Origin of the sequence: Xanthobacter oligotrophicus (assembly GCF_008364685.1) — a bacterium.
Lineage (GTDB): Bacteria > Pseudomonadota > Alphaproteobacteria > Rhizobiales > Xanthobacteraceae > Xanthobacter > Xanthobacter oligotrophicus.
Window position 1 is genome coordinate 226,442 of the sequence record NZ_VTTL01000009.1, and the last position, 55,775, is coordinate 282,216.

Sequence of the window (55,775 nt, forward strand, 5' to 3'; positions counted from 1 at the left end):
AGACCCTGGCGCGCATCCTCGACGTGCCCTTCACCATGGCCGACGCCACCACGCTGACCGAAGCCGGCTACGTGGGCGAGGACGTGGAGAACATCATCCTCAAGCTGCTCCAGGCTGCCGACTACAATGTCGAGCGGGCGCAGCGCGGCATCGTCTACATCGACGAGATCGACAAGATCAGTCGCAAATCCGACAATCCCTCCATCACCCGCGACGTGTCGGGCGAGGGCGTGCAGCAGGCGCTGCTGAAGATCATGGAAGGCACGGTAGCCTCGGTGCCCCCTCAGGGCGGTCGCAAGCATCCCCAGCAGGAATTCCTGCAGGTGGACACCACCAACATTCTGTTCATCTGCGGCGGCGCCTTCGCCGGCCTCGACAAGATCATCTCCTCGCGCTCGAAGGGGTCCACCTCCATCGGCTTCCAGGCCAAGGTGGCTCCGCCCGAGGATCGTCGCCCCGGCGAGGTGTTCCGCGAGGTGGAGCCCGAGGATCTGCTGAAGTACGGCCTCATCCCCGAGTTCATCGGCCGTCTGCCGGTCCTGGCGACGCTGGGTGACCTCGACGAGGAGGCCCTGAAGAAGATCCTCTCCGAGCCGAAGAACGCGCTGGTGAAACAGTACCAGCGCCTGTTCGAGATGGAGAATGTGGACCTGACCATCCACGAGGAGGCCCTCGGCGCCATCGCCCGCAAGGCGATCGAGCGCAAGACCGGCGCTCGCGGCCTCAGGTCCATCATGGAGAGCATCCTCCTCGACACCATGTTCGACCTCCCCGGCCTTGAAGGGGTGGAAGAGGTGGTGATTTCGCGGGAGGTGGTCGAGCAGAGTGCGCGTCCGCTTTATATTTACGCGGACCGTGTCGGCGACGCCGGCGCCAGTGCGTGACGGCGTCCGCCCCACACCTCGCCCCCGGCCTCGCGGCACGGGGGCAGGTCGGGGCATGGTCCGAACGTCGGACCAGACAGGGGGGATGACGGAACGCGCTCCGGCACTGTTCCGCCCTCGCCCGAACCCGGTTAACGGGGTGCCCTTGAAACGGGCAGGTTGCGTGTCCATCTACTTTTCGACAGTTCCGGTCTCGGGGGTCGGACCTCGTGCCTCCTGCGGCTCACGCCGCTTCAGCATTGAAAATCCACGCCCGTCTCCGGCCGCGTGCACGCGCGGCAACGCCCAGTTGTGCGTTTTTCCAGCGCGTGTACTTCTTGAAAGGATTGCGTCATGACGAGCCAGAAGCCGCGCCCGCCGCTCGTTGCCGGGGTGTCCCAGACCTACCCGGTCCTGCCTCTTCGGGACATCGTGGTTTTTCCACATATGATTGTTCCCCTCTTCGTGGGGCGCGAGAAGTCCATCCGCGCCCTCGAAGAGGTCATGCGCGGTGATACCTACATCCTCCTCGCCACCCAGGAGAACGCCTCGGACGACGATCCCGCCGCCGAGGCCATCTTCTCCGTGGGCACGCTCGCGACCGTCCTGCAGCTGCTGAAGCTGCCCGACGGCACCGTGAAGGTGCTGGTGGAGGGCGTCAGCCGCGCCCAGGTGACCCGCTACACCGAGCGCACCGATCTCTATGAGGCCGAGGCCATCACCCTCGACGACGAGACCGGCGACCAGGTGGAGGCCGAGGCGCTCGCGCGCTCGGTGGTCACCGAGTTCGAGAATTATGTGAAGCTCAACAAGAAGGTGTCGCCCGAGGTGGTGGGCGTCGTCAGCCAGATCGACGACCACTCCAAGCTCGCCGACACCGTCGCCTCGCACCTCGCCGTGAAGATTCCGGAGAAGCAGGGCGTCCTGGAGATGCTCAAGGTCGCCGACCGCCTGGAGAAGGTGCTCGGCCTGATGGAGAGCGAAATCTCCGTCCTGCAGGTGGAAAAGCGCATCCGCACCCGCGTCAAGCGGCAGATGGAGAAGACCCAGCGCGAGTACTACCTCAACGAGCAGATGAAGGCGATCCAGAAGGAACTCGGCGACGAGGACGGCAAGGACGACCTGCAGGAGCTGGAAGACCGCATCAAGCGCACCAAGCTCACCAAGGAAGCCCGCGAAAAGGCCACCCACGAGCTGAAGAAGCTGCGCCAGATGTCGCCCATGTCGGCGGAAGCCACCGTGGTGCGCAACTACCTGGATTGGCTGCTGTCGATCCCGTGGGGCGTGAAGAGCAAGGTCAAGAAGGACCTGCCCTTCGCCCAGCAGATCCTCGACGCGGATCACTTCGGCCTCGACAAGGTCAAGGAGCGTATCGTCGAGTATCTGGCCGTGCAGAGCCGCGCCAATAAGCTCACCGGGCCCATCCTGTGCCTCGTCGGCCCCCCCGGCGTGGGCAAGACCTCGCTCGGCAAGTCCATCGCCAAGGCGACGGGCCGTGAGTTCGTGCGCGTGGCGCTGGGTGGCGTGCGGGACGAGGCGGAGATCCGCGGTCACCGGCGGACCTATATCGGGTCCATGCCCGGCAAGATCATCCAGTCCATGCGCAAGGCCAAGAAGTCGAACCCGCTCTTCCTCCTGGACGAGATCGACAAGATGGGCGCCGATTTCCGCGGCGATCCGTCCTCGGCCCTGCTCGAGGTGCTGGACCCGGAGCAGAACCACACCTTCGCCGACCACTATCTGGAGGTGGATTACGACCTCTCGAACGTCATGTTCGTGACCACGGCGAACACGCTGAACATCCCGCCGGCCCTTCTGGACCGCATGGAGGTGATCCGCATCGCCGGCTACACCGAGGACGAGAAGGTAGAGATCGCGCGCAAGCACCTTCTGCCCAACTCGCTCGGCAAGCACGGCCTGACGCCGAAGGAGTTCGCCATCGACGATGCCGCGCTGCTCCAGCTGGTCCGCCGCTACACGCGGGAAGCCGGTGTGCGTAACCTCGAGCGCGAGATCTCCACGCTGGCCCGCAAGGCGGTGAAGGAGCTGGTGCTGTCGAAGAAGAAGTCGGTGAAGGTCACCGCCAAGAACCTCGAGGACTTCCTCGGCGTGCCGCGCTACCGGTACGGCGAGGTGGAGACCGAGGACCAGGTGGGCGTCGTGACCGGCCTCGCTTGGACCGAGGTGGGCGGCGAGCTCCTGACCATCGAGGGCCTCATGATGCCCGGCAAGGGCAAGATGACGGTCACCGGCAACCTGCGCGACGTGATGAAGGAATCGATCTCGGCGGCGGCGTCCTACGTGCGGTCGCGGGCGGTTGATTTCGGCATCGAGCCGCCCCTGTTCGAGCGGCGCGACATCCACGTCCACGTGCCGGAAGGCGCTACCCCGAAGGACGGTCCGTCCGCCGGCGTCGGCATGGCCACGGCCATCGTCTCGGTGATGACCGGCATTCCGGTGCGCCGCGATCTGGCCATGACGGGTGAGATCACCCTGCGTGGCCGGGTCCTGCCCATCGGCGGCCTCAAGGAGAAGCTGCTTGCGGCGTTGCGCGGCGGCATCAAGACGGTGCTGATTCCCGAGGAGAACGCCAAAGACCTGGCGGATATCCCGGCCAACGTGAAGAACGCGATGGAGATCATTCCGTGCTCCCGCATGGACGAGGTTCTCGCCCATGCCCTCGTTCGTCCGCTGGTGCCCATCACCTGGGAAGAGCGCCCGGTGAATGCCCCGGTGCCGGGCGAGGAGACCCCCGGCGTGGTCGCCCACTGATGAGGGATCCGGCCGGATTGCCCGCAAACCGGCCGGATTGAAGCGTTTTCCAGCGAAAAGAGAGGGCGTGTTGCCTCGTCTCCCCGTCAAACCGGGAGCGCGGCGCACGCCCTCAATCTTTTCAAAGGCTTAGAGATTGGTCTCACGCCGCCGGAGCGGCCCGTTTTCCCCCGTTTGTTCGCAGGCGCACAGTGGGAAATCGTGCATTGGTGCGGGTTTGGCGCCGATCACGCTTGCAAAAGCCTTATTTTCCGTGATGCTCGCGCCGTTCGTGAGGGCTTGAGCCTGCACGATTCGCGTTCTGACAACGGAAGGAAAGGTCAGATGACCACCAAGAACGAACTGATCGCCGCGGTGGCCGAAGAGGCGAAGCTGACGAAGACGGCCGCGGCTGCGGCTGTGGACGCCACCTTCGACATCATCGCCAAGGCGCTGCAGGAAGGCGAGGAAGTCAAGCTGATCGGTTTCGGCAGCTTCTCCGTGGTGACGCGCGCCGCGCGCGAAGGCCGCAATCCCCGCACCGGCAAGCCCGTGAAGATCAAGGCTTCCAAGGCTCCGAAGTTCACTCCCGGTAAGGGCCTGAAGGAAGCCGTCAACGGCTGATCGGCCCCAGGGTCTCCTGACGCGGTGACCCCTCCAAAGGCTTCCCGGACGCTCCCGGCCCGCGTTTCTGCGGGCGGAGCGTCCCCGAGCCGCGCGTTCCTGAGCAGAGTTGGCGGCCGCCTCAGGCGCCGCCCGGCGGGGCAGGGTGCGGGGAAGCCTTCCTGATGGCGGCCAGGCCGCCGTCCCTCTTCCAGACAGATGTGTCCCGCGGCCGGCGATCGATCGCACCAGGCCGGAGGCGTTCTGGAGCGGCTGTGCCGCTTACACGCGTCGCAGGCTGACCGACCTGTGCCCGTCGGCAGATCACGCGATGGCGGCAGCGCCGTGCTGCGCTGCTCTTGTTTCCACAGCCCCGATCCCGCTGCGACTGCCGCCTGCCGGGCCGCTCACCGCTGCGGCTCTTGCCGCCCGCGGAGCATGGGACTATAGCGCCTGCATGGTCCCGGCCTGGGCGGTTAGCTCAGTTGGTAGAGCATCTCGTTTACACCGAGAGGGTCGGCGGTTCGAGCCCGTCACCGCCCACCAGGCCCACCGCTTTCCCCGTTTATTCCGTTCCGGCCATGTTCGCCGTGTCGATGCGCGGACATCAGCCCGCGTGCGCCACCGGTGTGCCGAGGGGCATCGGGAGATTCGTATGCGCGCCGGTTCGTAGCTCTTCGGGCGGGCCGCGCGCGTGGGTCGCGGGCACGGCGGAAAGCTTTGCCGGGACTGGATTTTCAGAGAGCCTGTGGACAAGTGCCCCGCAAAAAGTACGGGTGTTGCTTGACTTGGGCTGAGGGCTGCCGTACCACGCCGCTCTCTTCGGCGGCACGGTTCGTCCGGCGCCGGTTCGGGGGGGTGTAGCTCAGTTGGTTAGAGCGCCGGCCTGTCACGCCGGAGGTCGCGGGTTCGAGCCCCGTCACTCCCGCCATCCATTCGAAGAGTCATCCCCTATCCTGCTCAAATCATGGCTCGGCTGCCCGCTTTTGCGCCGGTTCGGCTCGCTCGGTCTATCGCCGGCATCCCGGAGTGGCGGCCGGGCCTTGCGTTCCGTCGGTGAGGCGACGCACTGTGCAGGCCTCCATCCCCATGACCTCCGATCCATGACCCCTCCCAGCCCTTCATTCCGTCTCTCCCGGTTCGGCGTGGTGCGCCGCTGCGGCGCCGGCCTGCTCGGCCTGCTGATGCTCAGTGCCCCCTTCATCTCCGTTCCTGCCATTGCCTGCCCCTCGGACGTGCGCCCGGCGCCGCCCCTGGCGCTGGCGCAGGCCGCCAAGGTGCGTGCCGAGGGGCGGCCGCTGCGTATCCTTGCCATCGGCTCGTCCACCACCGCCGGGGCGGGGGCATCACGCACGGCCACGAACTACCCGAGCCAGCTGGCCCTGAGGCTGGAGGCGGCGCTGGGGGAGGGGAGCGTCGAGATCACCAATGCGGGCGTCAACGGCGAGAGCGCCCCCGCCACCCTGCGCCGGCTGGAGGCTTTCCTGAAGACGCCGCCGGTGCCGGACCTGGTGCTGTGGCAGGTGGGCACCAACGATGTCATCTTCGGCGGCGATCCGGTGCGGCTGAAGCAGCTGGTGGGTGAGGGGCTCGACGCCATTGCGGCGGCTGGCGCGGCGGTGCTGGTGATCGACCAGCAATATTATCCGGCCATCCTCAACCTGGACCGCTACGAAAGCTTTGTCGCCGCCGTGGGCGCGGCCGCTTCCGAGCGGGGAGCGACGCTGCTGCCGCGCTATCTGATGATGAAGCAATGGGCGGCACAGGACCCGGCGGGCCTACGCGCGACGCTGGCCTGGGACCACTTCCATTCGAACGACAAGGGCTATGCCTGCCTTGCCGACCTGCTGGCGCCAGCCATCGTGGCGGCCATGGCGGTGCCCGCCGCCGCGCCGCAGGGCCCGTCACAGGCCAAGGCGACCCCGACCAAGGGGGCTAATGCCAAGCAGCCGGCGGCCGCTCCGGCAATGCGCTGAGGGCCATCAGGCCAGGAGCGGTTGCCGTTCGCAGGCGTTCACGGCAACCGCTCCAGAATCCCACGTTGACGCGTTGTCTTCACGCGAACCGGTATCCCCTTCGCTCGAAAACGCTCTAACGGCCGATCCGGGCGATGAAGTCCCGGGCGGCGGTCAGGTCTGCGGAGGTGAGGCCGTGACTTGCCGGCAGGGTCCGGTGCTCCACCTGCGCGCCGCGCGCCGAAAGTAGAGCTGCGAGCCGGGCGGCATTCTCGGCGGGCACGATGGGGTCCATGGCGCCGGAGAGCATCAGCACCGGCGTTGCGGGCAGGTCCCCGGCCGGCGGGTCGGAGAGCGGCACCATGGCGCGCAGCAACACCGCGCCGGCGAGGGCCTCTGGCCGAAGCAGCATCACGGCGGCGGCGATGTTGGCGCCGTTGGAGAACCCCACCGCCACCGGTGCGGCAAGGCCATAGGCGGCGCTGGCGGCGCCGATGAAGTCCGCAAGATCATGGGCGCGACGCACCACGTCGGCTTCGTCGAACACGCCTTCGGCGAGGCGGCGGAAGAAGCGCGGCATGCCGCCCTCGCTCACCTGCCCGCGCGGCGACAGCAGGGCCGCGCCCGGGGCGATCATGCGGCCGAGGGGCAACAGGTCGGTTTCGTCGCCGCCGGTGCCGTGGAGCAGCAGCAGCGGCGCTGCCGCCGCATCCGTGGCGGGCTCGAAGCGATGGGTGAAGGCGAGGGCGGGCGCGTCCCGGGTAAGGGTCGAAGCCATGGGAAGATCCTCGCGGCTGGTCCGATTTGATCGGCACCGCAGCCGCCGTTCATGAAGGGGCGGGCACCCGGCCGCGCGGGGCGGCCGAGTAGGGCAGGATCAGGCGACGGCGGGCAGCGTCGCCTCGATCTCGGCGCGATGGGCCTCGTACTGGGCCGGCAGCTTCAGGGCTTCGCCGAGGCTTTCGGGGGCCTCGTCCACCGCGAAGCCGGGATCGTCGGTGGCGATCTCGAACAGCACGCCGCCCGGCTCGCGGAAATAGACCGAGCGGAAGTAGGTGCGGTCCCGCTGGCCGGTGACGCGCGCGCCGTGATGAGCGGTGAGACGCTCCGCCATCTCGGCCTGGGTGGCATCATCGGCGGCGCGGAAGGCGATGTGGTGCACGCTGCCGCGCCCCTGCCGGCCCGAGAGGAAGCCGCCGGCCTCGCGGATGTCGACGATGGTGCCGATCCGCCCCTCCTCCGCCCCGGCCGCGGTGAAGCGGATGCGGGTGCCCTCGCGGCCGGTCTCGGTGAAGCCGAACACGTCGGTGAGGATGGCGGCGGTGGGGCCGGCTTCCTTGAGCAGCAGGGTGACCGAATGCAGGCCGCGAATGGCATGCTCCGCCGGCACCTCGCCGAAGGTTTTGGCGGGCTCCGCGTCGATGCCGGGCACCCCCACGAGGGCGAGGCGCATGCCGTCCGGATCCTTGAAGCCGATCACCGAGGCGCCGAAGCGCTTCTCCGGCAGCTCCGGGGCGAGGCCTCGGGCGATCAGCCGGCCGGTCCAGTAGCCGATGGAGGCCTCGGGAATGCGGAACGCCGTCTCCTGGGTCTCGCCGACGCCGGCGCGGCCCTCGTCCGCATGCTCCCACGGGAAGAAAGTGAGGATGGAGCCGGGGCGGCCGGCATCATCGCCGAAGTAGAAATGATAGGTGCCGGGATCGTCGAAATTGACGGTCTTCTTCACCAGCCGGAGCCCGAGGGTGGCAGTGTAGAAGTCGAGGTTGCGCCGGGCAGAGCCGGCGATGGCGGTGACGTGGTGGATGCCCTTGCTGGTCATGGTGGCGATCTCCTGGCCGGTGGCGTCCGGCGTTGGAGCTAATTTAAGCAACAAACGTCAGATAAAAAGTTCGATTTCATTGCGTTCATGCAATGATGATGTGCGAGGCTGGCGCGTTCGGTGTGGCTTTGGCGGGTGCTTTCGGAAGGGACCAGCGGTCGCTCATTGCTTTTCCGTGGGAGCGATGCCCAATGCCGGTGAGACGCGCGATCGGGTGGTGTCACGGGTGCGGGAGAGCGGTGACGACCTGCCTCGCGGTCTTGGGAAAGCGGTTTTGGGAAAGCGGTCTTGGCAAAAATGTGCCGATCTCCGGTGGCTTCAAGCCGGGCGGCGATGGGGAGGGTTCAATGACGACATTCAGGACACATGCGGTCCGGCTCGCTCTTCTGGGGGCGGTGGCGGGCGCAGGGCTTATGGCGAGCGCGGGCGCCAGCCAGGCGGTGGTCTATTGCCGGGCTGTCGGCTACCCGAAGGGCTGCGTCGTGCGTCCCACCGGCGCCGTGGTGGTGCACCCGGCACCGGCGGCCGGCGCCGTCGTGGTTGCCCCACGCCGGGTGATCTATTGCACCCGTCCGGGCTACCCCCGCGGCTGCGTGGTGCGCTGAGCGCCGCCTCCGGACCCCGCGGCCCTCAGGAGGCGCCGCGGGGTCCGGGCAATTCGGCCTGTGCGGAGATGAAGCGGTAGCAAGGTGGCGCACGGCATGCGTGCCTGTGGCAAAAATGCTCTTCCTGTGAGGAAATGTTCAGTATGTCGGATGTTTCCTGCCGCTCCGGAATCCCTTTTCCGGAGGTGAAGTGTTAAGGAGCACTTAAGGGCAAGGGGCGGGGCCTTGCCAGCAAACGCCGGAGAGATCAGGCATGCTGGTATTGCGGACACATGCGGAAATCAGAAAGCGATCGGTCGCCCCGGCGATGGGTCTGAAGCGCGCGATGAGGGCCCTTGCGGTGGGCGCCCTGACCGTCGGTGCCATGGCGCTGAGCGGCTTGCCGGGCGTCGGTGTGGCGCCCGCCCTTGCGCAGCAGACTGCGGTCGCCAATGCCGATCCCGAATTCAACACCCTCTTCCAGCAGTCGCTGAAGCGCCCGTCGGACGTGGAACTCGCCTTCCGGCTGGCGCGGCGCGCCATCGAGGTGGGCGACTACGAGGCCGCCATCGGCGTCTACGAGCGCATCCTGTTCTACAATCCCAATCTGGTGCGGGTGAAGCTGGAGCTGGCGCGCCTTTACTACCGGCTTGGCGCCTACGAATCCGCCCGCTCCTACTTCGAGCCCATCGCCGAGGCCCCGGCGCTCACCACCGCCGAGCGCGATAATATCGCCGCCTATCTGGTGGAGATTTCCCGGCGGCTCGATCCCAACCAGATCACCGTCTATGCCCAGGTGGGCGTGCGCTACCAGTCCAACGCCAATTACGGCCCGTCGAGCCGCCTGGTGCTCGGGCAGGATCTCACCGCGCTCTTGCCGCCCGGCGCCACCAAGCAGGCGGACGGCAACGTCTTCGCCCTCGCCACGGTCCGCCACGTCTATGACTTCGGCAACCAGCGCGGCGATGTCTGGGAAAGCAACGCCAACCTTTATTATTCCCAGCAATTCCAGCTGGAGAACCTCAATCTCGGCTATGCCGAATTCAACACCGGCCCGCGCTTCGCCCTGCTGCCGGACCAGTTGCCCGGCTCCTCGGTCCGGGCCTATGTGATCGCCGGCGGCATCGCGCTGGGCGGCGACAGCTATCTGGGCACCTATGGCGCGGGCGTGTCGCTCTACGCGCCGTTCAGCATGTATTTCGCCATCGAGCCGTTCGCCGAGGTGCGCCAGCGCGAGTACCAGAACTCGCGGGACTATCCCACGGCGAGCCTGCAGAGCGGCGACATGTGGACGCTCGGCGCCAACCTCTCCGGCCGGCTCACCGACACCTCCGGCTGGCGCGCGCGCCTTGCCTACAACAATGCCAGCGGCGACCTGCCCTGGTATTCCTACGACAATTTCGCCTTCGACCTCGCCGTGCCGGTGGAATTCCAGGGCCTGTGGGGCGTGCGGCGGTGGGTGGCGATCCCGAGCGTTGGCTATTCGCGCTACAGCTATGATGCGCCCAATCCGTTCATCAACAGCTTCATCACCCAGGTGAACGACCAGTATCGCGTGGGCCTTGCCCTCGATGTGCCGGTCCACGAGCAGTGGGGCCTGCTGACGCAGGTCCAGTACAGCTGGTCGCAGTCGACGCTGCCGAACTACGCGTTCGACAATCTCAGCGTCACCGTCGGCCCGAACGTCCGGTTCTGAGGAGCGCCGCACATGCCCATCAGCACCCCTGCGCGGCTTCTGGCCTCCGTCGCCTCCCTCGCCCTCATCGCCGCCACCGGCCCGGCCCTGGCCCAGAGCCCGTCGGTGGGCACCGCTGCCGCCGTCAATCCGCGCTCCACCGGCTCGGGCACGCGCACGCTGGAGCTCGGCTCCAACATCGTCCATCGCGAGCGCATCGAGACCAGCGCCTCGGGCAGCGTCCAGGTCCTGTTCGTGGACAAGACCACCCTGAACATCGGCCCCAATTCCAACCTCCTGATCGACGAGTTCGTCTACGATCCCAACGCCAAGAAGGGGTCCATGGCCATTTCCCTCACCAAGGGCGCGGTGCGCTTCGTGGGCGGCAATGCCAGCCATTCGGACGGGGCGGAGGTCAAGACCCCGGTGGCCACCATAGGCATCCGTGGCGGTGTCGCGGCCATCCTCCATCGCGACGGCGAGACCCAGGCCATCCTTCAGTTCGGCACGCTGACCATCGTCGGCCCCTCGGGTGAGACGGTGGTGGTGCGCCGGCCCGGCTTCATGGTCACGGTCAACCGCGCCGGCATCACCGGGCCGACCCGCGTGCCGCAGGGCCAGATCGACGCCATCATCGCCCAGACCCGCAGCCGCACCGGGCAGAACGGCGGTCGGCCCGAGCCGACCCCGGACGTGACCGGCCTCGACCGCGGCTCCAGCCATCCCTGCTCCATCCCGGTGCAGGGCCAGACCACCATGGACCTTGCCGCCGCCTCCTGCCGCTATGTGAACACCGACCTGAAGGGTGAGGCAGACCTCATCGCCCAGCAGGCGGCGCAGCAGAACCAGGCGAACGTGCTGATTCCCCTCGTGCCGCAGGCGCCGTGCCCGCCCTACAGCTACAATTGTGGCGGTGGTGGTCCGGGCGGCTATTTCGCGGCGGGGCCGTTGGTCCAGACCCTGCCGCAGGGCAATCCGGGTGGGTTGGGTGGTGGCTTCGGCCGTCGGCCCGGCGGCGGCTTCTGAACGACCGGCACGCGCCGGCGTTCTTCGCGCCGGCCGTTCCCCGCCTTCGGATGAACAAGCCGGGCGAGCCTGTCAGAGCAGCGCGAGGCAGCGCCGGGTAAGCACGTCGAGGGGATCCTCGGCCAGCATCGCCCGGTGCATGCGCCCCGCCGCCTCGGCCATGAGGAGGGCATCCTCGTCCGCGTGCATGGCACGGATGGTCTCCACCGCCACCCGCACCCGCGGATCGAACAGCGGCACGTTGTGGCTGAGGCCGGCAGCGGCGAGGCACTCGCCGTTGAGGTAATGCTCGCCGTGAACGCTGAGCGTCACCTGCGGCACGCCGGCAAGCAGCGCCTCCGTGGCGATGCCGGCGCTGCCCTGGTGCAGCACCAGGCGGCTGCGCGACAGCACCTGCGCCATCTGCGCCGGTTTGGCGTGGACATGGACGCCGGCGGTGCGCAGGGGCTCCGTCAAGCCTGGGGTGGCGCCGGGAATATGGATTTCCAGGTCCGGCCCCAGGGCGCGCAGGGCTTCCATGACATCCGGGCGGCTGGCCACCTGGACGTGGAGATAGGCGAAGATGCCGCGCGCGCCGGGCCGCATCTGCGTGAACGGCGCGCCGAGAATGGGCCCCTCCGCCTGCCGCTCCCGCAGGTCTGCATAGGGGTCGATGAGCGGGAAGGTGCGTACGAACACGTCGTCCCCCGCAAACAGGGCGCCGATGCGCGCAAGCGGCACCATGCCTTCGTCCGCAAGCGCGCTGTTGACGCTTACCAGCAGGTCGGCGTCGGCATGGACCGGCGGTGCGATCTCGTGGAGCACCGGCATCTGCTCGAGGTCCGCCGGCGGCAGGCAATAGGCGGTGCCGGCCTGCATGATGGCGCAGCGCCCCTGCGCGGCGGGGGCGGCGAGGGGCGCGTAGTCGCACACCATGAGGTCCGGCTGCTCCGCATCGAGAATGGCGCGCCAGCCCTTCAGCACCGTCCGCACGCTGGCGGGATCGCGCAGGCCGGCGCGTCCGAGGCTGTCGGAGAGGGTGGCCGAGGCGGGCTTGGCGTCCTCGGGGCGCAGCGGCGGCGGCGGCCAGATCGGTGACTGGATCACCCGGATGCCGGCTTCCGCCAGCGGCGCCGACAGCTGCAGATAGCGGACCGCCGCCACCACCTCGACCCCTTCGGCCATGAGCCGGCGCCCGAGGCGCGCAAGCTGCGTCGTATGGCCGAAGCCGGCGCCCTGCTCCCACGCCATCAGCACGCGCCTTGCCCGCATGGTCATTGCCTCCCCAGCCGCTTGATCCGGATGCCCGCAGTATTCGGGATGGCGGAGGTGGAGCCACTTGTCCAGCGCGCCGCAATGCGCAGGATCATTGCGCAGGACGGCGACAGGATGCCCAATGCATGGGCAGATTTGCCCTGCGCCCGGCGAGGCGCGGAGCCAGCCTTCCGGAACGCGAGCCGGTCGGTGTGGAGCGCGAAGCCTTGGCACGCGGGTTGCTGTTCCCGCGGCAGGCCGACGACACAGGTCGCGCCGCGCCGGCGGATCGGGCGCGGACAACGCCACAGGACCGGTATCCCCGGGAGGAGCCTTGCATGACGCCGTTGCGTACTCTTCTGGCCGCCGCGCTCACCCTTCTCGCGGTGGCGCCGGCCGTGGCCGAGACCGACGTGAAATTCGCCCTCGACTGGAAGTTCGAGGGGCCGTCCGCGCCCTATTTCGTGGCGCTGGACAAGGGGTACTACAAGGCCGAGGGCCTGAACGTCACCATCGACTCGGGGCCGGGCTCGGTGGCCGGCATCGCGCGGGTGGCGGCGGGCACCTATCCCATCGGCTTCTTCGACATCAACTCGCTGATGAAGTTCCGCGACCAGAATCCCGACAAGGCCGTGAAGGCCGTGCTCATGGTCTATGACGAGCCACCCTTCTCCATCGTCACCCTGAAGAAGACCGGCATCGCCAAGCCGAAGGACCTCGAAGGCAAGACCCTCGGCGCCCCCGCGCCCGACGGCGCCTTCGCCTAGTGGAAGGCCTTCGTGAAGGAGAACGGCATCGACGCCGACAAGGTGAAGATCGAGAACGTGGGCTTCCCGGTGCGCGAGCCCATGCTGGCGGCGGGACAGGTAGACGCCATCACCGGCTTCTCCTTCTCCTCCTTCTTCAACCTGCGGCAGAAGGGCGTGCCGGCCGAGGACATCGTGGTGCTGCTCATGTCCAAGTATGGCCTCGTGCTCTACGGCAACGCCATCATGGTGAACCCGGACTATGCCAAGGCCCATCCCGAGGTGGTGAAGGGCTTCGTGAAAGCCACCATCAAGGGCATCATCGAGACCGCCCGCGATCCCAAGGCCGCCATCGCCTCGGTGATGAAGCGCAACGAAACGGCGGACGAGGCCATCGAGCTGGCGCGCCTGGAAATGGCCCTGCGCGACAACATCGTCACCGCCTGGGTGAAGGCCAACGGCGTGGGCGACGTGGACCCGGCGCGGCTCGCCAAGTCCATCGAGCAGGTGGCCGTCACCTACGACTTCAAGGCCAAGCCCACGGCGGCGGACATCTTCACCGGCGAATACCTTCCGCCGGCGGCCGAGCGGAAGCTGTAGCTTCAAGCTGTAGACCTCAAACTGTAGACTTGGGGTGATCGGGATCGGCGATGCGCATCTATGGCATGAACGGGTCGGGCAATTGCTGGAAGGCGGCGCAGATTCTCAGCCTTACCGGCCATGCCTTCGAGTGGGTGGAGACTTCGAGCGGCGCCGCCGGCACCCGCTCGCCGGACTTTCTCGCCCTCAATCCCATCGGCAAGGTCCCCGTCGTCGTGCTGGATGACGGGACGGCGCTGCGGGAAAGCAACGCCATCCTGCTGCACTTCGCCGAAGGCACGCCGTGGCTGCCGCCGCCCGGCCTTCGGCGCACCCGCGTGCACGAGTGGCTGTTCTTCGAGCAGTACAGCCACGAGCCCCATATCGCTGTGGCGCGCTATCTGAAATCGTGGCTGCGGCAGGCGCATCTCCACGAGGCGCGGCTGGCCGATTGTGCCATCCGCGGTGCCGCCGCGCTGGATGTCATGGAGCAGCATCTCGCGGGCCAGCCATGGCTGGCGGGGGAGGGGCCGACCATCGCCGACCTCGCCTTGTTCGCCTACACCCATCGCGCCGAGGAGGCGGATTTCGACCTCACGCAGTGGCCGGCGGTGCTCGCCTGGGTGGAGCGGGTTGCCGCATTGCCGGGCATCAGCGTCATCCCGCCGCTCGACGAGATCCTGCCCCGCGCAAGTTGACGATGGCGGCTGCACAGGCCGCTTCAGATCCGAAAGGCACGTCGCGTGATCGCCCTCGACAACGTGACCCTCACCTATCCCGGCCGCACCGGTCCGGTGACGGCGCTGGCCGGCACCTCGCTCCATGTGCGGCGGGGCGAGTTCGCCGCTGTGGTGGGGCCGTCCGGCTGCGGCAAGTCCACGCTCATGAAGCTGGTGACGGGGCTCATCCGCCCCACCTCCGGTACCGTGGCGGTGGAGGGCAAGCCCGTCACTGGCCCGGTGAAGCTCGCCGGCATGGCGTTCCAGAATGCCAACTTGCTGCCGTGGCGCACCGTGCTCGCCAATGTGATGCTGCCGCTGGAGATCGTGCCGCCCTACCGCCAGCGCTTCTCCCGCGACAAGGCCGTGTTCCAGGACAAGGCCATGGCGCTGCTCAACGTGGTGGGCCTCGGCGCCTTCGCGGATCGCTTTCCGTGGGAGATGTCCGGCGGCATGCAGCAGCGCGCCTCCCTGTGCCGCGCCCTCATCCACGAGCCGGCGCTGTTGATGCTGGACGAGCCGTTCGCAGCGCTGGACGCCTTCACCCGCGAGGAATTGTGGTGCGTGCTGCGCGACCTCTGGCAGAAGCTCGGCTTCACGGTGATCCTGGTGACCCACGACCTGCGTGAGGCCGGCTTCCTCGCCGACACCATCCATGTGATGAGCGCGCGGCCCGGCCGCATCGTGGAGACGCGGGCGGTGGATTTCCCGCGCCCGCGGGAGCTGGATGTCTGCTACACGCCTGACTTCACCGAACTGGTGCACGAGCTGCGCGGCAAGATTGCCGAAGCGCGGCAGGCGGCGTGACGGTGGCGCATCTTGCTCGTCTCAACAATACGGCCCCCGAGGCCTCGGGGTGGCCTGTTGCCCATCGATGCCGGCCGTCGTTTCATGGGCCCGCTCCGGCCGCAATGGCGCCGGCAGGGACGCTGGCCCCGGCGCGCGACCCCTGCGACGGCCCCTCCCGTCCGTCCGGATGCACGGAGGCCCCATGAGCGATCTTTCCCTCTCCGCCTATTTCAGCCGCATCGGCTACACTGGCACGCCGCGTCCGAACCTCTCCACGCTCACCGAGCTTCAGGCACTGCACGTGCGCGCCATCCCGTTCGAGGGGCTCGACCCGCTGGTCGGGTGCCCGGTGAAGCTCGACCTTCCGGTGATCGAGGCCAAGCTGGTCACCAGCCGGCGCGGCGGCTACTGCTTCGAGCACAGTGTGCTGTTCAAGTCCGTGCTGGAGCAGATCGGCTTTGCCGTAACCGGACTGACGGGGCGGGTGCGCTGGATGTCGCAGCCGGATAGTCCGCTCAGCCCTCGCGAGCACATGCTCCTCAGTGTGGCGGTGGAGGGCGTGACGCGCCTCGTGGACGTGGGCTTCGGCGCCTGTCTCATCGACGAGCCCTTGCGCTTCGTGACCGATGTGGAGCAGCCCACGGCACTGGGCACGTTCCGCCTGAGCGCGGCCGATGGCCTGTTTTATCTGGCGGCACGCCAGCCGGCGGGCTGGCGCACCATGTACGTGTTCGATCTGGTGCCGCAGATCCATGCCGACTACGAGCTCGGCAATTGGTATACGTCGACGAGCCCCAACGTCCCGTTCGTCCACATCCTGATCCTTGAGCGCCTGTCGGACGATCGGCGCCACAAGATCATCGCGGACCGTTACATCATCGAGGGTCGCGACGGCGAGCGGCTGGAAGAGCACCCCATCGAGAATGCGGACCAACTGGCGCGATTGCTGGACGATGTCTTCGGCATTTCCCCGCCGGTCCCGGCGGCTGACCTGTTTGCCCGCGTCGCGGGTGCGCCACGCGCGTGAGCCGACACCCGGCCGCCAGACATGAAGGAGCGATGTGAGGCGACATGAAATTCTCCGCAGAAGACCTCGCCCCCGTCGCCTTCACCGTGGGCCTGTTCGTGATCTGGGAGGCGGCCTGCCGCCTGTTCAGGATCGACACCTTCATCCTGCCCGCGCCGACGGACATCTTCGCCGCCATGGGAAAATACTGGTGGCCGCTGCTGAAGAATTCCTTCGTCACCCTTTGGACCACCATGGCCGGCTTTGCCATCGCGGTGGTGTTCGGCATCGCTTTGGGCATGGTGGTGGGCTGGTCGCGCACCATCTATCGCGGGCTTTATCCGGTGATGATCGGGTTCAACTCGGTGCCCAAGGTGGCCGTGGTGCCCATTCTCATCATGTGGTTCGGCATCGGCGAGATCCCGGCCATCCTCACCGCCTTCCTCATCTCCTTCTTCCCCATCGTGGTGAATGTGGCCACTGGCCTTGCCACCACCGAGCCGGAGCTGGAAGACGTGCTGCGGGCGCTGGGCGCCTCCAAGCTCGACATCATGCGCAAGGTGGGAATCCCGCGCACCGGGCCCTATCTGTTCGGGGCGCTTAAGGTGGGCATCACGCTCGCCTTTGTCGGGGCGGTGGTGTCGGAGACCATCGGCGCCAATGCGGGGGTGGGGCATCTCATGGTGCAGGCGGGCTCCAACTTCCAGATGTCGCTGGTGTTTGCCGGTCTGTTGGCGCTCGCGGTGGAGGGCATCCTCATGTACGCCATCTTCGCCGCCTTCGAGCGCCGCATGGTGGCCTGGGCGTTCCGCTCCTCCACCGGCGCGGGAGGCTGATCGGGTGGCCATAGCCTTCCTGCTGAACGGCGAGAGCGTGCGGGAGGCCGCCGCCGCCCCCTCCATGACCGTGCTCGACTATCTGCGCACCCGCCGCCACCTCACCGGCACCAAGGAAGGCTGCGCGGAGGGCGATTGCGGCGCCTGCACCATCGCCGTCGGCCGGGCGGAGGGGGAGGGCGTGCTCTGGCAGGCGGCCAATGCCTGCCTCATGCTGCTGTCGCAGCTCGACGGCGCGCTGGTGAAGACGGTGGAGGGGCTGTCTCAGGGCGATGCACTCCATCCGGTCCAGCAGATGCTTGCCGAGAGCGATGGCACCCAGTGCGGCTTCTGCACGCCGGGCATCGTCATGTCGCTCTACGTGCTCCAGCAGGACGGCGCGCCGGACGATGCCGCCATCCACGAGGCGTTGGCGGGCAACCTGTGCCGCTGCACCGGCTATCGCCCCATCGTGGATGCCGCCCGCGCCCTCTGCGCCGCGCCGTCCGAGCAGCAACCCGTCGAGCCGGCCGTTGTCGCGCCGCCATCGAGCACCGCCCATGGAGCGGCGGGCGAACTGCATCTGTTCCCGGACAATCTGGCCGATCTCGTCGCCCTGCGCGCCACCCATCCCGAGGCGGTGCTGATCGCGGGGGCGACCGATCTTGGCCTCATTCCCTCCAAGCAGCGGCGGGGCTTTCCCCTCGCCATTTCCACCAGCCGCGTGGCCGAGCTGAAGCGCATCGCGCGGGAAGAGGACGCCCTCGTCCTCGGTGCGGCGGTGACTTATGCGGATGCGCTCGCTCCCGTAGGGGCGGCCTTCCCGGCCTTTGGCGCGCTCATCCGGCGCATCGGCTCCCGGCAGATCCGGGCGCTGGGCACTTTCGGCGGCAACCTCGGCACCGCCTCGCCGGTGGGCGATACGCTGCCGGTGCTTCTTGCCCTCGACGCGCAGGTGGAACTGGCCGGCCCCTCCGGATCCCGCTGGATGAAGGTGGATGATTTTCTCACCGGCTATCGCGCCACGGCACTCGGGCCAGGCGAGGTGATCGCGGCGCTGCGCCTGCCATACCTTGCGGCGGGCGAGCAGCTCTACGTCTGGAAGCTCTCGAAGCGCCACGACCAAGACATCTCCACCGTGCTCGCCGCCTTCCGGGTGCGGATCGCGGATGGCGCTCTGGTGTCGCTCCATACGGCCTTCGGCGGCATGGCTGAGCGGGCGAAGCGGGCGCGGGCGCTGGAAGCCACCCTCACCGGCGCTCTGTGGGCCGAGGCCGCGCCCGAGGGCATCGAGGCGGCGCTCGCCTCCGATTTCGCCCCGCTCTCCGATCACCGCGCCAGCGCGACCTATCGGCGGGCGGCGGCGACCAATCTGGTGCGGCGGCTGCATCTTGCCACCACGCGACCGGATCTGGCGCTGGAGGTCCACACTTTATGAGCCGCGTGGTCCACGCCCCCGCCCGCCACGAGAGCGCCGGCGCCCATGTGAGCGGGCGCGCGCTCTATCTCGACGACATGCCCGAGCCCCCCGGCCTGCTCCACGGCGCGCTGGTGTTGAGCCCGCATCCCCATGCGCGCATCGTCTCCATGGATCTCTCCGCCGCCCGTGCCTTGCCCGGCGTGGTGGCGGTGGCGGCCGGCGATGTGCCCGGCGTCAACGACATCGCCCCCATCCGCTCGGGGGAGCCGATGCTGGCGCAGGGCGTGGTCGAATATGTGGGCCATCCCGTGGCGGCCGTGGCCGCGCCGACACTGGATGAAGCCCGCGCCGCCGCCGCGCTGGTGAAGATCGAATACGAACTGCTGCCCGCGCTCCTCGCCCTCGACGACGCCCTCGCCGCCGGCGCCCGCGTCGCGCCCGACCAACTGGTGGGCCGGGGCGACGTGGATGCCGCCCTCGCCGCCGCGCTCCACCGCATCACCGGGGAGGTGCACTGCGGCGGGCAGGACCATTTCTATCTCGAAGGCCAGATCGCCATCGCCGTGCCGGGGGAGGACCGCGACATGCAGGTCTATTCCTCCACCCAGCATCCCACCGAGGCGCAGCATGGGGTCGCCCATGTGCTCGGCCTGCCGTTCGCCGCCGTCACCGTGGAGGTGCGGCGCATGGGCGGGGCGTTCGGCGGCAAGGAGAGCCAAGCCACCATCATCGCCGCCATCGCCGCGCTGCTGGCCCACCACGCCCGCAGGCCGGTGAAGCTGCGCCTGCCCCGCGACGTGGACATGGAAGCCACCGGCAAGCGCCACCCCTTCCGCATCCGCTGGGACGCGGGCTTCGACGGCGAGGGCCGCCTCGCCGGCCTCGACCTGGAGCTGGCCGCCGATTGCGGGAACGTGGCGGACCTCTCCCCGGCGGTTGTCTCGCGCGCGCTCTGCCATGCGGACAATTGCTATTTCATCCCGGTGGCGCGCTATCGCGGCCTGCTGGTGAAGACCAACACCGTCTCCAACACCGCCTTCCGCGGCTTCGGCGCGCCGCAGGGCATGCTCGCCAGCGAGGCGGTGATGGAGGCCATCGCCCGCCATCTGGGCCTGCCCATCGAGGAGGTGCGGGCGGCTAATTTCTACGGCGACGCGCCGCGCAACATCACCCCCTACGGGCAGGAGGTGGAGGACAACATCATCGCCGAAGTGGTGGCCGAGCTTGACGGAAGGACGGACCTTGCCGCGTGGCGGCGTGACATCGCGGCCTTCAACGGGGCAAGCCCGGTGATCCGCAAGGGCCTCGCCACCATGCCCATCAAGTTCGGCGTGTCCTTCAATCTCACCACCCTGAACCAGGCCGGGGCGCTGGTGCACGTCTATACCGACGGCTCGGTGCACCTGAACCACGGCGGCACGGAGATGGGGCAGGGCCTGTTCGTGAAAGTGGCGCAGGTGGTGGCGGACGCGTTCGGCATTCCGCTCGACCATGTGCGGGTCTCGGCCACCAGCACCGCCAAGGTGCCCAACACCTCGCCCACCGCCGCCTCCTCCGGCTCCGACCTCAACGGCATGGCGGCGCTGATCGCGGCAAAGGAGATCCGTGGCCGCATGGCCGGCGTTGTGGGCACCCGTTTCGGTGTGCCGGCCGAGGAAGTGGTATTCGCCGATGGGCGGGTCAGCGCGGGCAACCAGAGCCTCTCCTTCGGCGAGGCGGCCAAGCTGGCGTGGCAGGAGCGGGTACAGCTCTCCGCCGCCGGTTTCTACAAGACGCCGAAGATCCATTTCGACCTCGCCACCGCGCAGGGCCGGCCCTTCTACTATTATACCTATGGCGCGGCGGCGGCCGAGGTGGCGGTGGATACGCTCACCGGCGAGGTGCGGGTGCTGCGGGCCGAGATCGTGCAGGATTGCGGGCGCTCCCTGAACCCGGCCATCGATCTCGGACAGGTGGAGGGCGCCTTCGTGCAGGGGCTCGGCTGGCTCACCTGCGAGGAACTGAAATGGACTGCCGAGGGCCGCCTCGCCACGCGCGGCCCCTCCACCTATAAGATCCCCGGCTCCCGCGACGTGCCGCCCGATTTCCGCGTCCACCTCATGGATCGGCCCAACCGGGAGGAGACGGTGCTGCGCTCCAAGGCGGTGGGCGAGCCGCCCCTGATGCTGGCGATTTCGGCCTGGCTCGCTATCCGTGAAGCCATCGCCAGCCTTGGCGGGGAAGGGCCCATCCGCCTCGATGCGCCGGCGACGCCGGAGCGGGTGCTGGCGGCGGTGGCGGTTCGCCGGGGGCATGCCGGGGCCGGATAACCCTCGGGCAGGCACGATTCCCGTTGCCTCCTGCGCCCCGCGTCGGATATCTCCCCCAACGCCCCGCGCCACAGGCCGGCGAGAGGACGCGACGCAAAGGACGAAACAGATGGCGCTTTCCGATCTGCTCCCCGCCTTCCGCCTGTCCGGGATGTCCGCGCTGGTCGTGTCGGCCGTCGCGTTCGCCGTGCCCGCCGCCGCCCAGACCGCCGCTGCGCCCTCCACCGATGCCCCGCCCACCGTGACCCGCTCGGTCCACGACGACTGGACGGTGCGGTGCCAGGGCGAGGCCGAGAAGCGCGTCTGCGAGGCGGTGCAGACCCTTCAGCCCACCGGCGGCTCGGGCATCCTCGCCCATATCGCCGTGCGGGCGGACAAAGGCGGCCCGGTCCGTCTTATCGTCCTGACCCCGCCCGGCGTGTGGCTGCCCACGAACGTGGCCCTCAAGGTTGCGGGCGTCACCGACGTGGTGCTCACCTTCAAGCGCTGCGGCCAGTTCTGCGTCGCCTCCACCGAGCTGGGCAAGGACCAGCTTGCGGCGCTGAAGGCCAGCTCCGGCGCCGGCGACCTGGTGTTCGAGGACGGCTCCCGCCATCCCATCGTGCTGCCTTTGTCCTTCAAGGGCCTTGGCGCGGCCATGGAAGCCAGCCTCAAGGGCTGAAGCGGCTTTCTCTGCCTGCGGAGACGCACAAGCCCGCTCAGGTTGAGCCGGGAGCCCGTATCACGTTCATGAAGAGGGGCTGGAGGGAGGCGCCGTGACGGTGCCGTCGCCTCAGTTGGCGGGCGGCGTCGGCGGCGCGGCCTTGCGTCCGGGGGCACCTTCCATGGCAGGCTCGGCGGCGGCGGTGCCGGCGCGTCCCTTCACCGCTTCCAGCAGCGGCAGCGCCGCGCCCGAACGCTCGATCAGGCTCAGGGGGTCGGCCATCACCATGGGGGTGTCCCATGGGCCGCGCACGCTGAAGGGCAGGTCCACGCCGCTGGTCGTGCTCTTGCTGGATGGGAGAACCAGCGAGGCGTGGCCGGCAAGGTCGAGGGACCGCTCGGCGATGGAGATGCTGCCCTCCATGCCAAGGCGCACTTGCTTGCCCTGAAGCTGCATCTCTTCCACGGTCCCCACCCCGTCCGTGATGGCGATGCGGCCGGACAGGTCGGTGAAGGCGGTGCGCCCGCCACGGGCGTCGCTGGTGGCGGAGAGCGGCCGGCGCTCGATGCGCTGGAGCACCTGGGCCACGTCGAGCCCCGCCAGATAGCCGTTGCCGGCGGAGATGGAGGCATTGCCGGTGAGGGTGCGGGCGATTTCCACGACATTGCCGCCGGCGCCCGAAACTTCCACCTGGAGCGTGCCGGTGCCCTCGATGCGGCGCATGCCGGCGATGTCCTCCAGCGTCCGCCCGAGGTCCACGTCGGTGGCTTCCGCCTCCAGCCGCACCTCGGCGCCGGTGGCGCGCCCATAGGGCAGGGCGGGATCCGGGGCACCCGGCGCAAGGCTGAGGGATGCGCGGAGCAGCCCACCCCAGCCGGTGGCCTCGCCCAGCACCATCACCAGCCGGCCGCCGGTGAGCACGGCGCTGGCCGCCACGGTGTTCAGGGTGGTCTCGTCCGCTACCACGCGGCCGGCGGACAGGCGCAGGTCGAGGTCGAAGCCCTCCAGCGGGGAAAGGTCGATGGGGCGGCGGTCCCAGTTGCGACCGTCGTCGGTGGTCAGGTGGATACCGCCATAGGGGGTCAGCGTGATCTTGTCGGCGGCAAACGTGCCCTGCAGCACCGGCCGGCCCTGGACCAGCTTCAGGAGGAAGGCGCCGTCGCCGCGGTTGCCGTCCAGGTCCAGCGACGCATCGGTCAGCGAGAGCCCGCCATCCTCCAGCGCGAGGTGGGCGGACAGGGCGAAGGGCCCGAGGCCGCCACGGGTGGGCGGTTCGATCCCGGCCCAGTCGAGCAGGTCGCGCAGGGCATCGGCTTCCGCCGACAGGGTGCCGGTGAGGACGGGCGCGGTCCCGAGCGCCGCGCGGCCCTGGAAGCGCGCCTCGGCACCGGTGGCGGCCAGAACCACCCGCGCCGGCGATGGCGTGCCGCTGAGAAAGCCGGCGGCATCATCCAGCACCAGGTTGACGGTGACGCGCTCGTCGCGCCAGTCGAAGGCGGCCCCAAGGGAGATGCCGCGTCCATCCACCACCCGGTCGAGGTTGGCGGTGAGGCCGCTGACCAGTTCCCGCGTCAGCCCGCCTTCGGAACGCCAGGCGATGGTGCCGTCCACGATTCGCAGCTCCGGCCATTGGGCGGCGGCAAATATGGGGGCAACCGCGAGGGCCGGCGTGAGCCCGTCGCCGGTGAGCACCAGGGTGGGGTGCTCGACGATCACATCGTCCACCTCCACCCGGCCGGCGAGGAGGTGCCAGATGTCGAGCCGCGTCACCACGTTCTCGGCGTCGAGGGATTGGCCGGAAGGCAGGGGGAAGGAGACCTTGCCCAGCACCACACGCGGGGAGGGGAAGAGGCGCAGGGCCGGTTCGCCGAGGATCACCACCTTCTGCCCGGTGGAGCCGGCGAGCGCGTGCACGGCAATGCGACGCAGCTCGGCGCCGGGCACTACCAGCGGCAGGGCAGCCGTGACCGCCAGCAGCGCAACCGTGACGGCGCCGACGACGATCGCGACCACCACGCCGGCACGGCGGGCATTTTTTCCAAGGCGCAGCATGAAGATCTTGATGGCTCCGATGGCGAAGGGCGTCGCCCGCATACGGCGCCTCCGACCTCGATACGGGGCGGAACCATCTGAGCCCTCTGTGTCGCTTTGATGGCTCCGGCCGGCGTGAGCGCGGCCGATGCACGCCGCCCCTGCTGCCGGTCATGCCGAAGCGTCAATCAGCTCCGGACGGGGAGCCTCCCTCGGGCGAGGACGGGCTGCTGCTGCGCGCCCGCCCGGCCGAGGAGCGCAAGGCGGAGGCGGACATGCGCGCCAGGAGAATCACCGGCCCCAGCCCCACGAGGAGGATGACGAGGGCGGCCAGCGCTCCGTCCTCGTAGGTTCCGCGCGCGGCCTCGCCATAGACGTGGGTGGCCAGCGTCTCCAGCCCGAGGGGGCGCAGCAGCAGGGTGGCCGGCAGCTCCTTCATGGCGTCCACGAACACGAGGAGCGCGGCGGTGGCGAGCGCCGGGCGCAGCAGCGGCAGGTGGATGCGCCGCACCGTGCGCGGCTTGGACGAGCCGAGGCTGCGGGCCGCCATGTCGAGGTGCAGGGAGAGCTTGGCGTAGCCCGCCTCGATGCCGCCGATGGGGATGGCGAGGAAGCGGATGGCCAGCGCCAGCACCAGCGCCGCCCCGGAGCCGGAGATCAGCAGTCCGGTGGAGATGCCAAAGGTCTGGCGCAGGGCGTGGTCCAGCGCATTGTCGAAGCCGGCCAGCGGGCTCAGCAGCCCCACTGCCAGCACCGTGCCGGGCACCGCATAGCCGAGGCTCGCGACGCGGGCGAAGCCCGAGGCCAGTGGCGCGCGGCTGAGTCGCTGGGCCAGCGTCACCACGAGGCCCAGCGACAAGGCGAGGGTGGTGGCGGCCAGGGCGATGAGCGCGGTGGTGGCCGCCTCGCCGAAGATGCGCTCGGGAAAGCCGGTCTCCGCCATCCGCCGCACGGCGGAGACGGAGAGGTGCACGAAGGGCACCACGAACCCCAGCGTCACCGGCACCGCGCAGAACAGCGCCGCGCCGAGGCCGGAAAGGCCGGTGAGGCGGGTCGGGGCCTGTGGGCGGGCCGATCCGGTGGCGACGAAGCGCTTGGCCCGCCGCGCTGCCCGTTCCACCAAAATCAGGGCCAGCACCAGGGTGAGCATCACCAGGGCGATCTGGGCCGCGCCGGGCAGGTTCGAGCGGTTCACCCAGGTGGTGTAGATGGACACGGTGAGGGTGCGGACGCCGAGGAATTCGGAGGCGCCGATGTCCCCCAGCGTCTCCAGCAGCACCAGGGTGAGGCCCGCGACGATGGCGGGCCGTGCCAGCGGCAGGCCCACCTTCAGGAAGGCGCGCCAGCGGCTTGCGCCCAGCGTGCGGGCCACTTCCAGCGCCGCCGCCGACTGGAGCACGAAGCTCGCCCGCGCCGAGAGGTAGACATAGGGGTAGAGCACCGCCGACAGCACCAGGATGCAGCCGCCGATGGAGCGCACATCCGGCAGGCGCAGGTCGCGCGGGCTGGCGATGCCGAGGACGGCCCGCAACGCCTCCTGCACCGGGCCCAGCGGATGCAGCACGTCGAGATAGGAGAAGGCGACGATATAGCCCGGCACGGCGAGGGGCAGCAGCAGCGCCCATTCGAACACCCTGCGGCCGGGAAAGGCGCAAGTGGCCACCAGCCAGGCGCAGGGGACCGCGACGGCGAGCGTCGAAAGGCCCACGCCGAGCAGCAGCAGCCCCGTCTCCATCAGCGCATTGGGCAGCACCGTGGCAATGAGGTGGGGCCACATGTCCCCTGAGCCTTCCGCCGCGATCGCCCCGAGGGCGATGAGCGGCAGAAGGACGATGAGAGCCACCAGCCCCGCGGCCAGAAGCAGAGGGGAGAACCGCCCCGGTAGGGCGAAGCGGGCCGGGCGCGGTTCCGGGATGAGCACGGCGTCGGCCACGTCAGCCCCGCTTTCAGTCCAGTCTCGTCAGTTGTCGAAGCCGACCTTGTCGATCAGCTCGCTGGCGCGCTTGCGGTTCTTGGCAATGTCCACCAGCGAGATGGTGTCCACCTTCAGCGGGCCGAGATCGGCGATCACCGGATCGATGGTGGCGGTGGCGAGCACCGGATATTCGAGGTTCTGCTGGGCATAGACCGCCTGCATGGCGGGGGAGACGGCGAACTCCAGGAACTTCACCGCCTCGTCCTTGTGGGGCGCGTTCTTCGCCACGGCGGCGCCGGAGACGTTCACATGGGTGCCGCCGCCCTCGAAGGTGGGGAGCAGCACGCCGATGCCGTCGCCCCACTTCTTCTGGTCGGGGCCGCCCTTGCCGGAGCGCATGAGGCCCACATAATAGGAATTGCCCACGGCGAGGTCGCAGATGCCGCCGAGGATGTCGCGCGCGCCCTCGCGGTCGCCGCCGGCCGCCTTGCGGGCGAGATTGGCTTTCACGCCGCGCAGCCACTCCTCGGTCTTCGCCTCGCCGTGATGGACGATATAGGCGGCGACCAGCCCCACATTGTAGGGGTGCTGGCCTGAGCGGATGCAGATCTTGCCCTTCCACTTGGGGTCGGCGAGATCCTCGTAGGTGATGGCGGAAAGCTTCACCACGTCCTTCGCCGTATAGATCAGCCGGGCGCGCAGGGAGAGCGCGAACCAGTTGCCGTCGGGATCGCGCAGGTTGGCGGGAATGGCGGCTGAGAGCGCGGGCGAGGTGACGGGCTGGGTGACGCCGGCATCCACCACGTCGAGCAAATTGCCCACGTCCACGGTCATCAGCACGTCGGCGGGGGAGCTGGCGCCCTCCGCCTTCACGCGCTCGGCGAGGCCGTCCTTGATGTAGACGCTCTTCACCTCAATGCCGGTGGCCTTGGTGAAGGCCTCGAACAGGGGAGCGGCGAGGCCGGGCTCGCGGGTGGTGTAGACGTTCACCACCTGCTGCGCGAAGACGGCGTGGGGGGCCACGACCGGGCTTGCCAGCAGCAGCGCGCCACCGGCGAGAAGGCTGCGCGAGAACAGGCGGCGCGAGAGCGCACGGCATAAGGGGCGGAAATCGGCCATCGGTATCCCTCTGTGCTCCGGCCGCCGCAGGGCCGTTTCGGCAAGATGGGAGTGTGGCTAACCCTTCGCTTTGCGTTCCGTCAACGAAGAAGAAAGTGAGCCGAAAACATTGGAAGGCGTCTAATTCTTCTTTCAAATCATTCCAATTATAATGTCATTCATCGCAGTCCTGCCGTGGCGTCCGTTGGCACTTCCAGTGCATCGATGTCCGTTCGGTTGCCTGCTGGGCGGATCTGCGACGCCGACTTGCGCGCGCTTGAGCCGGGTCGAAAACGAAAAAGCCCGGCGCGAGGCCGGGCTTTCGATAGGTGCCTGTCTTGCGCCGTGGCGCAGGCGACTCAGTCTTCCAGTTCGCCGATATGGTGCTGGGCGTAGAGCTGGAGGCCGAGCTTGGAGACGAGATCCAGCTGGGTTTCGAGGAAGTCGATGTGGCCTTCCTCGTCCGCCATCAGCTCCTCGAAGAGGTCACGGCTGGGATAGTCCTTCACCGAGTGGCAGTAGGTGGCGGCTTCCTGATAGAGCGCCCGCGCGTCCAGTTCGGCGGCGAGGTCGCAATCGAGGATTTCCTTCACGTCCTGGCCGATCCGCAGCGGATCCAGCACCTGCATGTTCGGGAAGCCATCGAGAAACAGGATGCGGTCAGTGAACTTGTCCGCGTGCACCATCTCCTCGATGGACTCGGCGCGCCACTTCTTGGCGAGGGCCTTGTAGCCCCAATTGTCGAGCATGCGGTAGTGGAGCCAGTACTGGTTGATGGCGGTCAGCTCCGAGCGCAGCCCCCGATTGAGGTACTCGATAACCTTTGCATCACCCTTCATATTCCGCTCCTGAGGCCTGTATGGCGTCTTGTTTGTAATCAGCGTTAGACCAATTCTAATGTCGAGGCAACACCGGTGAGGGAGTACCCGCGCGATTTCGTTCCGCAGCGGAAGTTAGGTGAGCCCGAAATTGAGAGTGTAAGTCGTTACTCCGCCGCCACCATTCCGGTAATGGCCGCGACTGGACAATCCTCAGCGCAGGTGCCGCAATTGTGCGCCTGCGCCTGGTCCATCAATGCGCGGATGGTGCGGGCGCAGCGCCCGCACTGGGGGGAGCAACCGAGACAGCGATAGACCTCGCCGGGGGTGCGCAATCCCTGGGATCCGGCAAGGGCGTCGAGCACTTGACGGTCTGAAAAGACGTTGCATGAACAAACGATCATGGCCAAGCTCGGAAGGGCTGAATTGGAAAACTTCTAAAAACTTGTTTCTATTACATTTTTCGCAGGAAACGGAGGCGCCCGTCAACTCCGTAGAAATGCGACATGGTGCTCCGGCCGCAGTCTCGAAAGACTTCGGGGTACCAGAATGGAGTAATTCCATTTTTTAAACCCACTCCGGCGGTGTCTCGCCACCGGAAAGACACGGGACTCTATCGCTAGGGAAGACGCAGGATCGCTAGGGAAGACGCAGGCGGGCGATCATGCCGCGGGCCGGCTCCGGCGCCACCTCGAAAGTCCCGCCGAGCGACTCGGCCTCGCGTGCCAGGCGCGCCAGCCGCAGGGGCCGTCCGGCCGCGGCGAAGCGGTCGGCGGCCGGGGTGGGAAGCGGCGCGAGCGGATCGCGGGCCGCCGCCAGCGCTACCTCGTCCAGCGCCGCGCCGCCATCGCTGACCTGAAGGCAGGCACCGGCCGTCCCATCGTCAAACACCGAGATGCTGACGCTCGCCCCCGCCGGCGTCGCAGCCACGGCCTCCTCCAGCATCAGCCGGGCCAGCCGGGTCACCTGCGGGCGCAGGGTCGTCACCGTCACCGCGTCGGGCGCATCGAGCCGGAGTGCGATGCCCCGGCGCCGGGCCGCGGGCGTGAGTGCGGCAACCGTGGCCGACACCAGCCCGGCGAGGTCGCACCGTTCCGGTGCCGCCGCTTCCACAGTGGCCGCAAGGGTTGCGAGGTCGTCGAGGGTCGAGGCGACGGCGGCGAATGCGTCGCGCTCCGGCCCCGACAGGGCGGCGGGCGCCGGCATACCGGTCAGGCGGGCCAAGGGCGCGGCCAGCGCCTGCCGCAGGCGGCTGGCGAAACGGGGCAGGAGGTCGGTCCCCGCGCTGGCGGCCGCAGGGACGGCCGGAGGCTCAGGATCCACCACCACGCACAGCATCTGGTCCTCGGCCCCGGCGCGGGTCAGCCCGGCGCGGGCGGGCGAAACAGTGCCGGCGCGGTCACGCAGGGCGAGCGTGATCTGTTCGCGGGCGGCACCCGCCGCCACCCGGTCCATGGCGGCGACCACGGCGGCGCGATCCTGCGGCGCCACGGCGACGATGAACGGCTCGCCGGCCAGATCCAGGGCAGAAAAGCCGAGCCGCTCGGCGGCCGCCCGGTTGGCGAACCGGATGGTGCCGTCCGGCTCCAGTAGAAAGAGAGGCCACGGCACCATGTCGAGCGCGTCGCGGCGGGCGATGGCGCGAGCCTCGCGCCCTTCTGCTTCGCTCAGGGGCCGGATGACATGCACCAGCGCCGGCCGGCCGAGGAAGGGTGCCGCCACTAGGCGCACCTCCACCGGCAGGGGGGTGCCGGCGGCCGTAGCGAGATGCAGGCTGGCGCCGTCGCGCACCAGTAGGGCATCGAGCCCGCCGGCCGCCGCGATGTCGGCGAGGTCCTCCCACCCGGTCAGGGTGAGAAGGGTACGGTTGGCGTAGGTCGCCGCGCCGTCCTGCTGCACCAGCAGCCCCAGGGGCAGATGGTCGAGCAGGTCGAGGTCGTCGGGTGCGGCTGGATGTTCCGATGCGGGCGGGGCGTCGGGTTCGGGCGCATGGCCGATGCCTGGCGGCTCGGAGCGGGCAGGGACGTCCACATCCGCGTGCGGCAAGGTGTTGAGCGGCGCATTCGGCTGCGGGTCAAGTCGGGGCAGGTCGGGACGCGGCTTCGGCCAGTCCTCGATGGCGGCGGCCAGCGTCCGGGCGATCTCGCGGAAGGCCGAGCGCTCCTGCGGCGACAGGGTGCCGGAGCGCAACGGCACCACATTCTCTCCGAAGCCGGCTGGCTCGGAGGCAGGCGGCAGCGGGGCTGGGGGCGCCGGCCGCGTCTGGGCGAGGAGCGGCGGCGCGGCGGCCGCGCTCAGCACGCCGAAGCCGCGGGTGCCCTGGCGCCGGCGCCCGGCATCGAACACAGGCGCCCCGCCGAGAGAGAGGTCGAGCGCAGCCTCGTCCGGCGTCGCGGCGGGCACGTGGGCCTTCACATCGCTGAAGCTGCCGCCGGCGATGGCATCGGCGATGTCGGCGCTGGACTGAAGCAGGCCCTCGTTCTCCAGCACCGCGAAGGTCGCGCCCATGAATTGGTCGGCGCGGGACCCGAGGGCATGGGCGAACACCGGCGAGAGCGCGCGGATGCGGCCCTCGGCATCGGTCTCGAAGGTGATGCGCACCGGCTGGGCGAACAGGGGCTGAAGCGCCACGGGAATGGCGGGCGCGCTGGGCGGCTCAGTGGAAGAGGACCCGGGCGCGAAGGCGGCGGGATCGGCGAACAGCACCGCGGCTCCGGAGGGCAGGGCGAGCGGCGCGTAGCGGAACAGGCGCGGGACAAAGCTGCCGGGCAGGCGCAGGCGCGCATAGCCGAAGCGCACGAGGCTCTGGCGCGACAGCTCCCGCGCTACCGCCGCCACCATCTGTGGCGCGGGGGTGCCGGCGAACAGTCCAAGGGCGGCGCAGGCCGATGTCGCTTCCAGCACGCGGGCAGACGGCACGGCCACCAGGAAGGACGGCAGGTCCTGCCGCTGCAGCGGCGCGAGGGCGAGATCCGCCCCGGGAAATGAACGTGCGCTGGTCTGCGTCATGGGCTGCCGTAGGTCCATTCCGCCGCGTGCGGGCCGATTCTGCAAGGCGGAGCGCTGCCCATAGTCATGACGATTGATTAACGTCAGTGCAATTGGCGCGCTTTTTCGGCATTCATATTGGCGCAGCGCAGTTGAGCCATATTAGAATTGACCCGGTGCGGTTCAGGTGCGCCGCCCGAAAACCCCGGAGGAGAAACGGCCATGACGACGAAGTTCGGTCCGGATCTGGAGCTGCCCGCCGAGATGCGGGCCATTGCCGAGAAGAATGTGGCCCAGGCCCGCCAGGCGTTTGAAACCCTGTTCCAGAACGCGCGTGAGCAGGTCGGCGACACCGAAGGGCATTTCGAGGACGTGCGCACCGGCATCAAGGACCTGCGCCAGAAGGCGATCGGTCTCATGGAGGCCAATGTGGAAGCCAGCTTCGACTTCCTGCACCGGCTCGTGGCCGCCAAAAGCCCGCAGGAAATGATGAGCCTGCAGGCCGAGTTCCTCACCAGCCAGATGAAGTCGGTCGCCGACCAGGCCAAGAGCCTCGGCGTCGATGCCAAGTCCCTCGGCGAGACCACCGTGCGCAGCCTCGACGAGCATGCCCGCACCCTCGCCGAGCGCCTGAAGACGCTGGCCGCCGCCGCCACCGAGAGCGCCCAGGCCGCGGCGCAGGACTTCAAGGCCGTGAGCGAGAAGGCTGTCCACGACGCCAAGACCGCCGCCGAGCATGCCGCCTCCACGGTGACTGATCCCAATCAGTCACACTGAGGTATCGGGCGGCGTTCATCAGTCGCTTGGATTTATTAAGTGACTGAAAATCCTCGAACTTGACTTGTGCAGCGCAGAAATTCTTTTTGCGCTGCACGATTTGTTAGGATACAGTCATAAAGTCGAGGTTTCACAGCCGCTACCGCTCTTGTTCGCAGGTCTGATGCTGGCGCTCCGCCAGCCTCCTCCTCGCAGGTGCGGGATTGTGCCTCGGCACACGGACCCTAGTTGCCCGTTTTACCGAGGATGACATGAACGACACCTTCATCAAGGCCTATCAGGATCAGGTCGAAGCCGCGAAAAAGGCATTCTCGAGCCATGCCGTTCCCGGCGTGGAAGTGCCGGCCGGCGTGCGCGAAATCGCCGAGAAGGGTCTCGCCACCTTCCGCGAGAACTATACCAAGCTCAAGGGTTCCGCCGATCAGGTGAACGCCGCTTTCGAGGACACCTATACCAGCGCCAGCAAGGGCGTGGCGGAATACAATTCCAAGGTGCTCGAGGCTGTTCAATCGAACGTGAACGCGGCGCTCGACTATTTCAACTCGCTGCTCGCCACCAAGACGGTGAGCGAGGCTGTGGAGCTTTCCACCGGCCACGCCCGCAAGCAGTTCGAGGTGCTCACCTCCCAGGCGAAGGATCTCTCCGCGCTTGCCCAGAAGGTGGCCGCGGATTCGTCCGAGCCGCTGAAGTCCTCGGTCGAGAAGACCTTCCGTACCGCCGCCTGAGGTGACGTTCGGTCCGGCCATGCCGGACCGTCCCATCCGGCCCGCTTGCCCGCCGCGTGCGTCGCTTGACGCTTGACGCGGCGGGTCCGCCTTGCAATGACGCGGGCGTTCCACCCCGCGAGCGTTCGTATGCGTGCCCTTGGTTCCGTTTCGCCCCTGCTGGTTGTCGGCCCTTCCTGGGTCGGCGACATGGTCATGGCGGCGAGCCTTGTCGAGGTGCTGCGCCTGCGTGAGCCCGGCCGTCCCATCGACGTGCTGGCGCCCCCCGCCGCGGTGCCCATCGCTCGCATGATCCCCGGCGTCCGCCGCGCCATTCCCCTCGGCCTCGGCCATGGCGAGCTCGGCCTCATGGCCCGCTGGCGCGCTGGGCGCGCGCTGCGTGGCGAGGGCTACGGCAAGGCCATCATCCTGCCCCGCGCCTTCAAGGCCGCCATCGTGCCCCTCGCCGCCGGCATTCCCGAGCGCGTGGGCTACAAGGCGGAGCTGCGCAGCCCGCTGCTCACCGACGCCCGGCCCGATCCCGACCGCAAGACCGCCCGCACCCTCGACCGCTTCGTGGCGCTGGGCCTGCCGGTGGGCTCCACCGCCCGCCCGCCGCGCCCGCGCCTGATGCTGCCCGACGGCGCGGTGGACGTGGCAGCTGCCAAGTTCCCGCTTTCCGGCGAAGGCCCGGTGATGGTGCTGTGCCCCGGTGCCGAATATGGTCCCGCCAAGCGCTGGCCGGCGGCCAAGTTCGCCGCCCTCGCCGCGCTGGCCGTCGCCGCCGGCTATCGCATCCGCATCCTCGGCTCGCCCAAGGACCAGGACGCGGCCGACGCCATCGCGGCCGGTGCCGGCGTGCCGGTGGACAATCTGGTCGGCCGCACCACCCTCGTCGAGGCCGCCGCCATCCTGGCCGGCGCGGATGTGGTCATCTCCAACGATTCCGGCCTGATGCACGTGGCCGGTGCCTTCGACCGGCGGTTGGTGGTGCTCTATGGCGCCTCATCCGAGAAGATGACGCCGCCGGCCTCGCCCTTTGCCCGCGTGATGGCGCGCGAGCTGCCGTGCCGGCCCTGCCACAAGCGGGAATGCCCGCTGGGCACCCTCGCCTGCCTCGAAGCCATCGCCCCCGGGGAGGTTCTCGCCGCCGCCGAGCAGATGCGCCGATGAAGGTGCTGCTGGTGAAGCTGTCGTCGCTGGGTGACGTGGTGCACACGTTCCCGGCGCTGACGGATGCCATCGCCGCGCATCCCGGCCTTGAGCTTGACTGGGCGGTGGAAGAGGCCTTCGCCCCGGTGGCGCGCCTGCATCCGGCGGTGCGGAACACCATCGTCGTCCCGCTCCGCCGCATGCTGCGCAAGCCGATGGACGCCCTGCGCTCCGGCGAGGCCGGGCGCATCCGCGCCGCGCTGGGTGCCGAACGCTATGATATGGTCATCGATGCCCAGGGCCTGATGAAGAGCGCGGCAGTGGCGGCGCTCGCCCGGGGGCAGCGCCACGGTTTCGATCGCGCCAGCGCGCGGGAAGGCCTCGCCGCGCTCACCTACCACCGGCGCCACCATGTGCCGGAGGTGGAACATATGGCGGTACGCATCCGCAAGCTGTTCGCCGCGGCGCTGGGCTACAGCTTTGAGGGCCGGCCGGCGGATGCCGGGCTGGTGCCCGGGCCTGAGACAGGCGCGCCCTATCTCGTCTTCCTCCACGGCACCACCTGGCCCACCAAGACCTGGACCCGCGCCGGCTGGCGGGCGCTGGCGGAACAGGCCGGCGCGGCCGGCCTCGACATCCGCCTGTTCGCCCATGGGGAGACCGAGCGCGACCGAGCCGAGGCCATCGCGGACGGCCTGCCCAACGTGCACCTGTTGCCGCCGCAGACGCTGGACACCCTCGCCCCGGTGATCGCCGGCGCGGCAGGGGTGGTGAGCGCGGATACCGGCCTTGGCCATCTGGCGGCGGCCTATGGGGTGCCGACGGTGGGACTTTACGGCCCCACCGACCCGCGCCTCACCGGCCTCTACGGCCCCCGGGCGGTGGAACTGAAGGCGACCCGCGACTGTGCCCCGTGCGAAAAGGCGCGCTGCCGCATCGCGCCGGAGGTGACCGAGGGGCCGCCCTGCCTCGCCGACATTTCCGCCGCCGAGGTCTGGCGCGCGCTGGTGGCGCTCAGGGCCTGAGCGGGGCCGAACATGGACAAAGGGTGAGCTGGCGTGGCACACCCTGCGCCCGACCTGAAGATGGGATGTTCCACATGACCCGATCGGTGGCGCTCAGCCGCGACCTCCTCCTCGTCACGGGCGGGGCGGGCTTCATCGGCTCCAACATTGCCCGCGCCGCCGCCGAGGATGGCTATCGCGTGGTGGTGGCCGACTGGCTGGAGGACGGCCCCAAATGGCGCAACATCTCCGACATCGCGCTGCATGACGTGATCCGGCCGGAGACGGTGAACACCTTCGTGGAGAAGGAGGGCGGCCGGCTTGCCGCCGTGGTGCACATGGGCGCCATCTCCGCCACCACCGAGCGCGATGCCGACAAGATCGTCGCCCGCAACATCCGCGCGACGCTGGACCTGTGGGAGCTGTGCGCGCGCAAGGCGCTGGGCCTCGTCTATGCCTCCTCCGCCGCGACCTATGGCGACGGCACCTCCGGCTTCCGGGATTCGGAAGAGGCGGCGGACCTTGGCACCCTGGCGCCGCTCAACCCCTACGGCTGGTCGAAGCTGTTCGTGGATCGCCGCATCATGGCGGACGTGGCTGAGGGCCGGCCGCGCCCGCCGCAGTTCGCGGGCCTGCGCTTCTTCAACGTCTACGGCCCCGGCGAGGGCCACAAGGGCGACATGCGCTCGGTGGTGCACAAGATCTACCCTGCCGCCGCGGCCGGAGAGAATGTGACCCTCTTCAAGTCCCACGATCCGCGCTACGAGGACGGCGGCCAATTGCGCGACTTCGTCCATGTGGGCGACTGCGTGGAGGTGGTGCGCTGGCTGCTGGAGAGCCCGGACGTGTCCGGCATATTCAACGTGGGCACCGGCGAGGCGCGCTCGTTCGCCGATCTGGCGAAGGCGGTGTTCTCGGCGCTGGGCGATGAGCCGCGCATCTCCTACGTGGACATGCCGGACAGCCTGCAGAAGGCCTACCAGTATTTCACCCAGGCCGATGTCTCGAAGCTGCGCGCGGCGGGCTTCACGCGTCCCTTCACCTCGCTGGAGGATGGGGTCGCGTCCTATGTGAACGGCTATCTGAAGCCGCGCAACGCGGCGTGAGGACAAAACATCATGGCGGGTAAAGGCGCGGTGGGTCCCATCGCCGTCATCGGCGACGTGATGGTGGATCGTTATATCGTCGGTTCCGTTTCGCGCATCTCGCCGGAGGCGCCGGTGCCGGTGCTGGTGCACGGCGCCGAGCGCATCGTGCCGGGCGGCGCGGCCAACGTGGCCGCCAATGCGGCGGCGCTGGGGGCGCAGGTCATCCTGGTGGGCCTCACGGGCGCGGACCCCGAGGCCGAGGCGCTGAAGGACGCGCTCGCCGCCTATCCGGGCATCGACCTGTCCAGCCTAGTGGCGGACGCAGGGCGGCCCACCATCACCAAGACGCGGGTGATGAGCGGGCGCCAGCAGATCGTCCGCATCGACGCCGAGATCCTCACCCCGCCGGCCGAGGACACCGTCGCGCGCCTTGTTGCGACCGTGGAAGAGGCGGTGGGGCGCAGCTCGGTGGTGGTGCTTTCCGACTATGCCAAGGGCGTGCTGTCGGATGTGGTCATCGGCGCCGCCATCGCCGCGGCGCAGGCGAAGGGCGTGCCGGTGATCGTGGATCCCAAGCGCCGCACCTTCGAGGCCTATCGCGGCGCGACGCTGGTCACCCCCAACCGGCTGGAGCTGGCCGCCGCCACCGGCCTGCCCGACACCACCAATGCCGAGGCGGCGCTGGCGGCGGAGGCGGCCTCCGGCCAGTTCGGCGGCGACGTGCTGGTAACCCGCGCCGAGAAGGGCATGACGCTGTGGCGCCGCAACGGGCAGGTGCTGCACGTGCCGGCGCAGGCCCGCGAGGTGTTCGACGTCTCGGGCGCCGGCGACACGGCGCTGGCGGCGCTGGCCGTCTCCCTCGCCTCCGGGCACACGCTGGAGACCAGCGTTCATTTCGCCAATGCCGCCGCCGCCGTGGCGGTGGGCAAGATCGGCACTGCGGTGGTGACGCGGGCGGAGCTGAATGCCGCCCTCGACGCCAGCGTGCCCGAGGGGGCGGAGCCTGGCGCGCTGGTGGACCGCGCCCGGGCCGCCGCCGTCATCGCCGGCTGGCAGGCGGCGGGCGCGCGCGTGGTCTTCACCAATGGCTGCTTCGATCTGGTCCACCCCGGCCACGTCTCCATTCTGGAGGCGGCGGCGCGGGAGGGTGACCGGCTGGTGGTGGCGCTGAATACCGACACCTCGGTGCAGCGCCTGAAGGGACCGACCCGTCCGGTGCAGGACGAGGCGGCCCGGGCACGGGTCATCGGCGCGCTGCGCTGCGTGGATCTGGTCGTGCTGTTCGAGGAGGACACGCCGCTGGAGATCATCACAACGCTGGGCCCAGACGTGCTGGTGAAGGGCGCCGATTACCGTGAGGACGAGGTGGTCGGCGGCGACGTGGTGAAGGCGCGCGGCGGGCGTGTTGCCCTGATCCCGCTGGTGGAGGGGCGCTCCACCTCCGCCCTTGTGGCGAAGGCGAAAGGGTAGGGGACAGGGCGGGGTATGCAGGCGCCTGCCGGATCCGCTACATGAAGTTGTTTTGAATTATTATTGTATTTCAATTATTTGTGGGTGACTGCTAAGATTTTGACGCATCACTTTAAGAGGTGCTTTGGCACCTTTTCCGAGCGCTCCACCGACCCGTGCCCTCCCACTGGAAAGGCTGACGCCGCGCGACAGCCGGGTGCTCCATCCCGGGGCTTGCCCTTGTCCGTGGCCATGTGGGTTCTGCCCTAGGATGGGCCAACGCCCTCGGGCATATCCGCCAAGCCGCAGTTGCGGTGCGGCGCGGTGGCCCTATAGTCGTTCCGTCGTCGGTGTTCGCTTTCGGGCGGACCAAGAGGGAATGCGGTGCGGGAGGCTTCTCCCAAAGCCGCGGCTGCCCCCGCAACTGTCGGCGGTGAGCAGGCCTGCATCGTGCCACTGGAGCAATCCGGGAAGGCGCAGGCCTTGCGACGAACCGCGAGCCAGGAGACCTGCCGGCGACATCCTGCCCGTTCAGGGCATCGCCATGCGCCCTCGGAGGGAGGGCTGAAAGGACAGATGATGACGACCCAGACCCAGTCGCCCAATCCTGCCGCCGCCGAATCCGGCGTTGCGTCCCGCGCCATCCAGATCACCCTTGCCGGACTGCTCGGCCTGTTCATTGTCGGCGGCGTCGGCTTTTCCGGTATTCCGGTGCTGCACAATGCGGCGCATGATTACCGCCATTCCACCGGCTTCCCCTGCCACTGAGGGGAGCTTTCAGCCATGGCGATCTTTCGCGCCCTCGTCTTCGCGGCGGCGCTTAGCGGGCTATTGGCCGGTCTCCTGATGACCGGACTCCAGCACGCGGCGACCACCCCCCTCATCCTGAAGGCCGAGACCTATGAGGAGGCGGCGGCTGTCCCCGCCGCCCAAGATCACGGTTCACACGATCACGGCTCACACGACCATGGTACCGTCGATCAGGCTGCGGCCGCGCCGCATGATCATGCGGATGCCGGGCATGACCATGGCGATGCCTGGGTGCCGTCCGATGGCGCCGAGCGCCTGCTCTACACCGCCCTCGCCAATGTGGTGGGCGCGGCGGGCTTCGCGCTGCTGCTGCTCGCGGTGTCCGAGGTGGCGGGCGGCCTTGCCGGCTGGCGCGACGGGCTCGCCTGGGGCGTCGCCGCCTTCGCGGCGGTCACGTTGGCGCCCAGCCTGAGCCTGCCGCCGGAACTACCCGCCATGCCGGCGGCGGATCTGCTCGCCCGCCAGGCGTGGTGGATCGGCACGGCGGTGGCCACCGCAGCCGGTATCGCCCTGCTCGTCTACAAACGGTCGCTGCCGTTAGCGGCGCTCGCCGTGGTGCTGATCGTGCTGCCGCACCTCATCGGCGCGCCGCAGCCCGACAGCCACGACAGCCCGGTGCCCGCCAGCCTCGCCCACGGTTTCGTGGTGGCGGTGGTGGTGACGAGCTTCGTGTTCTGGGCCGTGCTCGGGGCGCTGGCAGGGCTGCTGCGGCAGCGTTTCGCCCGGTCCACGGCTTGAGCGGCGGCCTTGTCCTGATCCTCGGCGGCGCGCGCTCCGGCAAGAGCCGCTTCGCCGAGGTCGAGGTCCGCCGCCAGCCGGCGCCGTGGGCCTATATCGCCACCGCCGAGGCCCGCGACGGGGAGATGGAGGCGCGCATCGCCCTTCATCGCGATCGACGCGGGGAGGGGTGGCAGACCCTTGAGGCGCCCCTCGACCTCGCCGGATGCCTCAAGGCGCTGCCGCCCGAGCAGCCGGTGCTGGTGGATTGCCTGACGCTGTGGCTCACCAACCACCTGCTGGCCGAGCACGACCTCGATGCCGAGGGCGCGGCTCTGGAGAGCGCTCTTGTGGCGCGTCCCGGCCTCACCGTCTGCGTGGCCAACGAGGTGGGCTTCGGCATCGTGCCGGACAATGCGCTGGCCCGGCGTTTCCGCGACGCCGCCGGCCTCCTCAACCAGCGCCTCGCCGCCCGTGCGCGGCAGGTGGTGCTGGTGGTGGCCGGCCTGCCCCTGATCGTAAAGGACGAGACGCCGTGAGCGAGCCCGTTTCTCCCCCCGTCGTGGATGACGCCGAGGCCGCCCGCCATCGCGCCAAGATGGAAAAGCGCAAGGCGGTGCAGGACAGGGAGGTGGCGGAAAAGACCATCGAGAAGGGCCTGCTCATCGTCCATACCGGCCCCGGCAAGGGCAAGAGCACGGCCGCCTTCGGCCTGGCGCTGCGCATGCTCGGGCGCGGCGGGCGTGTGGGCGTGGTGCAGTTCATCAAGGGCGCGTGGCAGACCGGGGAGCAGGAGGCTTTTGCCGCATTCGGCGATCGCGTGGTCTGGCACACCATGGGCGAGGGCTTCACCTGGGAGACCCAGGACCTCGCCCGCGACCGCGCCGCCGCCGCCCGCGCCTTCGCCAAGGTCCGCGAACTGATGGAAGACGAGACCATCGATCTCCTCGTCCTCGACGAGCTGAACATCGCCCTGCGCTACGATTATCTCGACCTTGGCAAGGTGGTGTCCACCCTCGCCGCCCGCCGCCCTGGCCTGCACGTGGTGGTGACGGGCCGCAACGCCAAGCCGGAGTTGATCGCGGCGGCGGACCTCGTCACCGAGATGGGGCTGGTGAAGCACCATTTCGCGGCCGGCGTGAAGGCGCAGGCCGGCATCGAGTTCTGATCGGATGGAACGGCCCTTGGCACGCGCGCTGATGTTCCAGGGCACCGGATCGGACGTGGGCAAGTCGCTCCTCGTCGCAGGTCTCGCGCGCGCCTTCACCCTGCGCGGGCTGAAGGTGCGGCCGTTCAAGCCGCAAAACATGTCCAACAATGCCGCCGTCACCGCCGACGGCGGCGAGATCGGCCGGGCGCAGGCGCTGCAGGCGCGGGCGGCGCGGGTGCCCCTCAGCGTCCACATGAACCCGGTGCTGCTGAAGCCGCAGGGCGAGACCGGCGCGCAGGTGGTGGTCCAGGGCCGCGTCCACGCCACCGCCAAGGCGGCGGCCTACCAGGGCATGAAGCCGTCGCTGCTGCCGTTCGTGCTGGAGAGCTTCGACCGCCTGAAGGCCGAGGCCGACCTGGTGCTGGTGGAGGGGGCGGGCAGTGCCTCCGAGGTCAATTTGCGCGCCGGCGATATCGCCAACATGGGCTTTGCCCGCGCGGCAGATGTGCCGGTGGTGGTCATCGGCGATATCGACCGGGGCGGTGTCATCGCCTCCCTCGTGGGGACGAAAGCGGTGATCGATGCAGCCGACGCTGTGCTCATCAAAGGCTTCATCGTCAACCGTTTCCGCGGCGACCCGAGCCTGTTTTCAGCCGGCATGGACCTGATCTCCCGCCAGACTGGATGGGCGGCGCTGGGGCTGGTACCGCATTTCGGTGAGGCCATCCGCCTGCCGGCGGAGGATGCGCTGGCGCTTGCCGCCCCGCCCGCGCCCAAGCCGGGGGCGCGCATCAAGATCTGCGTGCCCATCCTGCCCCACGTCTCCAATTTCGACGATCTCGATCCGCTCGATGCCGAGCCCTCCGTGGAGATGCGCCGCATCCGTCCCCACGAGACGCTGCCGGTGGACACCGACCTGGTGCTGCTGATCGGCTCGAAGGCCACCATCGCGGACCTCGCGGCGCTCAAGGCCGAGGGGCTCCACCACGACATCCTCGCCTTCGCCCGGCGCGGCGGCCATGTGATGGGCCTGTGCGGCGGCTACCAGATGCTCGGCGAGACCATCGCCGATCCCGACGGCATTGAGGGCGAGGCGAAGATCGCCCGGGGTCTCGGCCTGCTCAAGGTCCACACCGTGCTGTCACCGGACAAGCGACTGGTGGAGGTGGACGGCGTGGCGCAGGGGGAGCCGTTCTCCGGCTATGAGATGCACATGGGCGTCACCACCGGCGCGGATGCGGAGCGGCCCTTCGCCATGCTCTCCGATGGGCGGCCGGATGGCGCCCGATCCGCGTCGGGCCGGGTGGCGGGTACCTATGTGCACGGGCTGTTCGCGTCCGACGCCTTCCGTGGCGGCCTGCTCTCGTCGCTCGGCGGGGCACCGTCGCAGGCGGCCTATGAGCGGGGGGTGGAAGAGACGCTGGACCGCCTCGCCGCCCACCTTGCCGCCCATCTCGACCTCGATCTTTTGCTCAGCCTCGCCAGATGAAGGGGGCTGCGGCCCCCGCGAGCACCAGCAGCACCATCAGCGCGTCCGCCCGGCGGTAGAGCCGCAGCGCGGCGCGCACGTCGCTTGCCGTCGCCTCCCGCCTTCCATCGCCCATGTAGGCGTCCTCGGTGAAGACGCCGGCATAGACCTTCGGGCCGTTCAGCTTCAGCCCCAGTGCGCCGGCCATGGCGGCTTCCGACCAGCCGGCGTTGGGGGAGCGGTGGCGTGGCGCGTCCCGCAGCATGGCGGTGTGGGCGGCGCGGGCATCGGCGCCGGGGGTGATGGCGGCGGCTGCGATCAGCAGCATGCCGGCGAGGCGCGAGGCGGGCAGGTTCACGTAGTCGTCGGCGCGGGCGGCGGCCCAGCCGAAGGCGGCGTGGCGCTCGGTGAGGTGGCCGATCATGCTGTCGGCGGTGTTGAGCGCCTTGTAGGCGGCGCCCCCGGCCAGCCCGCCCACGCACATCCACAAGGTGGGCGCCACCACGCCGTCGGAGAAATTCTCAGCCAGGCTCTCGATGGCGGCGCGGGCGACGCCGGCCTCATCCAGGGTCTGCGGGTCGCGGCCGACGATATGGCTCACCGCCGTGCGTGCCGCCTCCAGGCTGCCGCTCTCCAAAGCCTCGGCCACCCGCGCCACGTGCCAGTGCAGGGATCGCTGGGCAATCAGCGTCGAGCCGATCAGGCCGAGCACGAGCAGGCCGAAGGGCAGGGGACGCAGCAGCGCCTCAAGAATCGCGGTAGGGACGGCGGCTGCGGCGAGGATTACGCCCACCGCCACCACGCCGAGGCCCTTGCGAGTCGCGGCGGTCAGGCCCGGACGGTTCAGGCCATGGTCCAGGAGCACGATCAGCCGGCCGATCCAGATCACCGGATGGCCGATGCGGCGCACCATGCCCGCGGGATAGCCGAGCAGGGCTTCCAGGAGCACGGCCAGCGCCGTCAGGTCGAATGCCATCACCGCCTCCCCCGAAGCCAAGGCGTCATGTGCCGGTCTTGCGCCGATGCCTCAAGTCCCTGATGCCTCAAGTCCTTGATCTGGGGCGTCTTGACGCGCTTCCTCCGCGCGAAACCCCTTGAGCCCGACCTTAGAGCTGGATTCACCGCTCCGGTCGAGGTGTCACCCTTGCGTCCCGCTGCCGCCTGCGACCCACCGGGACCCCTGCCCATAGGTAATTGCTGTTTGGCTTTACGCTGTTACCGCATTGCAACAAAGGCTCTTCGCAGTGCGTGCGGGCGTGTGCTAGACTTTCGTTCGTGATCGTGCCCCATGGGGGTGCCGCAGTGGCAGAGGTCAAGCCGCGACCATGGCAATGCTGAAGCTCCGCCCCAATCCTATGACTGAATCCGCTTTCGACCCGCCGGTGCCGCGCCTTCCGCCGCACAAGCGCGTCTATGCCGTCGGCGACATCCACGGTCACCTCGATCTGCTCAAGCGGCTGCAGGCGGCGATCGACGAGGACATGATCGTGCATCCGGGCGTCGATTGCATCGAGGTCTATCTGGGCGACTATGTGGACCGCGGCCCGAAGTCGGCGGCGGTCATCGACGCGCTGATCGAGCGCCAGACGAGCCGCAAGGCGGTGTGCATCAGCGGCAACCACGAGGCGGTGATGATCGACGCCCTCCTGTCGCGGGAGGCGTTTGCCCGCTGGCTGAAGATGGGCGGGCTCGAGACGGTCTTCTCCTATGTGGGCCACAGGCGCACCCTGGACGAGGGCACGCTCTGGAGCCAGTGGCGCGCGGCCGTTTCACCGGCGCATCTGGCGTTCCTGAAGCGGCTGTCCAGCCATTTCGTCTGCGGCGACTATCTGTTCGTCCATGCGGGATTGCGCCCTGGCGTCGCGCTGGAGGACCAGAGCCGCGAGGACATGATGTGGATCCGGCGCGAGTTCCTCGACTGTCCCGACTGGCTGGGCCACTGCGTCGTGCACGGGCATACCCCGACCAAGCAGCCGGAGGTATTACCCAACCGGATCAATATCGACACCGGAGCCTATGCCTCTGGGCATCTGACCTGTCTGGTGCTCGAAGGCGCCGACTGTTTCCACATCACCACCTGAGGCTCATGCGGCCTCCGGAACGCCTCGCGGAACGACAGGCCGATACCTCTTGGCTGGTGGTATCATTTTGACTGTCTCGCGAGGAAACCCGCATCGTCACTTGTTGCTGCGATGCCACATGACTCTCGGAAACGCGTCGGCCCGGAGTGGATTCAACCGGACGGAGATAGGCCGCTCCGGGACCATCATGGTAGGGATCACACGCGACGTCGTAAGGGGGTAATGGCCAGTGTTGCTCGTCCGAAAGAGTTGGTTCGACCGCCTTCGTTTCGCAGGCTGCGTCGCCATCGCTGCAGCCTTGGGCGGCTGCAATTTTCTTCCGGCTTCCGGCCCCTACAGCACAGAAGTGCGTAACCCGCAGACTCAGGACACGGATGGCGTCGGCTACAAGCTGGTGCCCATGACCATCGATGTGGTGCGCGTGCTTGCCACCACCGACAGCGAGGGGCTGATCGGCACCTTCCGCAATGACCGCAGGCCCATTCCCAACGTGAAGATCGGCGTCGGCGACGTGGTCGGCGTCTCCATCTTCGAGGCGTCCTCGGGAGGCCTGTTCATTCCGGCGGAAGCGGCCTCGCGCGCCGGCAATTTCGTCGACCTCCCCGACCAGTCGGTGGATCCCAACGGCCTCATCTCGGTGCCCTACGCCGGCCAGATCAAGGCCGTGGGGCTTTCGCCCTCCCAGGTGGAGAAGGAAATCGTCGACCGTCTGCGCAACCGCGCCATCGAGCCCCAGGCCGTGGTGACGGTGAAGACCCAGCGGTCCAACGCCGTGACCGTGACTGGCGAGTTGGAAACGCCGCTGCGCTTCCCGCTGACCTCCGCCGGCGAACGCATTCTCGACGCCGTCAGCCGCGGCGGCCGGGCCCAGGCCAAGGGCTACGACCTGATGGTCACGCTGCAGCGCGGCAACCGCGAGGCGACTATCAGCTTCAACCGCCTGATCCGCGAGCCGGCCAACAACATCTATCTGCAGCCGGACGACACCATTTATGTGTTCAGCCGTCCGCGCACCTTCCTGGCCTTCGGCGCCACCGGCAAGCAGGGCCAGTTCAACTTCGGCGAAGACTCGATCAGCCTGAGCGAGGCCGCGGCCAAGGCCGAGGGCCTGCTCGACCAGCAGGCGGACCCGCAGTCGGTGTTCCTGTTCCGCATCGAGAACCGCGCCACGCTGGAGCGCATGGGCGTGGACGTGTCCACCATTCCGGACAAGCGGATCCCGACCATCTACACGGTCAATTTCCGCGAGCCGACTGGCTATCTGATGTCCACCAAGGTCCCCATGCGGGACAAGGACATCATCTATATCGGCAATGCCGGGTCGGTGGAGCTGACGAAGTTCCTCAACCTGGTGCTGCTGGGGGCGACCACCGCCCGCGAGATCGCGGACGCCAACAACCTGGTCTCTACCGCAAACTGAGCCCTGCCCCCAAAGGGGGCACTCCGCTCCAGCCAAGGCCGCGCCCCTCGGGACGCGGCCTTGGCCGTTGTGAAGGTGGCGCGGGCCGTTGGGGTCTGCGGTCGGGCGGCGGCTTTGCGCGGGGCCGGCGCTCTCCGCTATGCTGGTCCGGCGTCGCGCGCGGATGGCGTGGCCGGTGGGCCGGCGCAGGGCGTGGAGCGGGGAGAAGCCTTTAATGTTCATCGCCTTCTTCGAGGCGCTCAAGGCCGCCGGCGTGCCGGTCTCCGTGCGTGAATATCTCACGCTGATGGAGGCCATGGACCGCGACGTGGCCGGCCGGCAGGTGGATGCCTTCTACTATCTCGCCCGCGCCAGCCTGGTGAAGGACGAGCGCCACCTGGACCGCTTCGACCAGGTCTTCGGCCGCTGCTTCAAGGGCCTTGAAAGCGCCCTCGGCGAGGAAGGCCATTCCATCCCCGAAGATTGGCTGAGGAAGCTCACGGAGAAGCACCTCACCGAGGAGGAGAAAGCCCAGATCGAGGCGCTGGGCGGGCTCGACAAGCTGCTGGAGACCTTGAAGCAGCGGCTGGAGGAGCAGAAGGGGCGCCACCAGGGCGGCTCCAAGTGGATCGGCACCGGCGGAACCTCGCCCTTCGGCGCCTACGGCTACAATCCCGAAGGCGTGCGCATCGGCCAGGATGGCAACCGCAATTTCCGCGCGGTGAAGGTCTGGGACAAGCGCGAGTTCAAGGACCTCGACGACACGGTCGAGCTTGGCACCCGCAACATCAAGGTGGCGCTGCGCCGCCTGCGCAAGTTCGCCCGCATCGGCGCGGCGGAGGAATTGGACCTCGACGGCACCATCCGCGAGACCGCCCGCCAGGGCTGGCTCGACGTGCGGCTGCGGCCGGAGCGGCGCAATGCGGTGAAGGTGCTGCTGTTCCTCGACGTGGGTGGCTCCATGGACTGGCACGTGGCCCAGGTGGAGGAGCTGTTCTCCGCCGCCCGCGCCGAGTTCAAGCACCTCGAGCACTTCTACTTCCACAATTGCGTCTACGAGGGCGTGTGGAAATCCAACGTCCGGCGTGCCACCGAGCGCATCCCTTTGTTCAACGTGCTGCACACCTACCCGCACGACTACAAGCTGATCTTCGTGGGCGATGCCTCCATGAGCCCGTATGAAATTACCTATGCCAACGGCTCGGTGGAGCACAACAATGCCGAGCCGGGCAAGGTCTGGCTGGAGCGCCTCACCACCACCTATCCCAAGGCGGCGTGGCTCAATCCGGTGCCCGAGCCCCATTGGGGCTATACGGAATCCATCCGCCTCATGCGCCACCTCATGGACGGGCGCATGTTCCCGCTCACCGTCGAGGGCATTGATGCCGCCATGCGGGAGCTGACGTGAGCGTGGCTTCCACCGTCGCCGCCTATGCCTGCTTTCCCCGCCTCGGCGGCGCCGGCGTGCGGCTCCAGCTCGCCCCGCCGGTGCTGGAGTTCGCGGTGGGTCCCAAGGAGGGGCGGCTTGCCCTGGCCGACGTGACCACCGTCACCCTGCGCTTCCTGCCGGCCAAGTTCGCGAACCATAGCTTCGAGATCGAGCTGTCCGGCCGCGACGGCACGAAGTTGAAGACGGGGTCCGCCTCGCGCATCTCGCTCACCGGCGTGCGCGACCAGGGGGCGGACTATGCGGCCTTCGTCCGGGCGCTGCATGCGGCGCTCGCGAAAGCGGGTAGTGGCGCCCGCTTCAGCGGCGGTTATGGGCCGTGGCGGTTTGCGCTGATGGTGGCGGTGGGGTTCGCGGCCCTCGCGGGGCTTGCCACGGTGCTGGGCTTCGCGGTCATGGAGAGGCAATGGAGCGTGGCGCTGTTCCTCGGCGCCATGGGGGCGTTCGTGGTCTGGCCCACGGCGCAGATGATCTGGCGCAATCGCCCGGTGCGCTACACGCCGGATGCCATTCCGGCGTACCTACTGCCGGCGTGAGGCCGCCGCCTCGTCCTCCTCGGCCTTGCGCAGCAGCCCGCCGGCCACATCCGCGAGGCGCGGCGCGGGCAGGGCGGTGAAGGGCAGGGGGCGGGTGACGGCGATGGCGGCGAGCCCGAGGCGTGCCGTGAGCAGCCCGTTCACCACCCCTTCGCCGAGCCGGGCCGACAGCCGCGCCGCCAGCCCCTGGCCCACGATCTGTTGCACCAGCGTGTCGCCGGCCGCCATGCCGCCGGTGATAGCGAGATGCCCCAGCACATGCTTCACCAGCCGAAACGTGCCCAACGTTCCGGGCCGCCCGCCATAGAGCTGGGCGAGCCGGCGCATGAGGGTGACGGCGCTGTAGAGCACGAAGGCGAGGTCCACCGCCGCCCGCGGCGACACGGCGGTGACCACGGAGACGTTGCGTGCCGCATCCGACACCATCTGCCGGGCGCGGGAATCAAGGCCCGCCAGCAAGGTGCGCTCGGACAGGCGCACCAGGTCCGCCCCGTCGATGATGCCGGTGAGGTGTCCCTCCAGGTCGGTGCGGGCCCGGGCGAGGGAGGGCGTCTCGGCCGACAGGCGCAGCACGTCGCGCACCACGGCTTCGGCGAGGGCGCGGTCGTCCTCGGCAAGGGCCTTTTCGGCGTTGGCGCGGATAGCGTCGAGCTTGGTCAGCCGCGCCATCCCCGCCACCTCCCGCGCCACGATGGCGAGGGCGGCAGCCAGCAGCGCGGCGGTGAAGGCAAGGCCCACGTAGCCGAGCCATTCGGCGCGGGCGAACAGGTCGGCGATGAGCTGGCTGAGGCCCACATAGGCCATCAGGCTCAGCACGCCGCCCAGCGCCGACCAGAACAGGCCGGCCAGCGACAGGCCCCAACTGCGGCGCGGCTCGGGAACCGGCACAGGCAGGGGGAAGGCGGGTTCCGCCGGCTCCGGCGGCGCCATGGTGATGGCGGCTTCGTCGAGGCGGAAGACCTGCGGCCGGCGGGGGGGCGTGCGCTCGTCGCTCATGCCCTTCAGATGTCCTTGAAGTGTGGCGGTTGCAAGCCCCTGTGCAAGCCCCGGCCGGCGCCGGCCCGGGGCGCCGGCCGCGCTCACAAGGCGGGGAGCGCGGCGAAGTGTGGCTTGCCCGAACGTCTCCGGCGGCCCATGAGGCAAAGCAACACGAGACGGTGCGTCGACGGGACGCCCGCCCGCCACCGCCCGCGCGACAGAGGAGCTGCGACGAAGACCCATGGCCGACGTGACCCTGCCCGCCGCCTTCCTCGCCGGCCTCGTGAGCTTCGTATCCCCCTGCGTGCTCCCCTTGGTGCCGCCCTACCTGTGCTTCCTCGGTGGCAGCACGCTGGACGACCTTGCCGGCGACGAGCCGGTGAAGGAGGTGGGGCGCCGGGCCATGGTGGGGGCGGTGCTGTTCGTGGCCGGCTTCAGCGTGGTGTTCGTGATGCTGGGGGCAGGCGCCTCGGCCATCGGCGACCTGCTGCGGGCGCATCTCGACGTGCTGTCCATCATCGCCGGCCTTGCCATCATCGTGATGGGGCTGAACTTCCTCGGCGTGTTCCGCATCCATCTGCTGCATCGCACCGCGCGGGCGCATGTGCATGAGCCCACCGGGATCTGGGGCGCCTTCGTGATGGGCCTCGCCTTCGCCTTCGGCTGGACGCCCTGCCTCGGCCCGGTGCTGGGCGCGATTCTCGCGGTGGCGGGGTCGGAGGCGACGGTCTCCAAGGGCGCGGGCCTGCTCGCCATCTATTCGCTGGGCCTCGGCGTTCCGTTCCTGCTGGCGGCGTTCGCGGTGCGGCCGTTCCTGAAAAGCCTCGTCCACATGCGCAAGGTGCTGCCGGTGGTGGAGAAGGCCATGGGCGCGCTGCTGGTGCTCACCGGCATCGCCTTCATGTCCGGCTGGATCGCCCATGCCAGCTACTGGCTCATCGAGACCTTCCCGGCGCTCTCGACGCTGGGGTGAGGGGCCCCTGCCATTTCCGCCGGCAAGCGTGGCTAAAGGCCACCTCGCCGTTGCGCCATGCCGGACCTTCCGGGATACTCCGCGCCCGATCGAGTCTGGAGCCGGAACCGGCTCCAGACTTCAAGACGGAGACCGCGTGATCCGGCCAGCCTGTCCTGCATGCTGACCGGCGCGTGCTTCCGCGCAGCCAAGGGGCGTCCTTTCCCATGAAGATCACCTGGTTCGGCCACGCCGCGTTCCGCCTCGACTTTGCGGACAAGGCGGTGCTCATCGATCCCTTCTTCACCGGCAATCCCAGCTTCCCCTCCACAGTGGAGGAGGCCTCCCGCGGGGTGACGCACATCCTGCTCACCCACGGCCATTCCGACCATGTGGGCGACACCGTCTCCCTGGTGGAGGATGCGGCCGACGCCAGCCGGACCCTGCCGGTGGTGGCCAATCCGGAGATCTGCGCCTATCTCGCCGCCAAGGGCGCCGGCAATGCCGGGCAGATGATGAACACCGGAGGCTCGCTGGATTGTGGCGGCTTCACCGTGACCATGGTGCGCGCCGACCATTCCTCGGGCGGCCCGGGCAGCCCCTCCGAATATCTCGGCAACCCCACCGGCCTCATCATCCGCGCGCCGGGCGAGCCCACCGTCTGGCACATGGGCGACACCGACATCTATTCCGACATGGCGCTGATGTGCGAGATCCACCGGCCCAAGGTGGTCTTCATCCCCATCGGCGACCGCTTCACCATGGGTCCTGCCGTGGCGGCGCTGGCGGTGAAGCGCTTCCTGCCGGGCGTCGAGGTCGTGGTGCCGTGCCATTACGGCTCCTTCCCCATCCTGGTGCAGGACGCCTCCTTCTTCGTGCAGGCATTGGCGGACCACCCGGTGAAGGTGGTCGTGCCAGGCCCCGGCGGGTCGTTCGACGCCACCATCACGCCGGCCTAGGGCAGGCACCCCCGCTCCACCCCGCTGGATCCGCCCTTGCCGGTTGCGTCTGGCCGTGCGGACGGCTACCCCTTCCGCCCCGAGAGGTGCGCCCGCAGAGGCGCCCCCCATGAGGTACGCCCCATGAAGAGCGCAGCATGAGCGCACGCATGCCCCGCACCGCCATCTATGGCGGCTCGTTCGATCCGTTGACCAACGGCCACCTGGACGTGGTGCGCTCCGCCTGTCGCCTCGCGGACCGGCTGGTGCTGGCGGTGGGCATCCATCCCGGCAAGGCGCCGCTGTTTTCTGCCGAGGAGCGGCTGGAGATGCTCACGGCGGTGTGCGGTCCCATCGCTGCGCAAGAGAATGCGACGCTGGAGGCCATCACCTTCGGCGATCTCATCACCTCCACCGCCCAGCGGCTCGGCGCGACGTTGCTCATCCGGGGCCTGCGCGACGGCACCGACCTTGATTACGAGATGCAGATGGCGGGCATGAACGGCGTGCTCGCCCCCGATATCCAGACCGTGTTTCTGCCCGCCTCGCCGCGGGTGCGCCCCATCACCGCCACGCTCGTGCGGCAGATCGCGGCCATGGGTGGCGACGTTTCCGCCTTCGTGCCGGCCGAAGTGCTGGCGCGCCTCAAGGACAAGTTCCCGCGCTGAAGCACGGTTATCCGCCCCGACAGGGGCCGTTCGCAGGAGATCTTCATGACGCGTCTTTTGGGCCGCTTCCTCGCCGCAGCCCTGCTCGCCTTCGCCGTCGCGCTGCCGGCGGCCGCGCAGACCAAGCCCGATCCGCAGAACACCCTCTTTCTCGACACGCCCTATGGCCGCGTGGTCATCCAGCTGCGGCCAGACCTTGCGCCCAAGCATGTGGAACGCATGAAGACGCTGACCCGCGAGGGCTTCTACAACAACGTCCCGTTCCACCGCGTCATCGACGGCTTCATGGCCCAGACCGGCGACGGCCTGCGCGGCGACGGCACCGGCGGTTCCAAATATCCCAACCTGCCGGCGGAATTCTCCTCCGTGCCGTTCAAGCGCGGCGTGGTGGGCATGGCGCGGGCCTCCTCGCCCGACAGCGCCAACTCGCAGTTCTTCATCATGTTCGACGAGACCCCGAGCCTGAACAACCAGTACACCGTGGTGGGCCAGGTGGTGTCGGGCATGGAGTTCGTGGACAAGATCAAGAAGGGCTCAGGCTCGGGCGGCGTGGTGGCCGGCCCCGACCGCATCGTGAAGATGCAGGTGGCAGCCGACGCCAAGTGAGGGCGGCCAAGTGATGGTGGCCAAGGTATTCAGCTGACGTGATTGCGTGCCGCACCGGTGGGCTCAGCCGATCGGTGCGGCTTTCTTGAGCCCCGGCACGGCCGGGCGGACGCGGCGGCCGGACCCTCCGGCGTCGCCTCGAAAGGATGAGACCCATGAGTGACGAAGTTCTGGTTCTGGAGACCACCAAGGGGCCGGTGACCATCGCGTTCCGCCCGGACCTCGCTCCCGGCCACGTGGCCCGCATCAAGGAACTGGTGTCCACCGGCTTTTATGACGGCGTGCCGTTCCACCGCGTCATCGACGGCTTCATGGCCCAGACCGGCGATCCCACTGGCACCGGCATGGGCGGCTCGGGCAAGAAGCTGAAGGCCGAGTTCAACCGCCAGCCTCACATCCGCGGCACCGTCTCCATGGCGCGCGCGCAGAATCCCGATTCCGGCGACAGCCAGTTCTTCATCTGCTTCGGCGACGCCCGCTTCCTCGACGGCCAGTACACCGCCTGGGGCGAGGTGATCTCCGGCATGGAGAATGTGGACCTGATCAAGCGCGGCGAGCCGGTGAAGGATCCCGACAAGATCGTCTCCGCCAAGCTCGCCCCCAAGGTGGCGTGATCTAAAAGCCTGCGCGAGGGTCGGCGTTAGCCGCTCACGTTCAAAAATGAAGGGCGCCCCAGGGGCGCCCTTTTTCTTGCGACGTCCCGCGCGATGCGTGCCTTTTGGATTCCCATGGGGAACCTTCCGTCACACCTCCGTGAGGCGGCGGGTGCGCACGTCCTTCAGATAGGGCGGGCGCGGGATGGAGGCGTGGGCGGAGCGCAGCGCCGCCGACCAGCGCTCGCGCAGGTCGTGGAAATAGGGCTCCCCGGGCTCGACGCGGTAGAGCAGCTCGGAGCGCAGCGTGTCCGGCGACACCACCATCACGTCGATGGGCAGGCCCACGCCGAGGTTCGAGCGCATGGTGGAATCCATGGAGATGAGGCTGGATTTCAGCGCGTCGGAGATTTCCATCTCATAGGTCACGGCGCGGTCCAGCACCGGCTTGCCGTACTTGTGCTCGCCGATCTGGAGGAAAGGCGTGTCCGGCGTGCATTCGATGAAATTGCCGGCGGAATAGACCATGTACAGGCGCAGGCAGTCGCCGAGGATCTGACCGCCAAGCAGGAACGACACCTCGAAGCTGATGCCGCTCTGCTCCATCAACTCGCCATTGACCTTGTGCACCTGCCGGATGGCGGTGCCGACCAACTGGGCGGCCTGGAACATGGTGCGGCAATCGCGAAGCTGGTGGCGCTCGCCGGCTTCGTGGTCCTCGACACCCTCCCGCAGCAGGCTCACCACCGATTGGGACACCGACAGGTTGCCGGCGGTGGCGAGGCCGAGCACATGGTGGCCCGGCTCCTCGAAGATGTGGAGCTTGCGGAAGGTGGAAATGTTGTCGAGGCCGGCATTGGTCCGGGTATCGGCAATCAGAACAAGGCCGTCCCGCACCAGGACCCCACAGCAATACGTCATCGCAAACCCCCGGTTTCGCGGGCGGACTATAGCGACCGGGCAAGGGGCCGGGCAACGGCGGGATGATACGCCGGCAAAAGGGACGCAAGGTGTGTCCCATTACCCTCAGTCGTGTTCCTCCTCCCGGCAGCGGCGGAAGGGGCCAAGCTCGGTGAGCACGGCAGCGTCTTCCTCCACATAGGCGCGCTCGCGGTCGAGATATTGCGCCACCGCCGCCTTGAGGCCGGGATGGACGATATAGTGGGCCGAATAGGTGGTGACCGGCAGATAACCGCGCGCCAGCTTGTGCTCGCCCTGGGCGCCGGCCTCGACCACCTTGAGCCCCCGGGCGATGGCGAAGTCGATGGCCTGATGGTAGCAGACCTCGAAATGCAGGAAGGGGTGCTGCTCCACGGCGCCCCAATAGCGCCCGTACAGCGTCTCGGCGCCGATGAAGTTGAGGGCCCCGGCGATGTAGCGCCCCTCGCGCCGGGCCATCACCAGCAGGATGTCCTGCGGCATGCGCTCGGCCAGCAGCGAGAACAGCTCGCGGTTGAGATAGGGCGTGCCCCATTTGCGGCCGCCGGTGTCCAGATAGAACATGAAGAAGGCGTCCAGCGCCTCGTCGGTCAGGCCCGCGCCGGTCAGCCACTCGATGGTGATGCCGTCGGCCAGCGCTTCGCGCCGCTCCTTTTTCAGGGCCTTGCGCTTTCGGGAGGCAAGTTCCGCCAGGAAATCGTCGTAGGTGGCGTATCCGGCATTGGTCCAGTGGAACTGGCGGTCGGTACGGGGCAGGAAGCCGAGCTGCGACAGGCCTTCCCATTCGCCCTGGGTGGCAAAGGTGACATGGGCGGAGGAGGCCCCGCGCAGGCGCACCAGCTCCTTCAGCCCGGCGGTGAGGGCAGGCCGGCCCACCGGGTCCTGCGGATCCTTCAAGAGCAGGCGGCGGCCGGTCACGGGCGTGAACGGCACCGAGACCTGAACCTTGGGGTAATAATCGCCGCCGGCGCGGCTGTAGGCGTCGGCCCAGCCCTGGTCGAAGACATATTCGCCGCGCGAATGGGATTTCAGATAGGCCGGCATCACCGCCGAGGGGGTGCCGTCCGGCCCGTCGACCACCAGATGCTGGGGCAGCCAGCCGGTGCGGGCGGCAGCGCAGCCCGAGCTTTCCAGCGCCGAGAGGAAGGCGTGGGACAGGAACGGCTCCGGCCGCGCCGCGCCGCCGGCGGCGCAGGCGTCCCAATCGGCCGCTTTGATCTCGGTGAGGGCTGGCAGGATGCGAATGCGGGCGTCGGGCATCCGCCTAATTTGTGCGTTGCATCACACCCTGCCCACCGCGACAGGACGCCGCAGGTAGGCTAACGCTGGGGCAGAAGCCCTCGCGCGCCGGCCGGCTGAAGCGGGGCGGGGCGATGGTCGGGGGTCGGCGCGCGAGCGCGCCGCAGGTGCTCGCGCCCCGTGTCGCCATATGGGTTTTGCCGGCTGCGCAGACCTCTTGCGATCACGTCCCGGATCGGTGCTTCGGCTGCACCGTCGCTGGTCCGGGACGCGATGGGCATGCGGACCTAGGGCCGGAAGCCCTCGAACACGATCTGGTCGGCGTAGCGCGCGGCGCGCTCGCGCTGGTCCTTCGTCCGCACGGTCCAGGTCAGCACCGGCATCCTGAGGGCGCGCAGGAGGCGCACCACCGGCTTGTCGAGGTCGGCGACGCGATAGTTCACGAACTGGAATCGCGAGCGCGGCCAGTGCAGCAGGTTGGCGAGGACGAAGCCGCGGGCAGGGCCGATGTGCTGCCAGCCGGGCCCGTAATGACCTTCCGCAACGATGCCCCGCACGACGCCGGGGGCGCGGGCGCGCACCACCTCCAGCATCTGCGGATCGAACGACATGAGCGCCGCCGGGCCGTTGTAGGCCGCCACCAGGTCCGCCGCCCGGGCGGCGAGGCGGGTGTCGCCGGAAAAGGTGCTCTTGATCTCGATGATGAGCGGCACCCGGCCTGCCACCCGCTCCAGCAGCTGGGGCAGGGTGAGGATGTGGTCGCCGGTGCCGCGAAAGGCGATGGCGCCGAGTTCCGCCGCCGGGCGGTCGGCCAGCGGGCCTTGGGCGTCGGTGAGCCGATCGAGGGTAAAGTCGTGGAACACCACGGCCTCGCCATCGGCGCTGGCCTGCAGGTCCAGCTCGATGGCGTAGCCGGCGGCGATGGCTGCATCCATCGCCGCGCCGGCATTCTCTATGATGCCGTGGGCCGCGTCATGCAGTCCGCGATGGGCGACCGGACGCGCCGTCAGCCAGCTCAGGTCACCCATGCTTGGATCCTGCCGTTCGGCCTCAGGCCACTTCCACGATGGCTTCCACTTCCACCGCCGCGTCAAACGGCAAAGCGGCGACGCCCACGGCGGAGCGGGCGTGGCGGCCCTTGTCGCCCAGCACCTCCACGAAGAAGTCGGAGCAGCCGTTCACCACCTTGGGCTGGTCCAGGAAATCGGGGGTCGAGTTCACGAAGGCGACGAGCTTCACCACCCGCACCACCTTGTCGAGGTCGCCGAGAGCGGCCTTCACCTGGGCCAGGATGTTGATGGCACACAGCTTTGCGGCCTCGCGGCCGGCCTCGATCTCAAGGCCCGCGCCGAGCTTGCCGGCCAGGATCTTGCCGGCGCCGTCGATGGAGATTTGGCCGGAGACGTACAGCAGGTTGCCGGTGCGCAGGACAGGGACATAATTGGCGAGCGGCGGCGTCGGCGTCGGCAGGGTGATTCCGAGGTCCGCAAGCTTGGCGTCGATGGGCGAGGTCATGAAAGGCTCCTGTCCCGTGCGGGGCTCTGCCACACGGTGTGCGCAATTGGGCCTTCCTCTTCGCCGAACCGCAGCGCCCGTGCAAGCCGGCGCGGCGGCGCAGGCGCGTGCCCTCGGGGCGGCGCAGGAGGAGTTTTGACCATGCAGTTTCGTTCGCGCCTCGCCTTCGTTGCGGTGCTCGCAGTCTTCGGCCTCGGCGCGGCCTCGGCGGGAGCGGTTCCGCTGCTGCCCCACAAGGCCAGCTACCGCCTCTCCCTCGACGGCTCCAAGCCCTCGGGCCAGCTCGAGGAGATGAACGGGGTAATCCAGTACGAGATCACCGGGGATGCCTGCGCCGGCTATTCCACCCTCACCCGCCAGGAGAGCCTGGCCTCCACGGGGGAAGGCAGCCCCCTGCGCCAGGCGGTGACCTCCAAGGCCTGGGAGGACGGGGCGGCGAAGGCCTACCGCTTCTCTTCCACCTCCACCGGCGACGATGGCGACGACAAGATCGAGGCCAGCGTGGAGCGGCAGGGGCGCGATGCCCTGAAGGTCACCGTCACCCAGCCCCAGGCCCGCACCCTGGACCTCAAGGGCGAGATCCTGCTGCCCACCGAGCATGTGAAGCGGGTGCTCGCTGCCGCGGCCGCGGGGGAAAGCGTGATCGAGGCGAAGGTCTATGACGGAGCCAACGACCCGGCCAAGGTCTACGAGACCCTCGCCGTGGTGGGCCGCCCCAGCAGCGACGAGAGCCGCATCGCGGCCCCGGCGAAGGAGAGCCTGACCGGCCGCACCTTCTATCCGGTCACCATCAGCTATTTCGAGACCGGCGGGGTGGATCGCGCCCCGGCCTATGTGATGAACATGCAGCTCTACGACAACGGTGTCGTGGGCAGCCTGAAGATCGACTACGGCAAGTTCGCCCTGGTTGGCGCCATGTCCGCCTTCGAGGCGCTCAAGGCGCCCGGCGGCTGCGCCAACTGACGGTGGGTCTTTTCAAGAGGGCTTGATGCGGTACGTGCATGTGATGCTGCGCGGGCGGGTGCAGGGCGTCGGCTATCGCGCCTGGTGCGCCCGCGCGGCTGAGGCACAGGGCCTGAAGGGCTTCGTGCGCAATCGCCGCGACGGCGCGGTGGAGGCGGTCTTCGCCGGCCCGGACGCGGTGGTCGCGGCCATGCTGGACGCCTGCCGCGCCGGACCT

51 protein-coding genes, 2 tRNA genes, 1 pseudogene and 1 riboswitch (2 of these 55 running past the window's edge) are annotated in these 55,775 nt (G+C 68.8%); of the genes and pseudogenes, 39 read left to right on the top strand and 15 right to left on the bottom strand.

What is annotated here, in order from left to right:
- The 6 genes from clpX to FZ033_RS16425 all read left to right on the top strand — a co-directional run.
- Positions 1–884 carry the 3' portion of an ATP-dependent Clp protease ATP-binding subunit ClpX gene (gene clpX, locus FZ033_RS16400; RefSeq protein WP_012115566.1) on the top strand. 385 nt of this gene lie to the left of the window's left edge, so 884 of the gene's 1,269 nt are visible here — the last part of the coding sequence; the start codon falls outside the window, past its left edge; the stop codon is at positions 882–884.
- Between the two features lie 333 nt (positions 885–1,217).
- Positions 1,218–3,635 carry an endopeptidase La gene (gene lon / locus FZ033_RS16405; protein WP_149577176.1) on the top strand — a complete coding sequence of 806 codons (2,418 nt, stop codon included), beginning with the start codon at positions 1,218–1,220 and terminating at the stop codon, positions 3,633–3,635.
- Between the two features lie 324 nt (positions 3,636–3,959).
- Positions 3,960–4,238, top strand: coding sequence for an HU family DNA-binding protein (locus FZ033_RS16410; protein WP_012115568.1), 279 nt, complete (start codon positions 3,960–3,962; stop codon positions 4,236–4,238).
- 449 nt (positions 4,239–4,687) lie between these two features.
- Positions 4,688–4,763 (top strand) — tRNA-Val (locus FZ033_RS16415).
- Positions 4,764–5,071: 308 nt separating this feature from the next.
- Positions 5,072–5,148, top strand: a tRNA-Asp gene (locus FZ033_RS16420).
- A gap of 172 nt (positions 5,149–5,320) precedes the next feature.
- Complete coding sequence (locus FZ033_RS16425) at positions 5,321–6,193, top strand: SGNH/GDSL hydrolase family protein (protein WP_149577177.1); 873 nt, start codon at positions 5,321–5,323, stop codon at positions 6,191–6,193.
- A gap of 115 nt (positions 6,194–6,308) precedes the next feature.
- On the opposite strand, the gene FZ033_RS16430 is transcribed toward FZ033_RS16425, so the two are convergent.
- Both FZ033_RS16430 and FZ033_RS16435 read right to left on the bottom strand, forming a co-directional pair.
- Positions 6,309–6,950, bottom strand: coding sequence for an alpha/beta hydrolase (locus tag FZ033_RS16430; protein ID WP_149577178.1), 642 nt, complete (start codon positions 6,948–6,950; stop codon positions 6,309–6,311).
- Positions 6,951–7,049: 99 nt separating this feature from the next.
- Positions 7,050–7,991 carry a ring-cleaving dioxygenase gene (locus tag FZ033_RS16435; protein WP_149577179.1) on the bottom strand — a complete coding sequence of 314 codons (942 nt, stop codon included), beginning with the start codon at positions 7,989–7,991 and terminating at the stop codon, positions 7,050–7,052.
- Between the two features lie 347 nt (positions 7,992–8,338).
- Here FZ033_RS16435 and FZ033_RS16440 point away from each other — a divergent pair, with 347 nt between their 5' ends.
- The 3 genes from FZ033_RS16440 (at position 8,339) to FZ033_RS16450 (ending at position 11,276) form a co-directional block, all read left to right on the top strand.
- A complete protein-coding gene (locus FZ033_RS16440) occupies positions 8,339–8,596 on the top strand; it encodes a hypothetical protein (RefSeq protein WP_232847524.1) in 258 nt (85 codons plus the stop codon).
- A 325-nt stretch (positions 8,597–8,921) separates the two neighbouring features.
- Positions 8,922–10,271, top strand: a complete 1,350-nt coding sequence (locus tag FZ033_RS16445; protein ID WP_188079537.1) for a tetratricopeptide repeat protein — start codon at positions 8,922–8,924, stop codon at positions 10,269–10,271.
- Positions 10,272–10,283: 12 nt separating this feature from the next.
- Positions 10,284–11,276 carry a FecR family protein gene (locus FZ033_RS16450; RefSeq protein WP_149577181.1) on the top strand — a complete coding sequence of 331 codons (993 nt, stop codon included), beginning with the start codon at positions 10,284–10,286 and terminating at the stop codon, positions 11,274–11,276.
- A gap of 72 nt (positions 11,277–11,348) precedes the next feature.
- On the opposite strand, the gene FZ033_RS16455 is transcribed toward FZ033_RS16450, so the two are convergent.
- Positions 11,349–12,527: a glycosyltransferase gene (locus tag FZ033_RS16455; protein ID WP_149577182.1), complete on the bottom strand. Its 1,179-nt coding sequence runs from the start codon at positions 12,525–12,527 to the stop codon at positions 11,349–11,351.
- A gap of 320 nt (positions 12,528–12,847) precedes the next feature.
- Here FZ033_RS16455 and FZ033_RS16460 point away from each other — a divergent pair.
- The 8 genes and pseudogenes from FZ033_RS16460 (at position 12,848) to FZ033_RS16495 (ending at position 21,553) form a co-directional block, all read left to right on the top strand.
- Positions 12,848–13,855 (top strand): annotated as a pseudogene (locus tag FZ033_RS16460) (ABC transporter substrate-binding protein).
- 50 nt (positions 13,856–13,905) lie between these two features.
- On the top strand, positions 13,906–14,532 hold the full coding sequence (locus FZ033_RS16465; protein ID WP_149577183.1) for a glutathione S-transferase family protein: 627 nt from the start codon (positions 13,906–13,908) through the stop codon (positions 14,530–14,532).
- A gap of 45 nt (positions 14,533–14,577) precedes the next feature.
- Entirely contained in the window at positions 14,578–15,360 is a 783-nt protein-coding gene (locus FZ033_RS16470; RefSeq protein WP_149577184.1) for an ABC transporter ATP-binding protein, read from the top strand.
- 184 nt (positions 15,361–15,544) lie between these two features.
- On the top strand, positions 15,545–16,369 hold the full coding sequence (locus FZ033_RS16475; protein ID WP_149577185.1) for an arylamine N-acetyltransferase family protein: 825 nt from the start codon (positions 15,545–15,547) through the stop codon (positions 16,367–16,369).
- A 44-nt stretch (positions 16,370–16,413) separates the two neighbouring features.
- Positions 16,414–17,184: an ABC transporter permease gene (locus FZ033_RS16480; protein ID WP_149577186.1), complete on the top strand. Its 771-nt coding sequence runs from the start codon at positions 16,414–16,416 to the stop codon at positions 17,182–17,184.
- A gap of 4 nt (positions 17,185–17,188) precedes the next feature.
- Positions 17,189–18,601, top strand: coding sequence for a xanthine dehydrogenase small subunit (xdhA, locus tag FZ033_RS16485; protein WP_149577187.1), 1,413 nt, complete (start codon positions 17,189–17,191; stop codon positions 18,599–18,601).
- On the top strand, positions 18,598–20,892 hold the full coding sequence (gene xdhB, locus FZ033_RS16490) for a xanthine dehydrogenase molybdopterin binding subunit (protein WP_149577188.1): 2,295 nt from the start codon (positions 18,598–18,600) through the stop codon (positions 20,890–20,892). The genes xdhA and xdhB overlap by 4 nt, the downstream gene beginning before the upstream one ends.
- Before the next feature lie 109 nt (positions 20,893–21,001).
- Entirely contained in the window at positions 21,002–21,553 is a 552-nt protein-coding gene (locus FZ033_RS16495; protein ID WP_188079538.1) for an invasion associated locus B family protein, read from the top strand.
- A 111-nt stretch (positions 21,554–21,664) separates the two neighbouring features.
- Here FZ033_RS16495 and FZ033_RS16500 read toward each other — a convergent pair whose 3' ends face one another.
- The 6 genes from FZ033_RS16500 to FZ033_RS16525 all read right to left on the bottom strand — a co-directional run bounded on the left by FZ033_RS16500 (position 21,665) and on the right by FZ033_RS16525 (position 29,905).
- A complete protein-coding gene (locus tag FZ033_RS16500) occupies positions 21,665–23,629 on the bottom strand; it encodes an AsmA family protein (RefSeq protein WP_149577190.1) in 1,965 nt (654 codons plus the stop codon).
- 121 nt (positions 23,630–23,750) lie between these two features.
- Positions 23,751–25,499: an ABC transporter permease gene (locus FZ033_RS16505; RefSeq protein ID WP_149577191.1), complete on the bottom strand. Its 1,749-nt coding sequence runs from the start codon at positions 25,497–25,499 to the stop codon at positions 23,751–23,753.
- Positions 25,500–25,526: 27 nt separating this feature from the next.
- Entirely contained in the window at positions 25,527–26,600 is a 1,074-nt protein-coding gene (locus FZ033_RS16510; protein ID WP_149577192.1) for a Fe(3+) ABC transporter substrate-binding protein, read from the bottom strand.
- 338 nt (positions 26,601–26,938) lie between these two features.
- Positions 26,939–27,418 (bottom strand): bacterioferritin, encoded by a 480-nt coding sequence (gene bfr, locus FZ033_RS16515; RefSeq protein WP_138400048.1) that lies wholly within the window; start codon positions 27,416–27,418, stop codon positions 26,939–26,941.
- 146 nt (positions 27,419–27,564) lie between these two features.
- The gene (locus FZ033_RS16520; RefSeq protein WP_081437088.1) at positions 27,565–27,801 is read right to left on the bottom strand and encodes a (2Fe-2S)-binding protein; all 237 of its coding nucleotides are present in this window, start codon (positions 27,799–27,801) and stop codon (positions 27,565–27,567) included.
- Between the two features lie 235 nt (positions 27,802–28,036).
- Positions 28,037–29,905 (bottom strand): PAS domain-containing sensor histidine kinase, encoded by a 1,869-nt coding sequence (locus tag FZ033_RS16525; RefSeq protein WP_408068490.1) that lies wholly within the window; start codon positions 29,903–29,905, stop codon positions 28,037–28,039.
- A gap of 702 nt (positions 29,906–30,607) precedes the next feature.
- On the opposite strand from FZ033_RS16525, the gene FZ033_RS16530 reads away from it, so the two are divergent.
- The 11 genes from FZ033_RS16530 to FZ033_RS16580 all read left to right on the top strand — a co-directional run bounded on the left by FZ033_RS16530 (position 30,608) and on the right by FZ033_RS16580 (position 40,725).
- Positions 30,608–31,162 (top strand): phasin family protein, encoded by a 555-nt coding sequence (locus FZ033_RS16530; RefSeq protein ID WP_149577194.1) that lies wholly within the window; start codon positions 30,608–30,610, stop codon positions 31,160–31,162.
- A gap of 251 nt (positions 31,163–31,413) precedes the next feature.
- Entirely contained in the window at positions 31,414–31,887 is a 474-nt protein-coding gene (locus FZ033_RS16535; protein ID WP_232847525.1) for a phasin, read from the top strand.
- Positions 31,888–32,016: 129 nt separating this feature from the next.
- A complete protein-coding gene (gene waaF, locus FZ033_RS16540) occupies positions 32,017–33,039 on the top strand; it encodes a lipopolysaccharide heptosyltransferase II (protein WP_232847526.1) in 1,023 nt (340 codons plus the stop codon).
- Positions 33,036–34,043, top strand: a complete 1,008-nt coding sequence (gene waaC / locus FZ033_RS16545; protein ID WP_149577197.1) for a lipopolysaccharide heptosyltransferase I — start codon at positions 33,036–33,038, stop codon at positions 34,041–34,043. Before waaF ends, waaC begins: the two co-directional genes overlap by 4 nt.
- A gap of 74 nt (positions 34,044–34,117) precedes the next feature.
- The gene (rfaD, locus tag FZ033_RS16550) at positions 34,118–35,128 is read left to right on the top strand and encodes an ADP-glyceromanno-heptose 6-epimerase (protein WP_149577198.1); all 1,011 of its coding nucleotides are present in this window, start codon (positions 34,118–34,120) and stop codon (positions 35,126–35,128) included.
- Between the two features lie 12 nt (positions 35,129–35,140).
- Positions 35,141–36,580 (top strand): D-glycero-beta-D-manno-heptose-7-phosphate kinase, encoded by a 1,440-nt coding sequence (gene rfaE1 / locus FZ033_RS16555; protein ID WP_149577199.1) that lies wholly within the window; start codon positions 35,141–35,143, stop codon positions 36,578–36,580.
- A gap of 310 nt (positions 36,581–36,890) precedes the next feature.
- Positions 36,891–37,090, top strand: a riboswitch (cobalamin riboswitch).
- Between the two features lie 45 nt (positions 37,091–37,135).
- Entirely contained in the window at positions 37,136–37,327 is a 192-nt protein-coding gene (locus FZ033_RS16560; RefSeq protein ID WP_149577200.1) for a CbtB domain-containing protein, read from the top strand.
- 15 nt (positions 37,328–37,342) lie between these two features.
- Positions 37,343–38,107, top strand: a complete 765-nt coding sequence (locus FZ033_RS16565) for a CbtA family protein (RefSeq protein ID WP_149577201.1) — start codon at positions 37,343–37,345, stop codon at positions 38,105–38,107.
- A complete protein-coding gene (gene cobU / locus FZ033_RS16570; protein WP_149577202.1) occupies positions 38,104–38,625 on the top strand; it encodes a bifunctional adenosylcobinamide kinase/adenosylcobinamide-phosphate guanylyltransferase in 522 nt (173 codons plus the stop codon). Before FZ033_RS16565 ends, cobU begins: the two co-directional genes overlap by 4 nt.
- Positions 38,622–39,254 carry a cob(I)yrinic acid a,c-diamide adenosyltransferase gene (gene cobO, locus FZ033_RS16575; RefSeq protein ID WP_149577203.1) on the top strand — a complete coding sequence of 211 codons (633 nt, stop codon included), beginning with the start codon at positions 38,622–38,624 and terminating at the stop codon, positions 39,252–39,254. Before cobU ends, cobO begins: the two co-directional genes overlap by 4 nt.
- A gap of 4 nt (positions 39,255–39,258) precedes the next feature.
- Positions 39,259–40,725 (top strand): cobyric acid synthase, encoded by a 1,467-nt coding sequence (locus FZ033_RS16580; protein ID WP_188079540.1) that lies wholly within the window; start codon positions 39,259–39,261, stop codon positions 40,723–40,725.
- Here FZ033_RS16580 and cbiB read toward each other — a convergent pair.
- Complete coding sequence (cbiB, locus tag FZ033_RS16585) at positions 40,709–41,680, bottom strand: adenosylcobinamide-phosphate synthase CbiB (RefSeq protein WP_149577205.1); 972 nt, start codon at positions 41,678–41,680, stop codon at positions 40,709–40,711. The two genes, FZ033_RS16580 and cbiB, sit on opposite strands and share 17 nt — an antisense overlap.
- A gap of 379 nt (positions 41,681–42,059) precedes the next feature.
- On the opposite strand from cbiB, the gene FZ033_RS16590 reads away from it, so the two are divergent.
- From FZ033_RS16590 to FZ033_RS16605, 4 genes are all read left to right on the top strand, one after another.
- Positions 42,060–42,785 (top strand): metallophosphoesterase, encoded by a 726-nt coding sequence (locus tag FZ033_RS16590; protein ID WP_149577206.1) that lies wholly within the window; start codon positions 42,060–42,062, stop codon positions 42,783–42,785.
- A 346-nt stretch (positions 42,786–43,131) separates the two neighbouring features.
- A complete protein-coding gene (locus FZ033_RS16595; protein ID WP_232847527.1) occupies positions 43,132–44,205 on the top strand; it encodes a polysaccharide biosynthesis/export family protein in 1,074 nt (357 codons plus the stop codon).
- A gap of 214 nt (positions 44,206–44,419) precedes the next feature.
- On the top strand, positions 44,420–45,592 hold the full coding sequence (locus FZ033_RS16600) for a vWA domain-containing protein (RefSeq protein ID WP_149577208.1): 1,173 nt from the start codon (positions 44,420–44,422) through the stop codon (positions 45,590–45,592).
- A complete protein-coding gene (locus FZ033_RS16605) occupies positions 45,589–46,167 on the top strand; it encodes a hypothetical protein (protein ID WP_149577209.1) in 579 nt (192 codons plus the stop codon). Before FZ033_RS16600 ends, FZ033_RS16605 begins: the two co-directional genes overlap by 4 nt.
- Here the strand turns inward: FZ033_RS16605 and FZ033_RS16610 are convergent.
- Positions 46,153–47,163 carry a YcjF family protein gene (locus FZ033_RS16610; RefSeq protein WP_149577210.1) on the bottom strand — a complete coding sequence of 337 codons (1,011 nt, stop codon included), beginning with the start codon at positions 47,161–47,163 and terminating at the stop codon, positions 46,153–46,155. The genes FZ033_RS16605 and FZ033_RS16610 overlap by 15 nt on opposite strands.
- Positions 47,164–47,386: 223 nt before the next feature.
- Here FZ033_RS16610 and FZ033_RS16615 point away from each other — a divergent pair, with 223 nt between their 5' ends.
- From FZ033_RS16615 to FZ033_RS16635, 5 genes are all read left to right on the top strand, one after another.
- Positions 47,387–48,118, top strand: coding sequence for a cytochrome c biogenesis CcdA family protein (locus FZ033_RS16615; protein ID WP_149577211.1), 732 nt, complete (start codon positions 47,387–47,389; stop codon positions 48,116–48,118).
- Positions 48,119–48,324: 206 nt separating this feature from the next.
- A complete protein-coding gene (locus tag FZ033_RS16620) occupies positions 48,325–49,056 on the top strand; it encodes a metal-dependent hydrolase (protein WP_149577212.1) in 732 nt (243 codons plus the stop codon).
- A gap of 149 nt (positions 49,057–49,205) precedes the next feature.
- Positions 49,206–49,703 carry a pantetheine-phosphate adenylyltransferase gene (gene coaD, locus FZ033_RS16625; protein WP_149577251.1) on the top strand — a complete coding sequence of 166 codons (498 nt, stop codon included), beginning with the start codon at positions 49,206–49,208 and terminating at the stop codon, positions 49,701–49,703.
- Positions 49,704–49,748: 45 nt separating this feature from the next.
- Entirely contained in the window at positions 49,749–50,309 is a 561-nt protein-coding gene (locus FZ033_RS16630) for a peptidylprolyl isomerase (protein WP_149577213.1), read from the top strand.
- Positions 50,310–50,464: 155 nt separating this feature from the next.
- Positions 50,465–50,923, top strand: a complete 459-nt coding sequence (locus FZ033_RS16635; protein ID WP_408068491.1) for a peptidylprolyl isomerase — start codon at positions 50,465–50,467, stop codon at positions 50,921–50,923.
- Between the two features lie 129 nt (positions 50,924–51,052).
- Here the strand turns inward: FZ033_RS16635 and FZ033_RS16640 are convergent, their stop codons facing one another.
- The 4 genes from FZ033_RS16640 to FZ033_RS16655 form a co-directional block, all read right to left on the bottom strand.
- Entirely contained in the window at positions 51,053–51,823 is a 771-nt protein-coding gene (locus tag FZ033_RS16640) for a proteasome-type protease (RefSeq protein WP_012115762.1), read from the bottom strand.
- Between the two features lie 105 nt (positions 51,824–51,928).
- Complete coding sequence (locus FZ033_RS16645; protein ID WP_149577215.1) at positions 51,929–53,101, bottom strand: GNAT family N-acetyltransferase; 1,173 nt, start codon at positions 53,099–53,101, stop codon at positions 51,929–51,931.
- Positions 53,102–53,367: 266 nt separating this feature from the next.
- Positions 53,368–54,108, bottom strand: coding sequence for a glycerophosphodiester phosphodiesterase family protein (locus tag FZ033_RS16650; RefSeq protein WP_149577216.1), 741 nt, complete (start codon positions 54,106–54,108; stop codon positions 53,368–53,370).
- 22 nt (positions 54,109–54,130) lie between these two features.
- Positions 54,131–54,595 (bottom strand): RidA family protein, encoded by a 465-nt coding sequence (locus FZ033_RS16655; RefSeq protein WP_149577217.1) that lies wholly within the window; start codon positions 54,593–54,595, stop codon positions 54,131–54,133.
- Positions 54,596–54,736: 141 nt separating this feature from the next.
- Here FZ033_RS16655 and FZ033_RS16660 point away from each other — a divergent pair, with 141 nt between their 5' ends.
- The gene (locus tag FZ033_RS16660; protein ID WP_149577218.1) at positions 54,737–55,558 is read left to right on the top strand and encodes a cell envelope integrity EipB family protein; all 822 of its coding nucleotides are present in this window, start codon (positions 54,737–54,739) and stop codon (positions 55,556–55,558) included.
- A 25-nt stretch (positions 55,559–55,583) separates the two neighbouring features.
- A protein-coding gene (locus tag FZ033_RS16665; protein ID WP_149577219.1) for an acylphosphatase crosses the window boundary here: on the top strand, positions 55,584–55,775 show its 5' portion. Its footprint extends 99 nt past the window's final position; 192 of the gene's 291 nt are visible here — the first part of the coding sequence; the start codon lies at positions 55,584–55,586; the stop codon falls past the right edge of the window.

Excerpts from the sequence above, each read along its gene's own strand:
- lon (WP_149577176.1), top strand. The coding sequence starts at position 1,218 with ATGACGAGCCAGAAGCCGCGCCCGCCGCTCGTTGCCGGGGTGTCCCAG.
- FZ033_RS16410 (WP_012115568.1), top strand. The coding sequence starts at position 3,960 with ATGACCACCAAGAACGAACTGATCGCCGCGGTGGCCGAAGAGGCGAAG.
- FZ033_RS16425 (WP_149577177.1), top strand. The coding sequence starts at position 5,321 with ATGACCCCTCCCAGCCCTTCATTCCGTCTCTCCCGGTTCGGCGTGGTG.
- FZ033_RS16430 (WP_149577178.1), bottom strand. The coding sequence starts at position 6,950 with ATGGCTTCGACCCTTACCCGGGACGCGCCCGCCCTCGCCTTCACCCAT.
- FZ033_RS16435 (WP_149577179.1), bottom strand. The coding sequence starts at position 7,991 with ATGACCAGCAAGGGCATCCACCACGTCACCGCCATCGCCGGCTCTGCC.
- FZ033_RS16440 (WP_232847524.1), top strand. The coding sequence starts at position 8,339 with ATGACGACATTCAGGACACATGCGGTCCGGCTCGCTCTTCTGGGGGCG.
- FZ033_RS16445 (WP_188079537.1), top strand. The coding sequence starts at position 8,922 with ATGAGGGCCCTTGCGGTGGGCGCCCTGACCGTCGGTGCCATGGCGCTG.
- FZ033_RS16450 (WP_149577181.1), top strand. The coding sequence starts at position 10,284 with ATGCCCATCAGCACCCCTGCGCGGCTTCTGGCCTCCGTCGCCTCCCTC.
- FZ033_RS16455 (WP_149577182.1), bottom strand. The coding sequence starts at position 12,527 with ATGCGGGCAAGGCGCGTGCTGATGGCGTGGGAGCAGGGCGCCGGCTTC.
- FZ033_RS16465 (WP_149577183.1), top strand. The coding sequence starts at position 13,906 with ATGCGCATCTATGGCATGAACGGGTCGGGCAATTGCTGGAAGGCGGCG.
- FZ033_RS16475 (WP_149577185.1), top strand. The coding sequence starts at position 15,545 with ATGAGCGATCTTTCCCTCTCCGCCTATTTCAGCCGCATCGGCTACACT.
- FZ033_RS16480 (WP_149577186.1), top strand. The coding sequence starts at position 16,414 with ATGAAATTCTCCGCAGAAGACCTCGCCCCCGTCGCCTTCACCGTGGGC.
- xdhB (WP_149577188.1), top strand. The coding sequence starts at position 18,598 with ATGAGCCGCGTGGTCCACGCCCCCGCCCGCCACGAGAGCGCCGGCGCC.
- FZ033_RS16495 (WP_188079538.1), top strand. The coding sequence starts at position 21,002 with ATGGCGCTTTCCGATCTGCTCCCCGCCTTCCGCCTGTCCGGGATGTCC.
- FZ033_RS16500 (WP_149577190.1), bottom strand. The coding sequence starts at position 23,629 with ATGCGGGCGACGCCCTTCGCCATCGGAGCCATCAAGATCTTCATGCTG.
- FZ033_RS16510 (WP_149577192.1), bottom strand. The coding sequence starts at position 26,600 with ATGGCCGATTTCCGCCCCTTATGCCGTGCGCTCTCGCGCCGCCTGTTC.
- bfr (WP_138400048.1), bottom strand. The coding sequence starts at position 27,418 with ATGAAGGGTGATGCAAAGGTTATCGAGTACCTCAATCGGGGGCTGCGC.
- FZ033_RS16520 (WP_081437088.1), bottom strand. The coding sequence starts at position 27,801 with ATGATCGTTTGTTCATGCAACGTCTTTTCAGACCGTCAAGTGCTCGAC.
- FZ033_RS16525 (WP_408068490.1), bottom strand. The coding sequence starts at position 29,905 with ATGGGCGCGACCTTCGCGGTGCTGGAGAACGAGGGCCTGCTTCAGTCC.
- FZ033_RS16530 (WP_149577194.1), top strand. The coding sequence starts at position 30,608 with ATGACGACGAAGTTCGGTCCGGATCTGGAGCTGCCCGCCGAGATGCGG.
- FZ033_RS16535 (WP_232847525.1), top strand. The coding sequence starts at position 31,414 with ATGAACGACACCTTCATCAAGGCCTATCAGGATCAGGTCGAAGCCGCG.
- waaF (WP_232847526.1), top strand. The coding sequence starts at position 32,017 with ATGCGTGCCCTTGGTTCCGTTTCGCCCCTGCTGGTTGTCGGCCCTTCC.
- waaC (WP_149577197.1), top strand. The coding sequence starts at position 33,036 with ATGAAGGTGCTGCTGGTGAAGCTGTCGTCGCTGGGTGACGTGGTGCAC.
- rfaD (WP_149577198.1), top strand. The coding sequence starts at position 34,118 with ATGACCCGATCGGTGGCGCTCAGCCGCGACCTCCTCCTCGTCACGGGC.
- rfaE1 (WP_149577199.1), top strand. The coding sequence starts at position 35,141 with ATGGCGGGTAAAGGCGCGGTGGGTCCCATCGCCGTCATCGGCGACGTG.
- FZ033_RS16560 (WP_149577200.1), top strand. The coding sequence starts at position 37,136 with ATGATGACGACCCAGACCCAGTCGCCCAATCCTGCCGCCGCCGAATCC.
- FZ033_RS16565 (WP_149577201.1), top strand. The coding sequence starts at position 37,343 with ATGGCGATCTTTCGCGCCCTCGTCTTCGCGGCGGCGCTTAGCGGGCTA.
- FZ033_RS16580 (WP_188079540.1), top strand. The coding sequence starts at position 39,259 with ATGGAACGGCCCTTGGCACGCGCGCTGATGTTCCAGGGCACCGGATCG.
- cbiB (WP_149577205.1), bottom strand. The coding sequence starts at position 41,680 with ATGGCATTCGACCTGACGGCGCTGGCCGTGCTCCTGGAAGCCCTGCTC.
- FZ033_RS16590 (WP_149577206.1), top strand. The coding sequence starts at position 42,060 with ATGACTGAATCCGCTTTCGACCCGCCGGTGCCGCGCCTTCCGCCGCAC.
- FZ033_RS16600 (WP_149577208.1), top strand. The coding sequence starts at position 44,420 with ATGTTCATCGCCTTCTTCGAGGCGCTCAAGGCCGCCGGCGTGCCGGTC.
- FZ033_RS16610 (WP_149577210.1), bottom strand. The coding sequence starts at position 47,163 with ATGAGCGACGAGCGCACGCCCCCCCGCCGGCCGCAGGTCTTCCGCCTC.
- FZ033_RS16615 (WP_149577211.1), top strand. The coding sequence starts at position 47,387 with ATGGCCGACGTGACCCTGCCCGCCGCCTTCCTCGCCGGCCTCGTGAGC.
- FZ033_RS16620 (WP_149577212.1), top strand. The coding sequence starts at position 48,325 with ATGAAGATCACCTGGTTCGGCCACGCCGCGTTCCGCCTCGACTTTGCG.
- coaD (WP_149577251.1), top strand. The coding sequence starts at position 49,206 with ATGCCCCGCACCGCCATCTATGGCGGCTCGTTCGATCCGTTGACCAAC.
- FZ033_RS16630 (WP_149577213.1), top strand. The coding sequence starts at position 49,749 with ATGACGCGTCTTTTGGGCCGCTTCCTCGCCGCAGCCCTGCTCGCCTTC.
- FZ033_RS16635 (WP_408068491.1), top strand. The coding sequence starts at position 50,465 with ATGAGTGACGAAGTTCTGGTTCTGGAGACCACCAAGGGGCCGGTGACC.
- FZ033_RS16640 (WP_012115762.1), bottom strand. The coding sequence starts at position 51,823 with ATGACGTATTGCTGTGGGGTCCTGGTGCGGGACGGCCTTGTTCTGATT.
- FZ033_RS16645 (WP_149577215.1), bottom strand. The coding sequence starts at position 53,101 with ATGCCCGACGCCCGCATTCGCATCCTGCCAGCCCTCACCGAGATCAAA.
- FZ033_RS16650 (WP_149577216.1), bottom strand. The coding sequence starts at position 54,108 with ATGGGTGACCTGAGCTGGCTGACGGCGCGTCCGGTCGCCCATCGCGGA.
- FZ033_RS16655 (WP_149577217.1), bottom strand. The coding sequence starts at position 54,595 with ATGACCTCGCCCATCGACGCCAAGCTTGCGGACCTCGGAATCACCCTG.
- FZ033_RS16660 (WP_149577218.1), top strand. The coding sequence starts at position 54,737 with ATGCAGTTTCGTTCGCGCCTCGCCTTCGTTGCGGTGCTCGCAGTCTTC.